The sequence below is a fragment of the Rhizobium sp. N324 genome (assembly GCF_001664485.1).
GTDB lineage: Bacteria > Pseudomonadota > Alphaproteobacteria > Rhizobiales > Rhizobiaceae > Rhizobium.
The window spans coordinates 4,253,188-4,308,102 of the sequence record NZ_CP013630.1; the positions used below are offsets into that span (position 1 = coordinate 4,253,188).

General features: G+C 62.6%; 56 protein-coding genes, 1 tRNA gene and 2 pseudogenes (2 of these 59 cut by a window edge). 26 read left to right on the plus strand and 33 right to left on the minus strand.

The genetic code is table 11. The features are described 5' to 3' along the window. Nucleotides 1-1,618, plus strand: partial view of a TIGR02302 family protein gene (locus tag AMK05_RS20450; protein WP_064841467.1) — the 3' portion only. 1,067 nt of this gene lie to the left of the window's left edge; 1,618 of the gene's 2,685 nt are visible here — the last part of the coding sequence; the start codon falls outside the window, past its left edge; the stop codon is at nt 1,616-1,618. A 103-nt stretch (nt 1,619-1,721) separates the two neighbouring features. Here AMK05_RS20450 and AMK05_RS20455 read toward each other — a convergent pair whose 3' ends face one another. The 3 genes from AMK05_RS20455 to AMK05_RS20465 all read right to left on the minus strand — a co-directional run bounded on the left by AMK05_RS20455 (nt 1,722) and on the right by AMK05_RS20465 (nt 3,546). Then, nucleotides 1,722-2,081, minus strand: a complete 360-nt coding sequence (locus tag AMK05_RS20455) for a response regulator (RefSeq protein WP_054182490.1) — start codon at nt 2,079-2,081, stop codon at nt 1,722-1,724. 140 nt (nt 2,082-2,221) lie between these two features. Beyond that, on the minus strand, nt 2,222-2,764 hold the full coding sequence (hpt, locus tag AMK05_RS20460; RefSeq protein ID WP_064840895.1) for a hypoxanthine phosphoribosyltransferase: 543 nt from the start codon (nt 2,762-2,764) through the stop codon (nt 2,222-2,224). A gap of 134 nt (nt 2,765-2,898) precedes the next feature. Continuing rightward, nucleotides 2,899-3,546, minus strand: a complete 648-nt coding sequence (locus AMK05_RS20465; RefSeq protein WP_064841468.1) for a hypothetical protein — start codon at nt 3,544-3,546, stop codon at nt 2,899-2,901. Nucleotides 3,547-3,751: 205 nt separating this feature from the next. On the opposite strand from AMK05_RS20465, the gene ftsE reads away from it, so the two are divergent. The 4 genes from ftsE to AMK05_RS20485 all read left to right on the plus strand — a co-directional run bounded on the left by ftsE (nt 3,752) and on the right by AMK05_RS20485 (nt 7,110). Beyond that, the gene (gene ftsE / locus AMK05_RS20470; protein WP_003567051.1) at nt 3,752-4,411 is read left to right on the plus strand and encodes a cell division ATP-binding protein FtsE; all 660 of its coding nucleotides are present in this window, start codon (nt 3,752-3,754) and stop codon (nt 4,409-4,411) included. Further along, entirely contained in the window at nt 4,404-5,417 is a 1,014-nt protein-coding gene (locus tag AMK05_RS20475) for a cell division protein FtsX (protein ID WP_064840896.1), read from the plus strand. The genes ftsE and AMK05_RS20475 overlap by 8 nt, the downstream gene beginning before the upstream one ends. 67 nt (nt 5,418-5,484) lie before the next feature. Then, nucleotides 5,485-6,201 (plus strand): YdcF family protein, encoded by a 717-nt coding sequence (locus tag AMK05_RS20480; RefSeq protein WP_064840897.1) that lies wholly within the window; start codon nt 5,485-5,487, stop codon nt 6,199-6,201. 111 nt (nt 6,202-6,312) lie between these two features. Then, a complete protein-coding gene (locus AMK05_RS20485) occupies nt 6,313-7,110 on the plus strand; it encodes a lysophospholipid acyltransferase family protein (RefSeq protein ID WP_064840898.1) in 798 nt (265 codons plus the stop codon). A 2-nt stretch (nt 7,111-7,112) separates the two neighbouring features. Here AMK05_RS20485 and AMK05_RS20490 read toward each other — a convergent pair whose 3' ends face one another. Next, on the minus strand, nt 7,113-7,643 hold the full coding sequence (locus AMK05_RS20490; protein WP_064840899.1) for a gamma-glutamylcyclotransferase: 531 nt from the start codon (nt 7,641-7,643) through the stop codon (nt 7,113-7,115). 50 nt (nt 7,644-7,693) lie between these two features. Between AMK05_RS20490 and AMK05_RS20495 the strand changes: the two genes are divergently transcribed. After that, nucleotides 7,694-8,710, plus strand: a complete 1,017-nt coding sequence (locus tag AMK05_RS20495) for a DUF2125 domain-containing protein (RefSeq protein ID WP_064840900.1) — start codon at nt 7,694-7,696, stop codon at nt 8,708-8,710. A 12-nt stretch (nt 8,711-8,722) separates the two neighbouring features. Here AMK05_RS20495 and AMK05_RS20500 read toward each other — a convergent pair whose 3' ends face one another. The 4 genes from AMK05_RS20500 to AMK05_RS20515 form a co-directional block, all read right to left on the minus strand. Next, nucleotides 8,723-9,142 (minus strand): GNAT family N-acetyltransferase, encoded by a 420-nt coding sequence (locus AMK05_RS20500; RefSeq protein ID WP_064840901.1) that lies wholly within the window; start codon nt 9,140-9,142, stop codon nt 8,723-8,725. Nucleotides 9,143-9,151: 9 nt separating this feature from the next. Continuing rightward, entirely contained in the window at nt 9,152-10,078 is a 927-nt protein-coding gene (locus tag AMK05_RS20505; RefSeq protein WP_064840902.1) for a prephenate/arogenate dehydrogenase family protein, read from the minus strand. Next, a complete protein-coding gene (hisC, locus tag AMK05_RS20510) occupies nt 10,075-11,172 on the minus strand; it encodes a histidinol-phosphate transaminase (RefSeq protein ID WP_171899806.1) in 1,098 nt (365 codons plus the stop codon). The genes AMK05_RS20505 and hisC overlap by 4 nt, the downstream gene beginning before the upstream one ends. A 90-nt stretch (nt 11,173-11,262) precedes the next feature. After that, nucleotides 11,263-12,039: a class I SAM-dependent methyltransferase gene (locus AMK05_RS20515; protein ID WP_003582647.1), complete on the minus strand. Its 777-nt coding sequence runs from the start codon at nt 12,037-12,039 to the stop codon at nt 11,263-11,265. A gap of 53 nt (nt 12,040-12,092) precedes the next feature. On the opposite strand from AMK05_RS20515, the gene gloB reads away from it, so the two are divergent. Beyond that, a complete protein-coding gene (gene gloB / locus AMK05_RS20520; RefSeq protein WP_064840904.1) occupies nt 12,093-12,863 on the plus strand; it encodes a hydroxyacylglutathione hydrolase in 771 nt (256 codons plus the stop codon). Beyond that, nucleotides 12,863-13,285: a cupin domain-containing protein gene (locus AMK05_RS20525; protein ID WP_064840905.1), complete on the plus strand. Its 423-nt coding sequence runs from the start codon at nt 12,863-12,865 to the stop codon at nt 13,283-13,285. Before gloB ends, AMK05_RS20525 begins: the two co-directional genes overlap by 1 nt. 2 nt (nt 13,286-13,287) lie before the next feature. Here the strand turns inward: AMK05_RS20525 and yddG are convergent, their stop codons facing one another. Further along, the gene (gene yddG, locus AMK05_RS20530; protein WP_064840906.1) at nt 13,288-14,175 is read right to left on the minus strand and encodes an aromatic amino acid exporter YddG; all 888 of its coding nucleotides are present in this window, start codon (nt 14,173-14,175) and stop codon (nt 13,288-13,290) included. A gap of 30 nt (nt 14,176-14,205) precedes the next feature. Then, entirely contained in the window at nt 14,206-14,985 is a 780-nt protein-coding gene (locus tag AMK05_RS20535; protein ID WP_064840907.1) for a DUF3108 domain-containing protein, read from the minus strand. A 242-nt stretch (nt 14,986-15,227) separates the two neighbouring features. Here AMK05_RS20535 and rpmB point away from each other — a divergent pair, with 242 nt between their 5' ends. Continuing rightward, the gene (rpmB, locus tag AMK05_RS20540) at nt 15,228-15,527 is read left to right on the plus strand and encodes a 50S ribosomal protein L28 (protein WP_003589938.1); all 300 of its coding nucleotides are present in this window, start codon (nt 15,228-15,230) and stop codon (nt 15,525-15,527) included. 110 nt (nt 15,528-15,637) lie between these two features. Next, complete coding sequence (locus tag AMK05_RS20545; protein WP_064840908.1) at nt 15,638-16,273, plus strand: VUT family protein; 636 nt, start codon at nt 15,638-15,640, stop codon at nt 16,271-16,273. 6 nt (nt 16,274-16,279) lie between these two features. Here the strand turns inward: AMK05_RS20545 and AMK05_RS20550 are convergent, their stop codons facing one another. The 5 genes from AMK05_RS20550 to AMK05_RS20570 all read right to left on the minus strand — a co-directional run bounded on the left by AMK05_RS20550 (nt 16,280) and on the right by AMK05_RS20570 (nt 21,764). Beyond that, complete coding sequence (locus tag AMK05_RS20550) at nt 16,280-16,846, minus strand: ATP-binding protein (protein ID WP_064840909.1); 567 nt, start codon at nt 16,844-16,846, stop codon at nt 16,280-16,282. 57 nt (nt 16,847-16,903) lie between these two features. Further along, a complete protein-coding gene (locus tag AMK05_RS20555; protein ID WP_064840910.1) occupies nt 16,904-17,914 on the minus strand; it encodes an esterase-like activity of phytase family protein in 1,011 nt (336 codons plus the stop codon). 16 nt (nt 17,915-17,930) lie between these two features. Next, on the minus strand, nt 17,931-19,832 hold the full coding sequence (gene cobT, locus AMK05_RS20560; RefSeq protein WP_064840911.1) for a cobaltochelatase subunit CobT: 1,902 nt from the start codon (nt 19,830-19,832) through the stop codon (nt 17,931-17,933). A 12-nt stretch (nt 19,833-19,844) separates the two neighbouring features. Next, nucleotides 19,845-20,837, minus strand: coding sequence for a cobaltochelatase subunit CobS (gene cobS / locus AMK05_RS20565; protein ID WP_064840912.1), 993 nt, complete (start codon nt 20,835-20,837; stop codon nt 19,845-19,847). Between the two features lie 309 nt (nt 20,838-21,146). Next, on the minus strand, nt 21,147-21,764 hold the full coding sequence (locus tag AMK05_RS20570; protein WP_064840913.1) for a J domain-containing protein: 618 nt from the start codon (nt 21,762-21,764) through the stop codon (nt 21,147-21,149). A 102-nt stretch (nt 21,765-21,866) separates the two neighbouring features. On the opposite strand from AMK05_RS20570, the gene AMK05_RS20575 reads away from it, so the two are divergent. Further along, nucleotides 21,867-22,151, plus strand: a complete 285-nt coding sequence (locus tag AMK05_RS20575; protein ID WP_171899807.1) for a BolA family protein — start codon at nt 21,867-21,869, stop codon at nt 22,149-22,151. 41 nt (nt 22,152-22,192) lie between these two features. Here AMK05_RS20575 and AMK05_RS20580 read toward each other — a convergent pair whose 3' ends face one another. Genes AMK05_RS20580 through AMK05_RS20590 form a run of 3 tightly spaced genes read right to left on the minus strand, consistent with a single transcriptional unit; the run spans nt 22,193 to nt 25,220 of the window. Next, a complete protein-coding gene (locus AMK05_RS20580; protein ID WP_064840914.1) occupies nt 22,193-23,503 on the minus strand; it encodes an HlyC/CorC family transporter in 1,311 nt (436 codons plus the stop codon). Beyond that, nucleotides 23,503-24,633 (minus strand): 3-dehydroquinate synthase, encoded by a 1,131-nt coding sequence (gene aroB / locus AMK05_RS20585; protein ID WP_064840915.1) that lies wholly within the window; start codon nt 24,631-24,633, stop codon nt 23,503-23,505. The genes AMK05_RS20580 and aroB overlap by 1 nt, the downstream gene beginning before the upstream one ends. Continuing rightward, the gene (locus tag AMK05_RS20590) at nt 24,630-25,220 is read right to left on the minus strand and encodes a shikimate kinase (protein WP_064840916.1); all 591 of its coding nucleotides are present in this window, start codon (nt 25,218-25,220) and stop codon (nt 24,630-24,632) included. The genes aroB and AMK05_RS20590 overlap by 4 nt, the downstream gene beginning before the upstream one ends. A 148-nt stretch (nt 25,221-25,368) precedes the next feature. Here AMK05_RS20590 and AMK05_RS35300 point away from each other — a divergent pair, with 148 nt between their 5' ends. From AMK05_RS35300 to AMK05_RS20610, 5 genes are all read left to right on the plus strand, one after another. Further along, complete coding sequence (locus tag AMK05_RS35300) at nt 25,369-25,545, plus strand: hypothetical protein (protein WP_094447861.1); 177 nt, start codon at nt 25,369-25,371, stop codon at nt 25,543-25,545. Nucleotides 25,546-25,550: 5 nt separating this feature from the next. Beyond that, nucleotides 25,551-26,504, plus strand: a complete 954-nt coding sequence (gene xerD / locus AMK05_RS20595; RefSeq protein WP_064840917.1) for a site-specific tyrosine recombinase XerD — start codon at nt 25,551-25,553, stop codon at nt 26,502-26,504. 62 nt (nt 26,505-26,566) lie between these two features. Then, nucleotides 26,567-27,520, plus strand: a complete 954-nt coding sequence (locus AMK05_RS20600) for an acetyl-CoA carboxylase carboxyltransferase subunit alpha (RefSeq protein WP_064840918.1) — start codon at nt 26,567-26,569, stop codon at nt 27,518-27,520. Nucleotides 27,521-27,868: 348 nt separating this feature from the next. Continuing rightward, nucleotides 27,869-29,107, plus strand: coding sequence for a L,D-transpeptidase family protein (locus AMK05_RS20605; protein ID WP_064840919.1), 1,239 nt, complete (start codon nt 27,869-27,871; stop codon nt 29,105-29,107). Nucleotides 29,108-29,112: 5 nt separating this feature from the next. Next, the gene (locus AMK05_RS20610) at nt 29,113-29,337 is read left to right on the plus strand and encodes a sulfurtransferase TusA family protein (protein WP_064840920.1); all 225 of its coding nucleotides are present in this window, start codon (nt 29,113-29,115) and stop codon (nt 29,335-29,337) included. A 34-nt stretch (nt 29,338-29,371) separates the two neighbouring features. Here the strand turns inward: AMK05_RS20610 and AMK05_RS20615 are convergent, their stop codons facing one another. Together AMK05_RS20615 and AMK05_RS20620 are read right to left on the minus strand one after the other, a co-directional pair. After that, nucleotides 29,372-30,586 (minus strand): CobW family GTP-binding protein, encoded by a 1,215-nt coding sequence (locus tag AMK05_RS20615; RefSeq protein ID WP_064840921.1) that lies wholly within the window; start codon nt 30,584-30,586, stop codon nt 29,372-29,374. Between the two features lie 24 nt (nt 30,587-30,610). Continuing rightward, the gene (locus AMK05_RS20620; protein WP_064840922.1) at nt 30,611-31,744 is read right to left on the minus strand and encodes a D-alanyl-D-alanine carboxypeptidase family protein; all 1,134 of its coding nucleotides are present in this window, start codon (nt 31,742-31,744) and stop codon (nt 30,611-30,613) included. Nucleotides 31,745-31,929: 185 nt separating this feature from the next. Between AMK05_RS20620 and AMK05_RS20625 the strand changes: the two genes are divergently transcribed. The 3 genes from AMK05_RS20625 (at nt 31,930) to AMK05_RS35305 (ending at nt 33,574) form a co-directional block, all read left to right on the plus strand. Next, a complete protein-coding gene (locus AMK05_RS20625) occupies nt 31,930-33,093 on the plus strand; it encodes a M20 aminoacylase family protein (protein WP_064840923.1) in 1,164 nt (387 codons plus the stop codon). A gap of 52 nt (nt 33,094-33,145) precedes the next feature. Further along, a tRNA-Arg gene (locus tag AMK05_RS20630) sits at nt 33,146-33,222 on the plus strand. A 202-nt stretch (nt 33,223-33,424) separates the two neighbouring features. Continuing rightward, the gene (locus tag AMK05_RS35305) at nt 33,425-33,574 is read left to right on the plus strand and encodes a hypothetical protein (protein ID WP_171899808.1); all 150 of its coding nucleotides are present in this window, start codon (nt 33,425-33,427) and stop codon (nt 33,572-33,574) included. A 26-nt stretch (nt 33,575-33,600) separates the two neighbouring features. On the opposite strand, the gene AMK05_RS20635 is transcribed toward AMK05_RS35305, so the two are convergent. Together AMK05_RS20635 and AMK05_RS33510 are read right to left on the minus strand one after the other, a co-directional pair. Further along, nucleotides 33,601-34,071, minus strand: a complete 471-nt coding sequence (locus tag AMK05_RS20635) for a hypothetical protein (protein ID WP_171899809.1) — start codon at nt 34,069-34,071, stop codon at nt 33,601-33,603. Next, nucleotides 34,028-34,593, minus strand: a pseudogene (locus AMK05_RS33510) (hypothetical protein); the annotation flags it as partial. The pseudogene AMK05_RS33510 and the gene AMK05_RS20635, both read right to left, overlap by 44 nt. A gap of 63 nt (nt 34,594-34,656) precedes the next feature. Here AMK05_RS33510 and AMK05_RS20645 point away from each other — a divergent pair. Further along, nucleotides 34,657-34,905, plus strand: a complete 249-nt coding sequence (locus tag AMK05_RS20645) for a BrnT family toxin (RefSeq protein WP_064840925.1) — start codon at nt 34,657-34,659, stop codon at nt 34,903-34,905. Then, entirely contained in the window at nt 34,902-35,219 is a 318-nt protein-coding gene (locus AMK05_RS20650; RefSeq protein WP_064840926.1) for a BrnA antitoxin family protein, read from the plus strand. Before AMK05_RS20645 ends, AMK05_RS20650 begins: the two co-directional genes overlap by 4 nt. Before the next feature lie 120 nt (nt 35,220-35,339). Here AMK05_RS20650 and AMK05_RS20655 read toward each other — a convergent pair whose 3' ends face one another. After that, the gene (locus AMK05_RS20655; protein WP_064840927.1) at nt 35,340-35,816 is read right to left on the minus strand and encodes a DUF2937 family protein; all 477 of its coding nucleotides are present in this window, start codon (nt 35,814-35,816) and stop codon (nt 35,340-35,342) included. A gap of 165 nt (nt 35,817-35,981) precedes the next feature. On the opposite strand from AMK05_RS20655, the gene AMK05_RS20660 reads away from it, so the two are divergent. Then, complete coding sequence (locus AMK05_RS20660; protein ID WP_064840928.1) at nt 35,982-36,245, plus strand: hypothetical protein; 264 nt, start codon at nt 35,982-35,984, stop codon at nt 36,243-36,245. Between the two features lie 293 nt (nt 36,246-36,538). On the opposite strand, the gene AMK05_RS20665 is transcribed toward AMK05_RS20660, so the two are convergent. From AMK05_RS20665 to AMK05_RS34695, 3 genes are all read right to left on the minus strand, one after another. Then, entirely contained in the window at nt 36,539-36,829 is a 291-nt protein-coding gene (locus AMK05_RS20665) for a BON domain-containing protein (protein WP_064840929.1), read from the minus strand. Nucleotides 36,830-37,034: 205 nt separating this feature from the next. Beyond that, a complete protein-coding gene (locus AMK05_RS20670) occupies nt 37,035-37,685 on the minus strand; it encodes a hypothetical protein (protein ID WP_064841471.1) in 651 nt (216 codons plus the stop codon). A 108-nt stretch (nt 37,686-37,793) separates the two neighbouring features. Continuing rightward, nucleotides 37,794-37,973 carry a hypothetical protein gene (locus AMK05_RS34695; RefSeq protein WP_065092533.1) on the minus strand — a complete coding sequence of 60 codons (180 nt, stop codon included), beginning with the start codon at nt 37,971-37,973 and terminating at the stop codon, nt 37,794-37,796. 71 nt (nt 37,974-38,044) lie between these two features. On the opposite strand from AMK05_RS34695, the gene dxr reads away from it, so the two are divergent. After that, entirely contained in the window at nt 38,045-39,235 is a 1,191-nt protein-coding gene (gene dxr, locus AMK05_RS20675; protein WP_064841472.1) for a 1-deoxy-D-xylulose-5-phosphate reductoisomerase, read from the plus strand. 3 nt (nt 39,236-39,238) lie between these two features. On the opposite strand, the gene AMK05_RS20680 is transcribed toward dxr, so the two are convergent. From AMK05_RS20680 to hemA, 7 genes and pseudogenes are all read right to left on the minus strand, one after another. Then, a complete protein-coding gene (locus tag AMK05_RS20680) occupies nt 39,239-40,324 on the minus strand; it encodes an ABC transporter ATP-binding protein (protein ID WP_064840930.1) in 1,086 nt (361 codons plus the stop codon). 11 nt (nt 40,325-40,335) lie between these two features. Next, nucleotides 40,336-42,258 carry a glycoside hydrolase family 127 protein gene (locus AMK05_RS20685; protein WP_064840931.1) on the minus strand — a complete coding sequence of 641 codons (1,923 nt, stop codon included), beginning with the start codon at nt 42,256-42,258 and terminating at the stop codon, nt 40,336-40,338. Between the two features lie 20 nt (nt 42,259-42,278). After that, nucleotides 42,279-43,142: a carbohydrate ABC transporter permease gene (locus tag AMK05_RS20690; RefSeq protein ID WP_064840932.1), complete on the minus strand. Its 864-nt coding sequence runs from the start codon at nt 43,140-43,142 to the stop codon at nt 42,279-42,281. Next, nucleotides 43,139-44,056: a carbohydrate ABC transporter permease gene (locus tag AMK05_RS20695; RefSeq protein ID WP_064840933.1), complete on the minus strand. Its 918-nt coding sequence runs from the start codon at nt 44,054-44,056 to the stop codon at nt 43,139-43,141. Before AMK05_RS20695 ends, AMK05_RS20690 begins: the two co-directional genes overlap by 4 nt. Before the next feature lie 74 nt (nt 44,057-44,130). Further along, nucleotides 44,131-45,369 (minus strand): ABC transporter substrate-binding protein, encoded by a 1,239-nt coding sequence (locus AMK05_RS20700; protein ID WP_064840934.1) that lies wholly within the window; start codon nt 45,367-45,369, stop codon nt 44,131-44,133. A 101-nt stretch (nt 45,370-45,470) separates the two neighbouring features. Further along, a pseudogene (locus AMK05_RS20705) lies at nt 45,471-46,548 on the minus strand (LacI family DNA-binding transcriptional regulator). A gap of 192 nt (nt 46,549-46,740) precedes the next feature. Continuing rightward, nucleotides 46,741-47,955, minus strand: a complete 1,215-nt coding sequence (hemA, locus tag AMK05_RS20710) for a 5-aminolevulinate synthase (RefSeq protein ID WP_064841473.1) — start codon at nt 47,953-47,955, stop codon at nt 46,741-46,743. Between the two features lie 326 nt (nt 47,956-48,281). Between hemA and AMK05_RS20715 the strand changes: the two genes are divergently transcribed. From AMK05_RS20715 to AMK05_RS20725, 3 genes are all read left to right on the plus strand, one after another. Further along, a complete protein-coding gene (locus AMK05_RS20715) occupies nt 48,282-48,539 on the plus strand; it encodes a YMGG-like glycine zipper-containing protein (RefSeq protein WP_064840936.1) in 258 nt (85 codons plus the stop codon). Between the two features lie 169 nt (nt 48,540-48,708). After that, nucleotides 48,709-50,637 (plus strand): autotransporter assembly complex protein TamA, encoded by a 1,929-nt coding sequence (locus tag AMK05_RS20720; protein WP_171899810.1) that lies wholly within the window; start codon nt 48,709-48,711, stop codon nt 50,635-50,637. A 54-nt stretch (nt 50,638-50,691) separates the two neighbouring features. Next, nucleotides 50,692-54,915, plus strand: partial view of a translocation/assembly module TamB domain-containing protein gene (locus AMK05_RS20725; RefSeq protein WP_064840938.1) — the 5' portion only. It continues 1,878 nt past the right edge of the window; 4,224 of the gene's 6,102 nt are visible here — the first part of the coding sequence; its start codon is at nt 50,692-50,694; its stop codon lies off the right edge, out of view.

Genomic DNA, 54,915 nt, shown 5'->3' on the forward strand with positions numbered 1-54,915 from the left:
CAAGGACGATTACGGCGTCCAGGAGGCGCATGCGGAGATCGTTCCCCTGGAAAACGATCCGGCGGCGACGCCGCTCTATCCCTTGCCGGAATACCGGCTGGATATTCCCCGCCGCAACGCCCGCGACGCCAAGGGCGTCACCAGCCGCAACCTGACCGAACATCCGCTTGCCGGCAAGCGCGTGCGCGTGACGCTCGTCGCCAAGGATGCCGCCGGCCAGACCGGCCGCAGCCCGCCGCACGACATGATCCTGCCATCGCGGCCCTTCAACGAACCGCTCGCCGCGGCCGTCGCCGAGGAACGGCAGGTTTTCGCGCTCGACACCCGCAAGATGCCGCAGGCGATCGCGCTGAACGAGGCGCTGACCATCCGTCCCGAGGAGACCATCCCCAAGCTCACCAACTATCTGCTGCTGGAATCCGCCTTGACGCGTATGAAGCTCGCAAAAGGCGACGAAGCGCTGAAGGATACGGCTCAATATCTGTGGGAGATCGCTCTCGGCATGGAGGACGGCGATCTTTCGCTTGCCGAGCGCAAGCTGCGTGAGGCCCAGCAGAAACTTGCCGACGCCTTGGACCGCAACGCGCCGGACGAGGAAATCAAGAAGCTGATGGATGAGCTGCGCAAGGCGATGCAGGACTATATGACCGAGCTTGCCCAACGCATGCAGAACGCGCCGATGCAGCCGAACCAGAACGCCCAGAACATTCTGCGCCAGCAGGATCTGGAACGGATGATGGACCAGATCGAGAATCTCGCCCGCTCCGGCAATCGCGACGCAGCCCAGCAGATGCTGTCGGAATTGCAGCGCATGATGAACAACCTGCAGGCCGGCAGGCCACAGCGCGGCCAGCAGAACCAGGAAAACAGCGAGGCCCGCAAGCAGATCGACAAACTCGGCGAGATCCTGCGCGACCAGCAGAAGCTGATGGAACAGACCTTCCGTCTCGACCAGCAGCTCAGGGACCGCATGCAGCGCGGCGAACCCGACATGGGCGAGAACGATCCGCTGCTCGACGAGATGAATCCCGGAGAAAACGGCGAGCCGCAGGATCAGCAGCAGGGCCAGCAAGGCAAGGACGGCCAGCAGCCCTCCGACCAGATGACCGCCGAGCAGCTGCGCGAGGCATTGAAACAGCTGCGCGCCCAGCAGGATGCGCTCGGCAAACAGCTCGGCGAATTGCAGAAGAGCCTCGGCGAGTTGGGCATGAAGCCTGGTCCCGGCTTCGGCCAGGCGCAACGCGAGATGGAAGGTGCCGGCCGCGAACTCGGCCAGGGCCGCGGCCAGCAGGCCGTCGAGGGGCAGGGCCGGGCGCTCGAAGCGCTTCGTCAGGGCGCCCGCGACATGATGAACCAGATGATGCAGGCCCAACAAGGCCAGCAGGGTCAAGGTCCGAACGGCCAGGTGGGCCAGGGCGATCAGACCGGCCGCGACCCGCTCGGCCGGCTACGCCGGACCCAGGGGCCGGATTTCGGCGACAACAGCGTGAAGGTTCCCGACGAGATCGACGTTCAGCGCGCCCGGGAAATCCTCGACGCGATCCGCGAAAAGCTCGGCAACAATCCGCCGCAGGAAATGGAGCGGCGGTATCTCGAACGGTTGCTGGATATTCAGTAGGCCTTACGCCGCCGTAGAGTGGAGCGGCGGCGCGCTAAGCCAGTGTCACGCAAAACTGTGCATGACGTCGCCCGAGACCGGCTCAGGCGTTCCTCGTCATGCTTCAAGCGACGAGCGCTCTGGCGACCGCCTTGCGGATATCGGGAAGTGCAAAAGGTTTGGCGACGACGTCGATGATCTTTTCGGCAAGATCGTCGGCCCGTTCGCGCTGTTCGGCATAGCCGGTCATCAGCAGGATCTTCAGGCCGGGAAAGGCGTCTTTTGCCTGATGGGCGAGTTCGATCCCATCCATCACGGGCATACGGATATCCGAAAGCAGCAGGTCGTAGGCCCCGTCCTTGAGCTTCTCCAGTCCCTCGGCGCCATCGGCCGCTTCATCGGTCTCGTGACCGTCGAGCCTGAGCGCCCGGGCTACGAAAGACCGCAGGGAGTCCTCGTCTTCCGTAATCAGAATTCTTGCCATATGTGCATTGCTCCGTCTTCAGCCCCGCGACGGAAATCACCAGACTTTCCTTTTCGATCGGTAAAGATGGAGAAGCGATGGATGGGATGGTTAACAAGCCGTCTCGAATGGCGAGGCGGCCTCTGCAATGATGCAGCAGCTCAGGCGTCGCCGGTCACCACGCCGACGAAGGGCAGTTCGCGGAAGGCATAGGCGACGTCCATGCCATAGCCGACGACGAAATAGTCGGGGCATTCGAAGCCGACATAATCGGCCTCCAGCTTTTCCTTGCGCTTGACGCGCTTGTCGAGCAGCACCGCGATGGTGACGTTGCGCGCGCCGCGCTCGAACAGCAATTCCTTGGCAAAGAGCAGCGTCCGGCCGGATTCGAGGATATCGTCGATCAACAGGACGTCGCGGCCGTGCACGTCGCTATCGATATCCTTGACGATGCGCACGCCCTGCGAAACCGTGCCGATGCCATAGCTCGACAGCGTGATGAACTCGACCTCCGGCGCAAGGCCGCTATCGTGCAGGGCGCGGATCAGGTCGGCGGCGAAGATGAACGACCCCTTGAGCACGGCAATGACGAGCAGGTCCTTGGTCGGGCCGTTGGCGATCTCCCGCGCCATCGCATGATTGCGCTCGGCGATCTGCTCGGCAGTGAAGAGCGGCTCGATATTTTTTCCGCGCACGACAGGCATAAGGGCTTGCTCCATGAAAAGAAGGGTAAGCCGTTAGCACATATGCGCGCTTGAAACAGCCTCGCGGCCATGAAATTAACCGGATTGGCGCGACCTGCGGCAGGAAAGTCAGCCATTCCGTTTCAAATCACTCTCTACGGCAGGAACGAGAGCCGCACCTCCGGCAGTTTTCCGCCAGCATGTTGCACACGCGCCGAGAAGCCCCGGCTCTGGCCGCCATAGATGACGTCGGAGGGCGGATTGATGACGATGCTGGCGGTCAGGCGCTCGTCGGTGACGAGATCGGCGCGGATCGGTTGCACCGTCTGCGTCGTGCCGCTGTCGTTTTCGATGATGCCGTTGATATCAAGCACGCGCATGCCGTTCGCGTCGCGCGGCGCCACCGTCACATGGGTAAAATGCAGCGGCGCTCCGGAATAGGCCGGCGCGGCGGAAAGGCCGGAAAAGCCGCCCGCAAGCCCGAAGACGAGCACGGCGAGCGCCAGCACCAAGCCTGCGAAGCTCCGCATCGAAGCGCGCTGCAGGAAGGATTCCAGCTCGCGCAGAACGGTTGTCATCATGGGTGTCGGCAGCGCCTGTGCCGCGTGAGCGCCAGCCGCGCGCCTGCGGTTGTCGTTATAGGTCCTTGCCGTAAATTCCTTCGGTCGGACTTTGCCGAGCGTCACGAATTCGGCGTCGGAAATATCGGCGGGACGCGCCGCACGGTATTGGCGGGCGGCAGGTTCCGGCGGCAGGAAATCATAGGCCTGGCCCGGCGTCCGGCTGAAGGAGGATGCTTCCATGGTGGCTGCCTCGCAGATGTCCACATGGTTTCGCCGCCAGAGGAAATCTGGCATTGAAACGAATCCTGCTCAGTCGTAAATTTTAATGGTTAATGCTTCGCAAAGATCGCCATCAATCGGGCGTCTTTCCGGCAAAATTTACCGGCTGTTAACAGTGTTGGTTAACAAGTCACGCGGTGAAACCCACAACAGACTGAGCTGCCCGTTGATCCACTTCGAGAATGTCGGTTTGCGTTATGGCATGGGCCCGGAAATCCTCCGGGACCTGACCTTCGACATTCCGAAGAAATCCTTTCAGTTCCTGACGGGCCCATCGGGCGCCGGCAAGACCTCGCTTCTGCGGCTGCTGTTTATGTCGCTGCAGCCGACACGCGGCCTGATCCGCATGTTCGGGCGCGATATTTCCGAAATCCCGCGCCCCGAACTGCCGCTGCTGCGCCGCCGCGTCGGCATCGTCTTCCAGGATTTCCGCCTTCTCGATCATCTGACGACCTATGAGAATGTCGCTTTGCCCTTACGCGTGCGCGGCAAGGACGAGAGCTCCTACAAGACCGACGTCCTGGAACTGTTGAAATGGGTCGGCCTCGGCGAACGTATCAACGTGCTGCCGCCGGTGCTCTCCGGCGGCGAGAAACAGCGCGCCGCCATCGCCCGGGCGCTGATGGACCGGCCGGAGGTGCTGCTTGCCGACGAACCGACAGGCAATGTCGACCCGCCGATGGCCAAGCGCCTGCTCAATCTTTTCCTCGAGCTGAACCGCCTCGGCACCGCCGTTGTGATCGCCACGCATGACCTGGCGCTGATGGAACAGGTCGAAGCCCGCCGCATGATCCTCTCGGGGGGGCATCTCGATATCTATGACTGAGCCCTCATCCAGAAACCCGGACAAGGCGCCTGGCAAGGCGGAGCAGAAGCGGCCGGAAATGCGCGTGCGCCCGACCGCGCCGATCCTGCCGCCGTCCAACATCCAGGGCAACGCCTTGATGGTGGTGATATCGATCATGGCCTTTCTCGCCTGCCTGACGCTCGGCGGCGTCAGCATGGTGCGCTCGACGGCGGCAAGCTGGGAGAGCCAGATCTCCCGCGAGATCACCATCCAGATCAAGCCGGACGACAATCTCGACATGGAAAAGGCGCTGACCCAGGCGCGCGACCTGGCGCTGACCTTCGTCGGCACCAAGAGCGGCCAGATCGTCGATGAGGCCGCCACCGCCCGTCTGCTCGAACCCTGGCTCGGCCCCGGTCTCGATCTCAAGGATCTGCCCGTTCCCCGCCTCGTCATCATCACCATCGACGAGAGCAATCCACCGGATTTCGATTCCATGCGGGCGCTGCTGAAAGACAGCATCCCGCAGGCCACCCTCGACGATCACCGCACCTGGGTCGACCGGCTGGTGTCCATGGCGCACACCACCGTCATGATCGGCACCGGCATCCTGCTGCTGGTCTTCTCGGCGATGGTGCTGACCGTCGTCTTCGCCACGCGCGGCGCGCTGTCGGGCAACCGCCACATCGTCGAGGTGCTGCATTTCGTCGGCGCCGAAAGCTCCTTCGTCGCCACCGAATTCCAGAAGCATTTCCTGAAGATCAGCCTCAAGGGCTCGGCGATCGGCAGCGCCCTTGCGGCTCTATTCTTCGCCACCGCCGGATTCTGGCAGAGCCGCACGCTGGCCACTCCGGAAACGGACCAGGCGACCGCGCTCTTCGGCACCTTCTCCGTCGGCGTGCTCGGTTATGCCGGCATCTTCGCGACGATGATCGTCATTGCCCTTCTGACGACGTTTACGGCGCGCCTGACCGTCATGCGGACGATCTATGAAATCGATACATTGCGCTCGGACCCGACACGCACCGACGGCATTGCGAGTTGATCGTGACCATGCCGTTTTGTCATGAAAGCGTCTGTTCCGCGCCGCAATCAGCGTATAGTCACGATTCATGACGATGGGAGACACGACACCCAACCCGATTCATCAGGATCCGGGGCTTGACCGCCCGGCGGCTCTGCCGCCGCGGCGTGGGCCGCTGCGCCGCCTGTTGCGCTGGGGCGGTTTTGCCTGCGTACTGGCGATCGCACTGGTGTTCGGCGGTTTCCTGCGGTTCGCCGATTCGGTTACGACGCTGAAGCCGCCGGCCGAGCCGAAGGCCGATGCGATCGTGGTGTTGACGGGGGGGTATCAGCGCATCGACCAGGCCGTGGAACTGCTGCAGAAAGGCGCCGGCAAGCGCTTGCTCATCTCAGGCGTCCATCCGACGACGACGCCGGCGCAGATCCGCAGGATGACGCAGGGCTCGGCCGATCTCTTCTCCTGCTGTGTCGACATCGGCTACGATGCGATCGACACGATCGGCAATGCCGAGGAAGCGTCAAACTGGATCCACGCCAAGGGCTATCGCAGCGTTCTGATCGTCACCAACAACTACCACATGCCGCGAAGCCTCGCCGAACTCTCCTATGTCGATCCCGACATCGAGTTCATCGCTTACCCCGTGGTCAATTCGGATTTGAAGAGCCGCAACTGGTTCACCGACCCGAATGCGATGCGCGTCATGCTGGCCGAATATGCCAAAGTGCTGCTGACCGGCGCCCGCAACATCACCGGCTTCGGCCGCCACACCGGGCTGCGCTCGGCCAGCGCCACCGCCCAGCAATAGAGCGCCGCGTCCGATGCGCTTCGGGCTTTTGCATCGAGGCGGAATCAATCGCTTTGTATGACGGGAAATATCGTGTAGGCCGGTCGCGTGAGCATGCCTCGGGAAAGTTTCATGATCGCCCTGCGTTCCGTCCTCTTCAACACGATCTTCTACGCCAACCTCATCATCCGGATGATCGTGCTCTCGCCCTATTATTTCCTGGCGCCGCGCCTGACCGCCTATGCGATCCCGAAAAACTGGGCGCGCTCCAACCATTGGCTGATGCGGGTGATCGTCGGCACTACCTTCGAGATCGAAGGCTTGGAGAACCTGCCGGATGGCAGCTACATTCTGGCGCCGAAGCATCAGTCCTTCTGGGATACCTATGCGCTGCTGCCCTGGCTGAAGGACCCGGTCTACATTCTGAAGCGCGAACTAATGTGGATTCCGCTGTTCGGCTGGTATGCCAAGAAGCAGCGGGTGATCCCGGTCGATCGCGGCGCCCGCGGCAAGGTGATGGTGGAGGTGCTGAAGCGCACGAAGGAAGAGCTTTCGACCGGCCGTCAGCTGATCATCTATCCCGAGGGCACCCGCCGTCCGCCGGGCGCCGAGCCGGTCTATAAATACGGCATCGCCCGCATGTACCGCGATCTCGCCATCCCAGTGGTGCCGATCGTCATGCATCCCGGTCTGTTCTGGCCGCGGCGGAGCATTCGCCGTTATCCCGGCCATTTCAAGGTGAAGATCCTGCCACCGATCATGCCGGGAATGGATCCGGACGCGTTCTTCGCCCATCTGATCGAGGTATCGGAGCGGGCAAGCGACGAGCTTCTGCTCGAAACCGTCGAGGCAAACCCGCATGTGCCGCTGCCGCCGACGGCGGTCGAAAGGCTGGCGGAGCTTCGTAAGCTGAAGGCGGCGACCGCCTGAAGTCACGCGGCGCGCAGCCGCTCCACTTCACCGACCACCTGCTCCAGCCAATGGTCGCGAATGCCCATCTGCTGCAGATGCGCCAGCGTATTGAAGACATAGGCATCGTTGGGGCCCGACTGGCCCCTGGCCTCGTTCACCACCCGCGCTGCCGCCAGCGCGTCGAGAGTGCCGGCATATTGCTCGTGGTCGCGATCGGCGATGTAGGTCACCGCCTCCGTCCGGCGCCGGCCGGCAAGCTGCAGCTGCACCCGGCGCTCCAGATAGACATTGGTCACCAGCTCGCGGGCGCGGAGATAATCGATCACCTCGTCCCACTTTTCCGGGGAAATGCGAAACGCCATGCCGCGGCAGGCGCCGCCCCTGTCGAGGCCGAGAACCAGACCGGGATTGTCGCGCGTACCGCGATGGACGAAGGAGCGGACGCAGAGCGAGCGCCTGTAGCCGTAGATCAGAGCCTCTGCCCGCTCCATGAATTCGAAGCCCGGATTCCACATCAGCGAACCGTAGCCAAATACCCAAAATTCGTCCATATCGCACGCCAGACCGGAATCACATTTGCGATTCACCATTGGAGAACATCATGGCAGCGTCAAGCCAATCCGGCAGCAGCCAATCCGGCAGCGGTAAGAAATTCTGGCTGCTGGGCGGCGGCATCCTGCTGGTGATCGCGCTTTATACCGGCGGCTGGTTCTATGCGGCATCGACGCTGAAGACCACGGTGCTGAAGGCGATCGCGCCGCGCGACCAGGCGGGCGTCAGCGGCGAATGCTCGGATATCGAATTCCGCGGCTATCCTTTCCGGATCGGCCTGTTCTGCTCCAAGATCGATGTCGACGACACCGTCAACGGCGTCTCGGCCACCTTCGGCGCGTTGCGTTCGGCAGCCCAAGTCTATGCGCCCGGCAATATCGTCTGGGAGCTTGATTCGCCGGCCGAGATCCGCACCAGCAACGGCCTTTCGATCTCGGCCCAATGGGCGGACCTGCAATCGAGCCTGGCGACGAGGCTCAGGGGCATCGACCGCAGCTCGACCGTCATCAAGGGCCTGAAGGCGACGGCGGTCTCCTCCTACACCGGCCAGACCATCAGCTTCGATGCCGCCCACACCGAAATCCATCTGCGCCAGAACGGAGCCGATCTGGACGGCGCGATCTCCGTCCAGGATGCGAATACGGCGATCAAGGATTGGCCGCAGATCTTCCCGAAATTGTCTGCCAGCATCGATCTGACCGTTGCCGGCAAAGCCGGCCTGATCGACGGCAGTGACCCGAACGGCCTCAACGGTTCTACCGGCGAACTGCGCCGCATCGTCGCCGACATCGGCGACGGCAAGGTGATGACGCTGACCGGCCCCTTCTCCTTCGACGAGCACGGTCTGCTCTCGGGAAAATTCAAGCTGGAGATCGAACAGCTCGGCCCTTGGGGCGACAGCCTGAAACAGGCGTTCCCGGATATCGCCTCGACCGTCAACACGGCGACGAAGCTCTTGAAATCGCTGGCCGGCGGCAAGGACAAGGTCTCGGTCGATCTCGTCGTCGATCGTGGCAACGCCACCGTCAGCGGTTTCATCCCGCTCGGCCGGATTCCGCCGATCTGACCGGCGCGTTTCTCAGCCTATGTGCTTGATGAAGAAAACCTCAGGCACCGATTGCAGACCGGGCAGCTCGATTGCGCCGGTTTCGACAAATCCGTTGCGGCGATGCCAGTCCTGCGGCCGGCTCTCGTCGCATTCGCTCGAGGTCATCAGCAGGCGGGCGCCGTCGGCGCGCATCGCCTCTTCCCAGGCGAGAAACAGCGCTGTGCCGACGCCCGACCGGCGGTGGCCGGGCAGGACGCGAATCATTTCCATATAGGGAACCCTTCCCCAGAAGCGGGAGAAGCGCAGGAAGCCAACGATCTCGCCGGCCTCCCGGGCGACGAGATATTCGCCGAGCCCCACGCATCGCGATACCCATGCCTTTCCGGCACTGGCGTCTTCGCGAACCAGCCAGTCGATATCGGCTCGGCTCGCGCTCGCCACCTCCGCCATCGGGCGCGGCTACTTCTTTTCCAGCGCGTGGGGGCGGCCGAAATCCGGCGCGTCGACATCCTGGCCGGCCTGGACGATCGAGCGGCGAATGGCGCGCGTGCGGGTGAAGAGTTCGAAGATCTTGTCGCCCTCGCCCCAGCGGATCGCCCGCTGCAGATAGGCGAGATCTTCCGAGAACCGCGCCAGCATTTCGAGGATCGCATCGCGATTGTGCAGGCAGACGTCGCGCCACATGGTCGGGTCGGAGGCGGCGAGGCGGGTGAAATCGCGAAAGCCGGAGGCTGAATATTTGATAACCTCAGACTCGGTCACCGTCTCCAGATCGTCGGCGGTGCCGACGATATTATAGGCGATGATATGCGGCAGATGCGAGACGATCGCCAGCACCTTGTCGTGATGCTCGGCATCCATCTCGTCGACCTTCGAGCCGAGCGCTTCCCAGAAGCTGCGCAGCCGCTTCAGCGCCGTCTCGTCGGTGTCGGCGACCGGCGTGAAGATGCACCAGCGGCTTTCGAAGAGACCGGGAAAGCCGGCATCCGGGCCGGATTTTTCCGTGCCAGCCAGCGGATGGCCGGGAATGAAATGCACGCCGGCCGGGATATGCGGCTGCATCTGCGCGATGACAGAAGCCTTGGTGGAGCCGACATCCGTCACGATTGCCCCGGGCTTCAGCCTTGCCGCGATCTCTTTCGCCACGCTTTCCGAAGCGCCGACCGGCACCGAGACGATCACCAGATCGGCATCCTTGACGGCATCGGCCGAAGAGGTCGTGTAGCGGTCGCCGAGACCGAGCTCTTCGGCCCGCTTCAGCGTATCGGGGCTGCGTGTGGCGACGACGGTCTCCCTGGCGAGGCCGAGCCGGCGGATGTCGTGGGCCAGCGAAGAGCCGATCAGACCGATGCCGATCAGCGCGATACGATCGAACTGCACGTTCATGCCTTGTGTCCCATAAATTCGCTGAGGGCGGCGATAACGCCGCGATTGGCCTCTTCGGGGCCGATGCTCATGCGCAGCGCATTGGAAAAACCGTAGCTGCGCACCGCGCGCAGGATGTAGCCGCGGCTCGTCAGCAGATCGTCGGCATCGGCGGCGCGCTTGCCGTCGATATCGGGGAAATGGATGAGAACGAAATTGGCGACGGATGGCGTCACTTTCAAGCCGATCGCTTCCAACGCCTGGGTCAGCGTCTCCACCCACATCTGGTTGAAGGAGATGGCCTGCTGAACAAAGACCTGGTCGCGGATGGCCGCCGCACCGGCGGCGATTGCCGGCGCATTCAAATTGAACGGCCCGCGCACGCGGTTCACCGCGTCGACGATCTCGGCCGGCGCATACATCCAGCCCACGCGCAGCGCCGCCAGTCCGTAGGCCTTCGAGAAAGTGCGGGTCATCACCACATTGGCGTTTGAAGACACGACCTCGATGCCAGCTTCATAATCGTTGCGGCGCACATATTCGGCGTAGGCGGCATCGAGCACCAGGACGACATGTTTCGGCAGCCCTGCCTGCAGGCGGCGGATCTCGCTGACCGGGACATAGGTGCCCGTCGGATTGCCGGGATTGGCGATGAAGACGATCTTGGTTTTCTCCGTCACCGCGGCAAGGATCGCATCGACATCGACGGTGTGATCCTTTTCCCTGACGACGACGGGCGTGGCGCCGGCGCCCTGGATCTGGATCTTGTAGACCAGGAACCCGTGCTCGGTGATGATGCCCTCGTCACCGGCGCCGAGATAGACATGGCAGAGCAGGCCGAGCAGCTCGTCGGAACCGTTGCCGCAGAGGATGTTGGCCGGGTTGAGGCCGTGCACGGCGGCGATCGCCTCGCGCAGGTCGATCGCCTGCCCGTCCGGGTAACGGGCGAGATTGTCGGCAGCCGTCTTGAAGGCTTCGACCGCCTTTGGGCTGGCGCCGAGCGGCGTTTCGTTGGACGAAAGCTTGTAGACGCGGGCAACCCCCGGCGCATGTTCCTTGCCCGGCACATAGGATGCGATATCGAGAATACCGGGACGCGGAACGGGCTTGCTCATCTCAACGCTCATGGGTCGACCTTGGAATTGCCGGAAATGACCACGTGGCATTAAAGCGGAATGGGGTTCTTGTCGAGAGCCGGGACGGCGTCACCGGTTGCGCGTGGTCGGCACGCCATGGGGCGCCAGAACCGGCACGAAAACGCGGCGCGAGGCGCGTGCGGCGACCGGCAGCCCCTGATAGAGCCGCTTCTGCGCCTCGACGATGATGACGCCTGAAAAAGCCGGCCACAGCGTCCGGCCGATCCGCTCGAAGGCGCGGCGAAGCCGCAGGATGGTCCTGAGCTTCGAGGGTGGGAAGAACAGCGCTTCGGCCGTCGCGCCGGGTGTGAAATTCGTCTCGCGCAGCAGATGCGTCAGCTGACCGCGGGAATAGGGCCGGCCCGAGCCGAACGGCGTATGCTCCATCCGCGCCCAGACGCCGCGCCGGTTCGGCACGACGATGACAAGCCGTCCGCCCGGGGCCAACACCCGCCAGAGCTCTTTCAGCGTCTCGCGCGGGCTTTCGGCGAATTCCAGCGAGTGCACCATCAGCACCCGGTCGATCGAGGAATCCGGCAGCGGCAATTCCTCGTCGAAGACCAGTGTCGTCGACGACAGCGAGCCCATCGGCCAGTTCACCGCGCCCTGTCCGGCCGGCATGAAGGCGAAGGTGCGTTCGGTGTCGGCCTGGAAGCGGTCGAGGAAGGGGACGGCATAACCGAGGCCGACCAGCCGCTCCTGCGGCAGCCGGACCCAGAGCGACGACAGCGCCATGGCGATCGACTGCTCGGCAAGACGCCCGAGCTCGGAGTGGTAGAACTGGCGTAGGTCGACGATATCGGCGTGCATTGCGATAAATGTTATCAGCGGGCGGTTGGACTTCAAGGCCGGACTCTCTACATTTCCGCGAGACTCGCATGACAAGGGATAATTGCACGATGAAACCTTTGGAATTGGACGTTTTTCTCTGCCGCACCGACAATTTCGGCGTGCTCGTCCACGACCCGGAAACAGGATTTACCGCGGCGATCGACGCGCCGGAGGAGGCGCCGATTCTGCAGGCGGCGGCACGCCGCGGCTGGAAGATCACCCATATCTTCACCACCCATCACCACACCGATCATGTCGCCGCCAACCTGGCGCTGAAGGAGCAGTTCGGCTGCGAGATCATCGGCCCGATCAACGAGGCGGTTGCCATTCCCGGCCTCGACCGGACGATGGCCGATGGCGACAGCTTCCTTTTCGGCGATCACACGATCAACGTCATCGAGACACCCGGCCACACCGCCGGCCATATCTGCTATCACTTCGTCGACGACAAGCTGCTCTTTGCCGCCGACACGCTGTTTGCGCTCGGCTGCGGCCGGCTGTTCGAACGCCCGGCCGCCGACATGTGGCATTCGCTGCAGAAGCTTGCCGTGCTGCCCGATGAGACCGCCGTCTATTTTGGCCACGAATACACTTTGTCCAACGTCCGCTTCGCACTGACGGTCGATCCCGGCAACGAACGGCTGAAGGGCCGCGCCGCCGAGATCGAGGCTTTGCGCGCCGACGGCAAATTCACCATTCCGACGACGCTGGGGCTGGAAAAGGAAACCAACCCGTTCCTGCGCGCCGCCGACCCGGCGATCCGCCGCAATCTGCTGATGGAAGGCAAGACCAATGAGGAGGTGTTTGCCGAGATCCGCAAGCGCAAGGACAATTTCTGATGTCGCCTGAGGACATCATCCGCGCACTCGCCATGCAGCCGCATCCGGAAGGAGGCTGGTACGCCGAGACGTTCCGCGATACGGCGGGCGGAGAACGCGGCCATTCGACGGCGATCTATTACCTCCTCACCAGAGGGCAGCGCTCGCACTGGCATCGCGTCCATGACGCGGTGGAGGTCTGGCATTATTACGCCGGCGCGCCGCTTTCGCTGCATCGCTCTGAAGACGGAACGGCAAGCGAGACCTTGACGCTCGGAACCGATCTCGCCGCCGGCGAGCGGCCGCAGGCGATCGTTCCCGCCAATTGGTGGCAGGCGGCCGAAAGCCGCGGCGATTTCACCCTTGTGGGCTGCACCGTCTCGCCCGGCTTCGAATTTTCGAGTTTCGAGATGGCCTCGCCGGGCTGGACGCCCGGCGGCTGAAATCATTCCGCCGCAACGGCCGGCTGGATCTTGCGGCGGAACATGTCCCGGGCGGCCAGCACCGCGCCGCCGGTGACGAGCAGGCAGGCAAGCGCGATGCGCCAGCTCGGCTCGGCAAAACCGAACAGCGTCAGAATCAGCGTCGACAGCAGCGGTGCGGCATAACTGGCCGCGCCGAGGATCTGGATATCGCCGTTCTTGACACCGTGATCCCAGGCATAGAAGGCCGCACCGACCGGCAGGAGCCCGAGCCCGGTGACGGCGAGCCATTCGAAAGCCGTTGCCGGCCAGACGGTGGTCTCCAGGCCGAGATGGCAGAAGAGCGACAGGATCGAGGTCGCCAGGCAGAAGCCGGTGACGACATCGGTGGAGACGGCGTCGAAGCGCCGGGTCAGCAGCGAGTAACCGGACCAGGTGAAGGCGCAGAGGAAAGCGGCGCCGTAGCCGACGGCATAGGCGCCGTTGAAATCGATGCCGTTGCGGCCGACGATCAGGAAGGTGCCGCAAAGCCCGGCAAGGGCGCCGGCCACGTGATACCAGCGCAGCCGTTCGCCCGGCAGCAGCGCCGAGCCGACGACGATCAGCAGCGGCCAGAGATAGGCGATCAGCCCCGCCTCCACCGCCGGCGCGTTCCGGAGCGCGGTGAAATAGAGGAAATGATAGCCGAACAACCCTGAGATGCCGGTGATCCAGACCCTGGCCGGCTGCTTCAGCAGCGCCAAGCGTGAGGGCTTGAGGATCAGCGCGGCGAGACCGGGAAGGCTGCCGATCGCAAAGCAGATGGCCGACAGCTGGAACGGCGGCATCTTGCCGGAGGCGGCGGTGAACAGCGCCAGGAACGACCACATCAGGATGGCGGTAAAACCGATCAATGTCGCGCGAAGCTTCACCCGTCCCCCTTCGACGGAGGACGAACTCCGTCAGCTGTTGCTGCCGTATTTGACCGCAGTGATCGTCACCATTCCATATTCTGTGGGAATGCGCACATAAACCGGAGCGTATACATTTGCCGCGTCCGACTTGGCAAACCAGATTTCCATCCGGTCGCTCTTGCTCAGATAGTCGATATCCTTGCGGCCCTTCTTGTAGCCCGAGCGCGGCACGAAGCGCACGCCGCAGACCGTCGCCTTGCCCTTGAAGCCGTTGGTCGAAAAATCCTCGTCGCCCTTCGGCGACAGCACCAGATCCATACGCGTCTCGCCGTCGAAGATCGGCAGCGTCTGCGAGCAGACCTTGGTGTCACCGGTAAAAACCAGGCCGGAGATCGGATCGAGCACCGAGCGCATGTCGCGCGGCGTCACGTCGATCCAGTTCTTCGGACGCTTCGGCGGCGGCGTCGTCGTCGCCGAGATGATATTGCCGTTGCGGTAGCTGACCTCGTAGACGCGGGCCTTCTTGCCGGTTTTGTAGTAGAGCGAATAATTCTGCGCCTGCAGCCTGTCGTTGCGAACGACGCCGGTGACGCTGGTTTTGGCCGAAATCGTCGTGACCAGATCGGCAAGCCCGGCCGAGTTGATGCTGCCGGCGATGTTATAGCTGTGATCGTCCTCGATCTTGGTCAGGAACGCGGCGCGCGCGATCGGCAAGCCGGCGAGCGTCACCCGGTATTCCGTCCGATGCTGGATTTCGGCCGCCGATGCCGGTAAGGCTAGCAGCGCTGCGATGGCCGAAATGAAAATCCGTCTGCCCGAATGAGCCATGAGTGAAGCCTTGTCTTGCCGCGCGCCGGCAGCCTTTGCTAGGGCGCTCTATACTCCTGCCGTGAAGCGAAGAAAACAGCAGCTTTTTGACGGAATTGCGGGAAAGTCCAAGGTTTGGCTTGACGCGCGCGGCCTGCCTGACTATAGAACCGCAACTTTCCAATCATGCCCGTTGGATTGCGCGCCTGGTTTTGACCGGGGATGGCAATTCGATGGCCGACAAAAACAAGAATAGGTGTTCCATGTCCCGCGTGTGCGAATTGACCGGCAAGGCCGTCCTGACTGGTAACAATGTCAGCCATGCCAACAACAAGACCAAGCGCCGGTTCCTGCCGAACCTGTGCCAGGTCACGCTGATTTCCGACGCTCTCAACCAGCGTTACCGTCTTCGCGTTTCGGCTGCCGCCCTTCGCTCGGTCGAGCATCGCGGTGGCCTCGATGCCTTCCTGCTCAAGGCCAGCGAAACCGAGCTGTCGATGCGCGCGCGCCTGCTGCGCCGCCAGATCGTCAAGAAGACCGCCGAAGCGGCTGTTGCTGCCTAAGCTTCTGCTCTTCTTTCACACGGCTTCGAAAGGCTTGCACGGATGACCTCCGGTCAAGCCTTTTGTTTTGCCTGAGCACTCCAACTGGTGGCATCACCCAGGATAAAAAAATGCTGAAGACCCGCTATACCATTGCCTATGTCGCACTGATGACGCTCGTCGTCGTCGCCTCCAACTTCCTCGTCCAGTTTCCGCTGAACGCCGAAGTCGCCGGCATCAACCTCGCCGACATCCTGACCTGGGGCGCCTTTTCCTATCCGGTCGCCTTCCTGATCACCGATCTGACCAACCGCCAGTTCGGCCCGCAGGCCGCCCGCAAGGTCGTCCTTGCTGGCTTCGTCGTCGGCGTGACGCTGTCCTTCTTCACCTCGGTGCCGCGCATCGCCATTGCCTCCGGCTCGGCCTATCTCGCCGGCCAGCTGCTCGATATCGCCGTCTTCAACCGCCTTCGCCGCCAGGCCTGGTGGCGCGCCCCGCTCGTCGGCTCGCTGATCGGCTCGGCGCTCGATACGGTGATGTTCTTCTCGCTGTCCTTCGCCGCATTTTTCGTCTTCCTCGGCCCGAACGAACCCTTCGCGCTTGAGGCGGCTCCCATCCTCGGCGTCTTCGCGGCTGAGGCGCCGCGCTGGATCTCCTGGGCGCTCGGCGATTTCGCCGTCAAGATGATCGTCGGCCTCGTCATGCTCTTGCCCTATGGCGCGTTGATGAACGTGCTGCGGCCGATGCAGGCCGCCCGCGCCAGCTAAGTTAACTTAAGGACGCCGCCGAGCCGCTCCGGCGGCGATGGCGGGATGCAGAAGGACCTGCGCGGCCAGTTCGTCGATCTCAAGCGATGAATCGAGGCGCAGCACCGGCGCCGTCTGCGTTTCCAGCCACTGCTCATGCGCGGAAAGACTGCGGCGTTCGGGCCCGGCCGTGTCGTAACTTGCCGCCCATTCCAGGAATTGCCCGCTTTTGACTTCCATGTCGCCGCCCGGCCCGATCCTGTCGCCGTATCGGGCGGTCTCCCGCGCCCGGATGCGCGCCATCCGGAGCTCCGGCTCGATCCTGAGGAAGACGATCAGATCGTAAAGCGGCTCGAGCGGCCCGCCCCATTTCAGCGCCGATCCTGATAGAACCCAGCCGCCGGGCCGGCCCGTCTCCTCGAGCAGCAGCTGGATGCGCTGATCGGCATCCCGCGGCATCGTGAACGGCGGATCGGTCGGCAGCCAGAAGAAGTCGTCGGTGTCGAGATGGGCGATATCGAGCCTGTCGGCGAGCGCAAGACCGAGCGATGTCGTGCCGGAACCGGACGCGCCCATGACATGAATGCGCACCATGATCGTCTCCGAAGCAGCTTCCCCGTGCAGCAGGCGGGATAGCCGAGGCATATGACGTCAATTTGACGCCGGTCGCTCAGAGAGCCGGAATTCCAGCATCAGGTTGCGCTGCAGGAGCGAATGATTGTCGTCCGACACCAGGATGATATGGGTGGTGCCGTCGGCGGCCTGGAAGGCGTCGAGCCCTTCCATATTGTCGATCTGAGAGTTGAAGTTGCCTTCGAGCAGCAAGTCGCCGTCGACGACAGCCCCGGGCTTGATATCGGCGCCCCTGACGCGCCGAAGGCGCATGCCGATGCCTTCGGCCATGTTGAAGCGGCGCTCCAGGAGCAGCAAGTCGCCGTTCGGCAGGAAGGCGCCGTCGGTGACGTCGAAGCTGCCGTCGCGGGCGACCGCGAAGCGCCCTTTCAGCGGCCCGCTCAAAATGGCCGCCAGCCGGTTGCCGTCGCTGTCGAGACCACGTTCGGAGACGATGACCACGCCGCCCTTGAGCGGGCTCGATGCGGGCGCCACGGCGATGGTCTCGATGCCGCGGTTCTCGCTCAGCATCTTGCGAGGAATGAGGATCGGCAAAGTAGCGATCGCGCTCGATTCGGCAAAACCCGGATCGGGGTAGACATCGACGCGGTGATCCTGCTCGAAGGAGACCAGGATCCGGTCGCCGTCGAACGCCAGGCCCTCGGCATCCATATGGCCCTTGCCCTCGAAGCTGCGCCCGGCACTGTTCTTCATCGGGGTGATCTCGACATCGGCAAGGCCGGAAAGCCTGCCCTTGACGTCGCGCTCGATACTGCCGGTCAGCCATTGGCCGGTGTCGAGCACCACAACGAAATGTTTTTGATCCTGCCGGAAGCGGATGGAGGAGAGCGAGCCGAACAGCGCTTTGCTGGAAACCATCTCCAGGCCGCCGAGAAATTCCAGCGAGCCGAATGTCGTCTGCGAAGAGCCGATCTTGAAATCGGAGATTTGCCGGCTAATGATCGGCACGTCGCTCGCCCATGCGGGGCAAGCGCCGGCGGCGATACAGAAAGCGATCAACGCCGCACTGCAAAGGCGCTTACCAGCCAAGTTTCCTTCAGCGGCGTCAGCCGGCACGACGGAGCCGGCCGCCGCGCGGCTGGGTCGATTGATCTTCGAACAGAGAGGCGAGCTGTTCGGTCATCGCGCCGGCGAGCTCGTCGGCGTCGACAATCGTCACGGCGCGGCGATAATAGCGCGTCACGTCGTGCCCGATGCCGATCGCCAGCAATTCCACAGGCGAACGGGTCTCGATCTGCTCGATGACGGCGCGCAGGTGCCGTTCGAGATAATTGCCCGGATTGACCGACAGCGTCGAATCGTCGACCGGCGCACCGTCCGAGATCATCATCAGGATGCGGCGCTGCTCGCGACGGGCGAGCAGGCGATTATGCGCCCAGATCAGCGCCTCGCCGTCTATATTTTCCTTGAGCAGCCCCTCGCGCATCATCAGCCCGAGATTGGCGCGTGCCCGCCGCCACGGCGCATCGGCCGATTTGTAGATGATGTGGCGGAGATCATTGAGGCGTCCCGGCGTCTGCGGCTTGCCGCCGGCAAGCCAGCTTTCCCGCGCCTGCCCGCCCTTCCAGGCCTTCGTGGTGAAGCCGAGAATCTCGACCTTGACGCCGCAGCGCTCCAGCGTGCGGGCGAGAATATCGGCGCAGGTGGCCGCAACCGTGATCGGCCGGCCGCGCATCGAGCCGGAATTGTCGATGAGCAGGGTGACGACGGTGTCGCGGAACTGCGTATCGCGCTCCATCTTGAAGGAAAGCGCCTGCATCGGATCGATGATGATGCGCTGCAGCCGGGCCGGATCGAGATAGCCCTCTTCCAGGTCGAAATCCCAGGAGCGGTTCTGCTGTGCCATCAGGCGGCGCTGCAGCCGGTTGGCGAGGCGGCCGACCGCGCCCTGCAGATGCGCCAGCTGCTTGTCGAGGAAGGCGCGCAGGCGCTCCAGTTCGGCGGCGTCGCAGAGTTCCTCGGCGGTGATGATCTCGTCGAATTCTTCGGTAAAGACGTGATAATCGACCTTCTCATTGAAATCCGAGAAAGGCGTGTTCGGACGGCGGGTCTCGCCCGGCGTTTCCGAATCGTCCTCGCCCTCTTCCATCATGTCGTCGTCGGAGATTTCGGCGCCTTCGGTCTCGCCGTCCTCCATCTGCTCGTCGGCGACTTCGCTATCCTCGACGGGGGCGGCATCGGTGCCGGCATCCTCGTCGACCTCGTCCTGATCCTGCTCGTCGCCGCTCGGCTGGTCTTCCTGATCCGACTGGTCATCATTGTCGGCGTCGCTGTCATCGTCGCCGTATTCCTCGGCCATTTCCATGGCCGACAGCATGTTGCGGACGACCTTGGCGAAGGCCTGCTGATCGTTGATCGCGCCCGACAGATTGTCGAGTTCGGCTCCCGCCTTGTCCTCAATAAAGTTGCGCCAGAGGTCGAGCACCTTGCCGGCGGAGGCCGGCGGGCGCTGGCCGGTCAACTTCTCGCGCACCATCATCGCGACGGCTTCGCCGACCGGTGCGTCTTCCTGGCGCTCGATGCCGGTGAAATTCGCCTTGGAATATTTCTCGTCGGTCATGGAGCGCAGGTTCGACGCCATGCCCTCCATGCGCAGCGCGCCGATCGATTCGACGCGCGCCTGCTCGACGACATCGAAGATCGCCCGGGCGTCCGAGCCCTGCGGCGCCATCGTCGCGTGCATCTTCTCGTCATGGCAGGCAAGGCGCAGCGCCATGGAATCGCCGAGCCCGCGGGTGACCGCCAGCTCATGCGCCGTCGGCCGCTTGGAAAGCTCCGGCAGCCGGATGCGCTCGCCGGTCATCCCGGGCCGTTCGTTGGCGAAGGTCACCTCGACATCGCCGTCGCCGGCGACCGAGCGCACGCAGCCGGTTATCGCCCGGCGCAATGGCTCGACGTCGACGGGCGCGCCGGGCTTAGCTTTCGAATTGTCACCGCGAGCTGCCATGATCGGTCGGTCTTAAGCTCCGAGAACGATATTGGCGGCACTTTCCTTCAGCTCGACCCCGAAGGCGCGCTGATAGTGCTCGGCGACCAGCGGGCGCTCCAGTTCGTCGCACTTGTTGAGGAAGGTGACGCGGAAGGCGAAGGCGAGATCGCCGAAGATCTCGGCATTCTCGGCCCAGGTGATGACGGTACGCGGGCTCATGACGGTGGAGAGATCGCCGTTCATGAAGGCGGCGCGCGTCAGGTCGGCGACACGGACCATCTTCGACACGGTCTCGCGGCCTTCCCTGTCCTTGCCGAAGCTCTTCACCTTGGCGGCGACGATGCCCACTTCGTGATCATGCGGCAGATAATTCAGCGTCGTCACGATCGACCAGCGGTCCATCTGCGCCTGGTTGATCTGCTGCGTGCCGTGATAAAGGCCGGTCGTGTCACCGAGGCCGATCGTATTGGCGGTCGCAAACAGGCGGAAGGCCGGGTGCGGCCGGATGACGCGGCTCTGGTCGAGCAGCGTCAGGCGGCCGGAGGATTCCAGCACGCGCTGGATGACGAACATCACATCGGGACGGCCGGCGTCATACTCGTCGAAGACGAGCGCGACATTGTGCTGATAGGCCCAGGGCAGGATGCCGTCCTTGAATTCGGTGATCTGCAGCCCGTCCTTGATGACGATCGCGTCCTTGCCGACCAGATCGATACGGCTGACATGGCTGTCGAGGTTGATGCGCACGCAGGGCCAGTTGAGGCGCGCCGCCACCTGCTCGATATGCGAGGACTTGCCCGTGCCGTGATAGCCGGAGATCATCACGCGGCGGTTATGGGCGAAGCCGGCCAGAATGGCGAGCGTCGTCTCGCGGTCGAACAGGTAATCGGGGTCGAGATCCGGCACATAGGCGTCGCCCTTGCTGTAGGCGGGAACGCGGATGTCGGAATCGATACCGAAGGTCTCGCGGACCGAAACGGTGGTATCGGGCAGTTCTGCTATATCAAGGTCGATCTTGCTCATCATGTCTCCAAGGCGGGTGATGCCACCCAGCCATACTGTCTCAGGCCATGTCGCAACCGTGACGCCGCGATCTAATTCCGCGCCCGTCCAGGTCGGAACGTCGGCGATACTTCTCCGGGACTGAAACGAAACCTCGGCGGGATGATGTCCGCGTGCGAGCATTCTTGAAAGAGTCCCGGACAAGAAACGCCGCGTCCGGAAGGTCGGCGGAGGCGATGTCGGGAAAACGCACAAATATGAGCCGCGTTTGCCTGCGGCCTCAGCCGATTTGGACCATACCCGATTGAAGCCCAAGAGCAAGGACGGGAATTAACAAAAACCGTTCTGCTTCAACAATTGATAGGCCTGGATGACGGCGCGGAAACGCTCTTCCGAGCCGCGGTCGCCGCCATTGGCATCCGGGTGGTGCTTCTTGACCAGTTCCTTGTACCGGCTCTTGATCTCGGCCGACGTCGCATTGGCGTCGAGACCCATCGTATCGAAGGCCTTGCTTTCCAGCGACTTCAGCTTGCGCGCCTGCGGAAAACGCGGCCCGCTGCCCTTGCCGCCTTCCTTGACGAAGCCGAAGGGATCGCGAACGCGGCTATAGGCGCCCGAGCGCACCTCCGAATGCAGCGGGCTATCCTTCGCCGACTTGTTGACGCCGACCGTCCAGGTCGGCCGGTGGCCGGTGATCGCCTCTTTCTGGTAGCGGGCGATCTCGCCGTCCGACAGACCGGAGAAATAATTATAGCCCTTGTTGTAGTCCTTGACGTGCTCGAAGCAGAACAAAAAGAACTGGCCTTCCGCATTGCGTCCGACAGGAGCGCGATGCAAGCCTTTCTTGTCGCAGCCGTCCCACTGACAGGTAGGCGGCGCCTGTTCTGCCTCCGGCTGGCGTTTGCGGCGTGTTCGGATGCTATCGAAGTATTTTGAATCAAGTGTCATGACGGCGCTAATTATGAGGCTGTCGCGACGCGACAACAAGAATTGACAAATGGGTTTGTTGCTGGCTTGGTGGGAACCCTTTTCGCGAAGCAGCAAGACCGGATGATGACCCTGCGAACCCGCATCGAAGAAAAACTCGTCGAAGCCTTCGCGCCGGAGCGCCTGAGCGTCATCGACGAAAGCCATCTGCATGCCGGCCATCAGCCCGATATCACGGGAACCGGCGAAACCCATATGCGGGTGAGAATCGTCTCGGCCAAGTTCGCCGGCCTGTCGCGGCTGGCGCGCCACCGGGCGATCACCGAGCTGTTGAAACCGGAACTCGATGCCGGCCTGCATGCGCTGGCCGTCGAACCGGCAGCACCTGGCGAGCCGACGCGCTGGTAGCAGCGCCTATATGGAGATCGATCACCCGCAATCCAAGTCGGTCAGGCCGGTTTTGCGCCGTCTTCTCCGGCGGGGCGGATGCGCAGCTTGGTGATGCGGTTCTTCTCCCGCTTCATGACGATGAAGCGCTTGCCGTAAAAGGTGAAGGCCTGGCGCTCTTCCGGGATGGTCATCGATTCATGGATGACCAGGCCGGCAATCGTCGTCGCCTCCTCGTCGGGCAGGTGCCAGTCGAGCGCGCGGTTCAAGTCGCGGATCGGCACGCCGCCGTCGACGACGACCGAACCGTCGGCCTCCTGGCGCACGCCCTGGATCTCGATATCGTGCTCGTCGGAAATATCGCCGACGATTTCCTCAAGAATATCCTCCAGCGTGACGATGCCCTGCACCTCGCCATATTCGTCGACGACGACGGCGAAATGCTGCTTGCGGCGCAGGAAGGCGTTGAGCTGATCTTCCAGATTGGTGCTGTCGGGCACGAACCACGGCTTCTGCGCGATTTTGACGATGTCGAGGTTCTGCGGCTCCATGTTCGGCTCGGCAAGCGCGCGCAACAGGTCCTTGGCATGGACGACGCCGATGATGTTGTCGATCGTGCCGCGCCACAAGGGCATGCGCGTATAGGGACTTTCGAGAATGGCGCGCACCACCGCCTCGGGCGGATCGTCGGCGTTGATCGCCCGCATCGCAGTGCGGTGGACCATGATGTCGGAGAGTTCGAGCTCGCCGAGATCGAGCACGCCGCCGAGCCGGTCGCGGTCGGCCTTCACCACCGATCCCTCGCGGTGCAGGAGGTCGACGGCGCCGCGCAGCTCCTCATGCGCCGTCAGCATCGATACCTCCCGCGAGAGATTGATGCCAAACAGGGCCAGGATCCGCCGGACGATCGCATTGACGAAGGAGGAGATCGGGCCGACGACGAGAACGAAGAGCCTGGCCGGCATGGCGATGGCAAGCGCGAAGCGGTCGGGTGTCGAAATCGCCCAGCTCTTCGGCAGCACTTCGGCGAAGATGACCAGGATGACGGTCATGGCGAGCGTCGCCAGCGCCACGCCGGAACTGCCGAACAGCCCGAGGAACAGGCTGGTGGCGATCGACGACGACAGGATATTGGCGAGATTGTTGCCGATCAGCAGCGCGCCGATCAGCCGGTCGCGCCGCTCGATCAGCTGCCGGACGAGGCCGGCGCGTTCGTCACCGTTGACTTCAAGCGTATGGATACGGCTGCGCGAAACCGCGGTCAGCGCGGTTTCCGAGCCGGAAAAGAAGGCGGACATCAGCACGAGCGCCGTGATCGAAAGGATCTCCGGCCAATATGTCGCAAGAAATGCCAGAGCGCCTTCGACGGTCATCAGGGGTGTTTTTCCCGGAGAAAGCTGGTGACCTCGGCGGCGGGAACGTCGTCGGCGACGAAGGACTGGCCGATGCCGCGCGTCAGGATGAAGGTAAGCTTGCCGCTCTTGACCTTCTTGTCCTGGGCGATCGCATCCATCAGCATTTCGGCCGGCGGCAGCTCGCCCGGAATATCGGACATGCGGGTCGGCAGGCCGACCTCCTTGAGGTGCCGCTCGACGCGCCGCGCGTCATCGGGGCTTGCAAGGTTCATCCGTGCGGAAAATTCGTGCGCCAGCACCATGCCGATCGAGACGCCCTCGCCATGCACGAGGCGAGCGCTGTCATAGACCGTGGCCGCCTCCAGCGCATGGCCGAACGTATGGCCGAGATTGAGTAGCGCCCGCTGACCGTTCTCGCGCTCGTCGGCAACGACGACATCGGCCTTCGCCTGGCAGCTGGCGGCAATCGCCTCGATGCGGGCGGAGCCGCCTGCAAAAACCGCCTGCCAGTTGGCTTCCAGCCAGGCGAAGAAATCCGGTTTGTCGATCAGCCCGTATTTGGCCACCTCGGCGTAGCCGGCGCGGAATTCGCGATCGCTCAGCGTATTCAGCACGTCGGTATCGGCCAGAACCAGATCCGGCTGGTGGAAGACGCCGATCAGATTCTTGCCGTGGCGGGAATTGATGCCGGTCTTGCCGCCGACGGAGGAATCGACCTGCGCCAGCAATGAGGTCGGGACCTGCACGAAGCGCACGCCGCGCCGAACGATGCCGGCCGCAAATCCCGAGAGGTCGCCGATGACGCCGCCGCCGAGGGCGATGACGCAATCATTGCGCTCGACGCGGGCTTCGAGCACCTTGTCGCAGGCGGTCATCAGATGCTCGAAGCTCTTGGTCTTCTCGCCGGCCGGCAGCACGACCGCGGCCGAGGCGATGCCCGCTTCTTCAAGGCTCGCGACGAACGCCTTGAGATAGAGCGGCGCGACATTTTCATCGGTGACGACGGCCGCCTTGCGGCCCTTGAGGCGGGAGGCAATCTCGGCGCCGGCCCGCGCGATCAGCCCCGGGCCGATCAGGATATCGTAGGCGCGCTCGCCGAGCGGCACATGCACGGTCTGGACGGCGGCGGCGGAGGCTATCGCATTCATGAGGCTGCATTTTCCTTCTGGGCTTCGATCAGCGCCTGCAGCACTTCGTCGGCCATGATTTCCTTGCGCACGTCGCGCGACAGCACGGTGAGGTCGGCCTGCGCATAGATCGGGTAGCGCGCCTTCATCAGGCCCTCGAGCGTCTGCTTCGGATTTTCGGTCTTGAGCAAGGGGCGGTTGTCGCGCTTGTTGACCCGCTCCCAGAGCACGTCGAGATCCGCCTTCAGCCAGACGGAAAGACCACCCTTCTTGATATGCCTGCGCGTCCGCTCGTTGATGAAGGCACCGCCGCCTGTGGACACGACCCGCGGCCCGCTCCTCACGAGCCGCTTCATCACCCGCGTTTCCAGCGCCCGGAACTCTTCCTCGCCATAGGCGGCGAAAAGTTCGGGGATCGTCATGCGCGACACCCGCTCTATTTCGTGGTCGCTGTCGATGAAGGGAATGCCGAGCTGGCTGGCGACGATGCGTCCGACGGCGGATTTTCCCGCACCCATCAGGCCGACGAGGATCAGATTGCGTGAACCGAGCGCGGCGCGAGCTCTGTCTCTCAGGCTGTCAGCAACGGTCAGCAGTGGTTCACTCATCGGTCCATTCACACTTTGTTTGCAAACCGTATCGACAAATGCAGGTGGAGCGTCAAGTCGCGGACAAGGGAATCATGGCTTGAATAGCGCTTCTTGCACTTGCAGATACGCTTCTTATAACAGAAGCAGAGCATGAAGGAGTTGCCGGATGCCGACCCTGTTCCGTTTTCTGTTCGTCTGCGCGATCCTCGCCGGGACGGTCTACGGAGCGATGTGGGCGCTTGTGACCTTCGTCGAGCCCGAGCCGCGCGACGTGACGATCCGCATTCCGTCCGAGCGGGTCAATCCGCCGGCGACGGGCGCGATCAGCACGACCAGGAAGTGACCGGCATGGTGGATCTGAGCCGCGTCCATGTGGAATCCTTCCTGGAGATGATGAGCGCCGAGCGCGGTGCGGCCGCCAACACGCTGCAATCCTACGAACGCGATCTCGACGATGTCCATTCGTTCCTGACCGGGCGCAGCGTGCGGCTGACCGAAGCCGCCTCCGCCGATCTTTCCGCCTATCTCGCCTCGCTCGCCCAAAAAGGTTTCAAACCCTCTTCCCAGGCGCGCCGGCTTGCCGCCATGCGGCAATTCTACAAGTTCCTCTATGCCGAGGGCCTGAGGACCGACGATCCCACCGGCATTCTCGACGCCCCGAAAAAAGGCCGTCCGCTGCCGAAGACGATGGGCGTCGAGGAAGTCGGCAAGCTGCTTTCACAAGCCGAAGCCGAGGCGGGAGATGCAGCGCCCGGCCAGTTGCAGCGGCTGCGCATGCTGGCGCTGCTGGAACTGCTCTATGCCACCGGCATGCGCGTCAGCGAACTGGTTTCGCTTCCCGCCCGCGTGCTCGATCAGGAAGGCCGCTTCCTGATGATCCGCGGCAAGGGCAACAAGGAGCGGCTGGTGCCGCTGTCGCAATCGGCGATAGCGGCGCTGAAAGCCTATGGGCGCCTGCTGGCAGCGGAAAATGCTGCGGCCAAGGCCCCGCAGGAAAGCCCATGGCTGTTTCCGGCCGCCTCGAAGGAGGGCTATCTGCCGCGCCAGGTTTTCGCCCGCGACCTCAAGAACCTGGCGATCCGCGCCGGCCTGACGCCGTCGATGATCTCGCCGCATGTGATGCGCCACGCCTTTGCCAGCCACCTGCTGGCCAATGGCGCCGATCTGCGCGTCGTGCAGGAACTCCTCGGCCATTCGGACATTTCGACCACACAGATCTACACGCATGTGCTCGAAGAGAGGCTGCAGCAGCTTGTCCAGACGCATCACCCCCTTGCCAAACAGGCGAAAAAGCACGAATAGGACCGGCGACAAAGGGCGGAGCCAGGAAAACGCCCCGGGCACAAGGAACGGAAACGCACCTCATGCACAATTATCTCGACTTCGAAAAGCCGATCTCCGACCTCGAAGGCAAGATCATCGAGCTGAAGAAGCTCGCATCGGAAGACGAGAGCATCGACACCACCGATGAAATCGGCAGGCTGGAGGTTCGCGTCCGTGAGGCGATCCTCGAAATCTATTCCAAGCTCAATCCCTGGCAGAAGACCCAGGTCGCCCGCCATCCGCAGCGCCCGCATTTCGTCGACTACGCCAAGACGCTGTTCCAGGAATTCACGCCGCTCGCCGGCGACCGCAAATTTTCCGAGGATGCGGCGATCCAGGCCGGCCTTGCCCGCTTCCGCGGCCAGCCCGTGGCCGTCGTCGGCCAGGAAAAGGGCAACGACACCAAGACCCGCCTGAAGCACAATTTCGGCAGCCCCCGGCCGGAAGGCTACCGCAAGGCGATCCGCATTCTCGAAATGGCCGATCGTTTCGGCCTGCCGGTGATTTCGCTGGTGGATACGGCGGGCGCCTATCCCGGCGTCGGCGCCGAAGAGCGCGGCCAGGCCGAGGCGATCGCCCGCTCGACGGAAATGTGCCTCGGCGTCAAGGTTCCGCTGGTTTCCGTCGTCATCGGCGAGGGCGGCTCCGGTGGCGCGATCGCGATTGCCACCGGCAACAAGGTCTATATGCTCGAGCATTCGATCTACAGCGTGATCTCGCCGGAAGGCGCCGCCTCCATCCTCTGGCGCGATTCCACCCGCGCCCGGGAGGCGGCGACCAATATGAAGATCACCGCCGAAGACCTGAAAGCGCTCGGCGTCATCGACGGCATCATTTCCGAGCCGCTCGGCGGCGCGCATCGCGATCCCGACAGCGTCATCGCCGCGACCGGCGACATGATCGCCAATGCGCTCGGCGAAATGGCCTCGCGTTCGGGCGAACAGCTGCGCAACGAGCGGCGCCAGAAGTTCCTCAATATGGGCCGCAATCTTTAGAACAGGATGATTTTAGGCCCGGTTGGCCTAAAATCTGAATCCTGTTCTACATTAAAGAGTTGGAGCATGATGTCGTCCGAAAACCGCGCACACTTTTCGGCATCATGCTCTAAAGCCGCGGAAAAGCGCTGATACTTTTCGGCATCATGTCCGAGACAAATTCGGCTTTCACCGATTGGGGCCAAATCTTGGCCACATTGATATTATCTGTAGCATTCGCGCTTGCGGGGATGTTCAGGGCACGTCATAGGCTGGTAAGGATTTATAAAGTATAAGCCGCCTATGATTCCGTCTGATGCCCGAACTCCATAGGCGGACCGGGTCGCATTATCTTTATGGGCTATTTGGATGCGCATACGTTATTTTGCCTATGTTTCCCTCATGGCGCTGGCTCTGACCGGCTGCAATGACGCGTTGGAAACCGCGCAGGTCGATCTCTCCAAGGTCAAGAACAAGGTCGAGCAGCCGCTTCCTGCCCATATCCTTACCGCCATGTCCGCCAAGGGCATGGACCGCAACTCGCCGATCATGATCCGCATCTTCAAGGAGGAAGGTGCCATGGAGATCTGGAAGGCGAAGACCGACAACCGTTTCGACAAGATCGCCGACTACAAGATCTGCGCCTGGTCCGGCCGTCTCGGCCCGAAGGTCAAGACCGGCGACCGGCAGGCGCCGGAAGGTTTCTACGACCTGACGCGCGCCAACCTGAACCCCAATTCCAAATATTATCTGGCGATCAACACCGGCTTCCCGAACCGCTACGACGCGGCGAACGGCCGCACCGGCTCCGATCTGATGATCCATGGCGCCTGCTCGTCCTCCGGCTGCTATTCGATGACCGACCAGCAGGTGCTTGAAATTTACGCCTTTGCCCGCGACGCCTTCAAGGGCGGCCAGGCGACCGTGCAACTGCAGGCCTTCCCCTTCCGCATGACGGCGGAAAACATGGTCAAGCATCGCCTCGACAGCAATTACGACTTCTGGAAGATGCTGAAGGTCGGCTACGACAATTTCGAAGTGACGAAGCGCCCGCCCGAGGTGGCCGTCTGCGAGAAGAAATACGTCTTCAACCAGCAGGTAACCGATGGCGGCGCCTTCAATGCCGCCGGCAAATGCCCTGCCATGTCGACGCCGCCGGCGCTGACGGCCGCCCTTGCCTCCTACGGCAAGACCTATGATGCCGACTACGCCAAGGCGATGAGCAAATTCGACGGCATGGCCTGGTACGATCCGTCCGAAGCCGAGCGCAAGGCCGTGGTCGCCAAAACGCGCAAGGGCCGCGAACTCGCTTATGCCCCGACTGGCACCTCGCTCGAAGCCGGCCGCATGGTCAAGGTCGCCGAACTCGAAGACCTGATGGCCAAGCGCACCGCCCAGGGCCTTACCGCCAAATCAGCGCCGGGCGCCACGCCTGCAGCCGCTGCCCAGCCGCAGGCGCAGGCCCAGCCAATGGCAGTCGCCGCCGCGACGCCCGTGGCCGTGCCGGTGCCGATGCCGAATCCGCTGGCCTATATGGCGCCCGAACCGCAGGAAACCGCTGAGGCCGCGGCAAAGAAGCCGTTCTGGAAATTCTGGGCGCGGAACTGAACGGCTTGGACCCCGTTCTCTACGATCTTCGCGGCCTGAAATGCCCCTTCCCCGTGATCAAGACACGCAAAAAGCTTGCCGCCATGGCAAGCGGCACGTTCATCCGCGTCGACACCACCGATCCGCTGGCGGTGATCGACATGCCGCATTTCTGCAATGAGGACGGCCACGAACTGGTCGAGACCGAAAAGACCGAAACCGGCCACCGCTTCCTGATCCGCAAGCGCTGAGCAATTCCGCAAAAGGTGCGAAGCAGTTCTTGCTCTAAATCCGCATACCTGGAATGGCGAGCGGATTGTCGGATAGCGCCGCCCGATCCGGCATGTCGATGCGCGGCTTGCCGAGGAAGGCGTCGAACAAATCCTTGACGAAGGCTTCCGGCAGATCCTTGGTGATCAGCACCATGCGCGTGCGCCGGTCTTTCGGGTCCGGCCAGGCGGCAAGCCGCACCGGCGGATGGAAGATGCTTTGCACCCCATGCAGCACCAGCGGCCGGTCCGGCCGATCGGAGACGGACACGATCGCCTTCATCCGGAGCAGCTTCTCGCCATGGGCCGAGCGCAGGAGATCGATGAACATGTCGAGCGCCATCGGATCGATCGGCTTCTCCTCGATAATCGAGAAGGAGCGGATCGAGGCATCGTGACGGTTGACGTCGTGCGGGTCCTGATGCGCATGATCGCCATCATGATCATGGTGGTGATGATCATGATGGTGGTGGCCGTGGTGATCCCCACCCTGGTTATGGGCGTGGCCGTGGTCGTGATCTCCATCACGACCGTGGTTGTGATCGTGATGTGCCTCGTGCGCATCCTCGTCCTGCAGCCAGCGGCCGACATCGGCAATCTTCGTCGCCGGATCGTAGAGCCCGTTGACCAGCACCGCGGCGCTGCCGGCCTCAGTGCTGTCGGCATCCATCATCGCGGCCCGCGGATTGAGCGCCCGCAGGCGCTTTTCCAGCTCGTCGGTTGCCTCGGCCATCGCCTTCTTCGAGACGATCAGCCGGTCGGCGACCGCCGCCTGCTTGCGTGCTTCCTCGTGATTGTCGAGGGTTTGCAGCCCGTTCACCGCATCGACAACGGTCACGACACCATCGAGTTCGAAATTTTGGGCGATGACCGGATTGCCCATGATCGCCTGCATGACCGGGGCGGGATCGGCAAGGCCGGTCGTTTCGATAACGACGCGCTTCACTGGCTTGACGCGGCCCGTCTGCACGGCATCCATCAGATTTGCCAGCGTATCCACCAGCTCGCCGCGCACGGTGCAGCAGAGGCAGCCGTCTGACAGCTCGATAATCGAATCGCCGGAGCTTTCGACCAGGAGATGATCGATGCCGACATCGCCGAATTCATTGATGATGACGGCCGCATCCTTCATTGCGGGATCTTTGAGGATGCGGTTGAGCAGCGTCGATTTGCCGGCACCGAGAAAGCCGGTCAGGATAGTGACCGGAATCCTGTCGTTGAGCGCGCTCATGTCGTTCGACCTTGAAATATGATCTTAGAAAGATGTCGGGCGCGGCATCGGCACCGGCACGTTGGCGATGCCTCCGGCCGTATCGCCGGTCGCCACTTTTTCCGGCTGCTGCGCCGGCTGCGGATCCTGACCGGGAATGAGGCCGGCAAAGACGAACCGCGGATCGTGGTCCATTTCCAGGATATAGGGCGACTGCACCTTCATGCGGCCGACTTCGTCGCGCGTTTCGCTGCGTATCTTGGCGCCCTTGGCGCTGCAGATGTCGGCGGAGATGTCGGTCACCTGGTCCTGTCCCTGCCCGTAGGGCCGCAGCGAACCGAGCGTCTCATTGCCGGGAAACTGCGCGGTGAAACCTTTCTGCAGAAGGTTCGCCGTCGCATCGGCGCGCGCCGCCAGGCTGTCGGTGCCGAGCACGACCGAGACGATGGTGCGGCCGTTGCGGGTCGCCGAACCGATCTGGTTGAAGCCCGAGGCACAGATGAAGCCGGTCTTCATGCCGTCGGCGCCGGCGAAGCGGCCGATCAGCATGTTGAGGCTCGGCACGTTCTGCTGGCCGTTGGTGAAACCCTCAAGCGCGAAATAAGAGGCATATTGCGGAAAATCGCGGCGCAGCGCCACGGTCAGCACGGCAAGATCGCGCGCCGTCGTATACTGCCCCTTGCCCGGCAGGCCGTTCGGATTGACGAAATGCGAATCCGTCATGCCGAGCTTCAGCGCCTCGCCGTTCATCCGCGTCACGAAGCCTTCCTGCGTGCCGCCGATGGCTTCGGCGACCGCGACGGCAATGTCGTTGGCCGATTTCACCATCAGGATCTTCAGCGCGCTATCGAGCGTCAGCTTCTGGCCCGGCTTGAAATACATCTTGGCGGCCGGCTGCGCGGCGGCGCGCTTGCTCATGACGACAGGCGTATCGAGGCTGATCTGGCCGGCGCGGATGGCGTCGAACACGGTGTAGACGGTCATCAGCTTGGTAAGCGAGGCCGGATACCACTTGCGGAAGGCTTCTTCATGCTCGAGCACGCGGCCGGTCTGCACATCGACGAGAATATGCGGATTGGCCTGGGCAAGGGGAATCGCGGCAAGAAAACCGGCAGTCGCAGCGACCACGAAACGCAACGGCCGCAAAACGGCAAACAAACGGAAGTGGCTCGTCGACACAGTTCGTCCTTCGGATATCAGGAAAATCTCGAAACCTTCCCCTATTTAGCCTATATGGCTATGACATGGCAAAGGTCATTGACTAAGTAATTTCCACAGGCTCACGCCCCAGCCTCCTCACCCCCCGCCTCACGCCCTTGTGATGCGATGAAAGACTGCCGGGATTTCATAACAGGAACGCCAACATGCCGATTTTGAACAGAGCCGCCGAATTGCAGGACGAAGTCGCCGAGTGGCGCCGCCATATTCACGCCCGGCCCGAGCTCCTCTTCGCGGTTGAGAACACGGCCGCCTTCGTCGCTGAAAAACTCAAGGAATTCGGCGTCGACGAGATCGTCACCGGCATTGGCCGCACCGGCGTCGTCGGCCTGATCAGAGGCAAGGGCGAGGGCCGCCGCACTGTCGGCCTGCGCGCCGACATGGACGCCCTGCCGCTGACCGAAATATCAGGCAAGCCCTGGGCCTCGAAGACGCCGGGCAAGATGCATGCCTGCGGCCATGACGGCCACACCGCCATGCTGCTCGGCGCCGCGAAATACCTGGCCGAGACGCGCAACTTCAACGGCAACATCGCCGTCATCTTCCAGCCCGCCGAAGAAGGCGGCGGCGGCGGCAACCTGATGGTCAAGGACGGCATGATGGAGCGCTTCGGCATCGAAGAGGTCTACGGCATGCACAATCTGCCGGGCCTGCCGGTGGGACAGTTCGCCACCCGCAAGGGCGCGATCATGGCGGCGACCGACGAATTCACCGTCACCATCAAGGGCCGCGGCGGCCACGCCGCCCAGCCGCACCGGACGATCGACCCGATCGCCATCGGCGCCCAGATCGTCGCCAACCTGCAGATGATCGCCTCGCGCACCGCCGATCCGATCAGCTCGGTCGTCGTCTCGGTGACCAAGTTCAATGCCGGTTTCGCCCATAATGTCATCCCGAACGATGCGACCTTCGCCGGCACGGTGCGCACCCTCGACCCGGAGGTGCGCACGCTTGCCGAGACGCGGTTCCGCCAGATCGTCGAGGGCATCTCCGCCGCCCACGGCGCCGAGGCCGAGATCGGCTTCAACCGCAATTACCCCGTCACCATCAACCATCCCGATGAAACCGAGCATGCGGTCGCCACCGCCAGCGCCATTGCCGGCGAGGGCAACGTCAACGCCGAGATCGACCCGATGATGGGCGGCGAGGATTTCTCCTACATGCTGAACGCCCGCCCCGGCGCCTTCATCTTCATCGGCAACGGCGACAGCGCCGGCCTGCACAATCCGGCCTACGACTTCAACGACGACGCCATCGCCCACGGCATCTCCTACTGGGTCCGCCTGGCCGAACAACGCCTGGGCGCCTGACAACAATTAAGGCTTGGCTTCGCGCCAAGCCTTTTGTATGCATGGCTTCAGTGGTCCCGTAGCTCAGCAGGATAGAGCACCAGATTCCTAATCTGGGGGTCACGCGTTCGAATCGCGTCGGGATCACCATTTTTTCAATTGCTTAAGGCCAGCGCAAAGCTTGCAGAGTGCCATGGAGATGCGCGGCCAAGACAATAGGCCGAATACAGTCGCAAGACATTCAATCCCGAATGGAACGGAGTAAGCATCGACCCAAACAAGCCAAGTATCCAAGCTGATCTTCTGGGTATCGTGGCAAATGCCGGGAGAATGGTCATAACGAGCGAGCAAGATGATGGATGAGCCGACTCCGGAGGAACTGAAGCGCATTTTGACGCGACAAGAGCTGCACGAGCTGGTTTGGTCGACACCTATACAGAAGAACACCTATTTCCCGGTGCACAGTCTTGATGAAGACGGCAACGTGGGCGGGTCGGCATGAATTTTGATATGGTGTGAAGCCGACGATTAGCGGGGAAATAAATCATCCCGGAACTTGTAATAGCTGCAGTTGTTCATCGAATAGAACTCCAATCCAGAACCTAGTTCGTTCCGTGAAAGTTCCCATTCGAACGTGTCGTCACCACCGAGGCCGGTAATCAACGCCATTTTGGCCAGTTCCATGAAAGGGCCTGGGGGAAAGGCTGCCCCGTACACGGTCGCTTCCTTGCGTGGGTATTTGCCTTTGATAACCCGCGTGATTTCCAAATCGATCCGTATCATCCGGGTCGGAACGTTGGGATCCGCCGCTAGCAAACCTGATTCTCCCATCGACAGCGACTTCACACGAGCCTGAACCACGACCTCCGCCTGGGCCAGCAGTTCACTTTGGGGAGGACATTTAGGGGTAGCGGCTGCTGGCTTGAGGCCAATAACTGCCAGGAGCAAAATGGCCTCAAAGCAGAGGTGCATAACTGTGTTCGGAATCGCTCGTTGCATGGTTGTTTCCTTTCTCACAGCGATGCCTATGCCGCCTCGATTGTGTGTGGCTGAACGCGGCTTCGCATTCCAGCTGACAAACCGCAGCGTTATCCTGCACCTCCCGCAGCCCCTTGTATGAGGCATGCCGCAGCTTGCCGTCATGCGTCCACGCCCGATATTCAATCTCCGCAACAAGCTTCGGATCGATAAAGACTGCGTTTCGATTCCATCCGGTACCGACAGCGAGTTTGCCAATGATCAGCTTGTCCAACTGCTGCCGGAGCTTACCTGTGGAACGCTCATTGATGCCGGTCCCCACTCCTCCGACATAGATGAGCTCGTTTCCCTTGCCCGCGGCGAGTAGCAGCCGCCCAATGCCGCCGAATGATGCTGTCCGCCTTCTAATACCCAACGATCAAAAAGCTATCGCTCTGGACGCATTTGATCGTCACCCAGTCGCCGAGGCGGCCCGCTGAGATACGGGCTGTTGCGGTCTTTCGCGATGATGCCTTCAAGGTCATGTTCGCATACGATCTGCAGACGCGTCTCGCTGTATCCACATTAATTGTTGTCCGTGGCATTGAATTATTGTAGATACACTTAATGGAGATCGTATGGGACGAACCGAAGCGGATTGCCAATATCGAGAAACATGGCCTCGATTTCGCCGATCTGACTTTCGAGTTCTTCCTGTCTTCCGTTGTCGTTCCCGCCAAAGATGGGCGATCCAAGGCCATAGGCCGCCTCGCTGACGGAACGATCGTCGCAATCTTCGTAAATCTGGGCTCTGAGGCGCTTTCGATCATTTCAATGCGCCCCGCCCGCAAGGACGAAAGGAGCATGATCCGATGATTATCAAAGCCCGGAAAACGACGCAGTTCCAGCCTGGCCGCGGCTACTCCAAGGAGGATTGGGATGCCGTCTCCGACAATCCCCCTCTGTCCAAGACAGAGATGGCAAACGCCAAGCCCTTCAAGGAGGCATTTCCTGAGGTTGCCGAAAAGATGGAAAGGGCCATTGCAGCCCGCGGTCGACCCAAGCTGGACAACCCGAAGCAACCCCTGAACATTCGTCTCGATGCCGATATCATCCAGTTTTACAAGGCCACTGGCAAAGGTTGGCAGTCAAGGATGAACGATGCATTGCGAAAGGCGGCTGGCTTATAGCGCCCTTCGCAGATCCTCTCCAAAAACTGGCGGCCGTCGGCAGCTAAATCGTCTTCCAAAGCTTGGCTAGTCTCATCATCACATTGCGGAGCCGTCGGCTCGCCGTGTCCTCACCGCGCGTCACGCCCCCAATCCCAACAGCGCCGCCGCAACCCACCCACCGACAAAACCAATCGCACCCCAGACAAGACCTGCGAAGCTGACCGGCACACCCGGCACAAAGTCCCGCCAGGTGTTGGCGAATACGACATCGTCCGGCTCGCGGAGCAGCACGAAGGGTTTGGCGACCGGGGCGGCGGTGCCAAGTTTCAGCTGCTGCGACAGCAGCGTTTCGTAGCGCGAGATCGTGCTTTGCATAGAGACGCCGCGGTCGCGCAGGAAATCGTCGGAGGATTGCGCATAGGTGTTCAGCGCCTGCTGGCGATCGAGGTGGTGCTCGGCGGCCTGTCTGTTAAAATCTTCGACGATGACGCTGAGTTCGTCGATCGCGCCGCCGATCCGCTGGCGGTATTGCTGGGCAAATTCCGGCGCCTGTGAAAACACCGTGCCGCCGGCAAGTCCGGCGACGATGGCGATGATCCTTGCAATCGGTCCCATTCTCGATGCCTCCGGCTGGTCATCAGCGGTAACGATCCGCGGCCGCAAAGGTTTCTGTTCGACACAATCGGTAACGCTATGTGATTGAACCGACAGCGCTTCCGGCGAGTTCCTCCCCTGACCAACAAGTTGCTCCCGTGAGCAACTGAGAAAGAGAGGCTTGTCATGAAACAGATTATCCTTGCCTGCACACTCGCTGCCGCATCCATCTTTTCCGCAATGCCATCGCAGGCGGCCAGTGTGACGATCACCACGGGTGATGAGCGCCCCTACTACCGTGATTCGGAACGTCCCTATTACCGCCATCACAGCCCCTACTACCGCCACGACATGCGTCGGCGTTACGTGTCCCGCGACTGCTTTACCAAGACGGAAAAGATCCGCCGCCATGGCCATACGGTCATCAAGGAAACCAGGGTCTGCCGATAGGCGATCCACGCACGAAGCCCGGCTGATCGGCCGGGCTTTTCATCTGATTTCGTCACGCGGAACTTCGCCATAACGGCCGCGTTATTCGCGAAAGGAGTAAGCGTCATGCGTATCAAGATGACTCTTTTGGCAATCGCCTATGTCGCCATCAGGCGCCGTGCTGCTTGCCATCGCCTATCAGCCGCAGGTGACGGGTGCCCTGCAGAAGACCGATCGGCTGGCCGGTTCGTCCTTCCTGGTCGAGCGCTTCGCCGGTTGACCGGATGAGCGGTTGAGTGAGAGATGACGATGCATCAATGTCGCTCATTGATCGGAGGCCCGCCGAGCAGGATCCGGTTCTGCACCGCATGCACGCCTTCGACAGCCCTGGCAACCGCGGTCGCCCGTTCGATCTCGCCGACGGTGCCGACCGTACCGGTCAGCACGATCTGATCGTTCTCCATCGTCACTTCGACATCCGATGCATCGATGCCGCCGGCAATTGCCAGCGCATTGGCGACGGCCGCTTCGACGGATGCGCGATTGGAGATTTCCGCTTCCATCTCGGGCTCGAGCCCGTGGAATGTCTGTTCCTTGAAAACCATGATCCGTTTCTCCTCAATATCCGGGCGTCAAACCTGCGAAGGAAACGCCCGTCGGCGGGATTTGGTTTCAGGGCCGCTAAAGCGCGTCGCGATCTTTCAGATTCGCGCCTTGTGCTTTAGCTTTTTATTTTCTCGCATATCGTTGCCGCAAAAGCGCTTCGCGCTTTGCCTGGGAAAACCGCGGCACACTTTTGCGCGACATGCTTTACCAGTTGAGGCGAAAACGCAGATTGACGCTGCCGGCCTCATCCGCCGAAAACGGATTGCTGACCGAGGCATCGAGATTAAGGTTCGGCAGGATCGCCTGGTTGACGGCAACCGAACTGGAAAAATCGCCGCTGGCGTTGCTGATACCGGCACCGGCCGAAAGCGAGGTGCCCGTCCAGGGATGGATCAGCTTCAGCGCCTGCGACGCCGTCACCGAGGCCTGTTTGATATCAACCGCATCATATTGCACGCTGATCGACCGGCTCGACTGCATGTCGAGCGAATCCGACAGGATCCAGCTGCGGGAGCGGCTGAGCGTCAGCGCGCCGCTGCCGCGCAGCGTATCGACGCTGATCCTTGCGCCCCGCTGCGATTGGCCTGATGGCGTGACACTCGTTCTGACGATCCTGCCCCAGAGCATCGCCTGTTCGGAATCGGGCAGCGGCGCCCCGCCCTTGGTCGAGGCGAGCGCGATATCGGCACCGGCGCTGGTTTCCCATTCGGCCGCCAGGCGAAAACCCATCGTCGCCTTGTAGGATCGGTCGGAGAGTTTGGCCGGCGACCAGATCAGCAGATCATCCGCCCTTGCCGCCGAGGCGAGCGAGAGCAGGACGGCGAAGAGAAGGCTGGCTGTTTTGAATATCGTCATGAAATCCAACATTTCCACGGACACAGGACTGCAGCGCACATGAATGCGCTCGCAGCGAACGCGATGAGGGATTGCGGCCAAGCCGCCCGTCCCGGTTCTTCCTCGGTTTTAATGTTTTGGCCGGAAGGCCGGCGGCACCTTAATGCCTGTTTCCGAAGGACGCCGTAGCGCCCCGAATTGCCATGCAACCGTGAACGGCGCGACGAATTTCGAATCCGCCAGCAAGGTCACAAGGATCACATCCAGCCGCCGCTCTGTAAACCCCACGACGCCCGAAATCTGCTGCACCGCACACTTGCCGCCCCCGTCAAAGCCTAGTAGAGCCTGAGCCTACGAGAAAAACCTTCGCGAAATTGCAGATAATGACCGGCAAAACCGCGCCGCGGCGCCTCAGCATCTTCGGCTCGACAGGCTCGATCGGCCAGAACACCCTCAATGTCGTCGATCACCTGGGCGGGCGGGAGAACTTCGAAATCTCCGTGCTGACCGGCAACGGCAACGTCGAATTGCTGGCCCGGCAGGCGAAGTTGTCAGGCGCTGGGATGGCGGTGACGGCAAGCGACCGGCATTACGAAGCGCTGAAAAGCGCGCTTTCCGGCAGCGGCATCGCGGTCGCATCCGGAAAATCCGGCCTGATGGAAGCGGCCGATCGCGAGGCCGACTGGGTGATGGCGGCAATCGTTGGCACCGCGGGCCTGGCGCCGACGCTGGCAGCAGCAAGGCGCGGCGCCGATATCGCCCTTGCCAACAAGGAATGCCTGGTTTCGGCCGGCGATCTGTTCATCAGCGCCATCCGCAAAGGCGGCGGCAAGCTGCTTCCCGTCGACAGCGAGCACAATGCGATTTTCCAGGTGCTGGAGGAAAACCAGCGCCATGCCATCGAGCGTGTGGTGCTGACGGCCTCGGGCGGGCCCTTCCGCACCGCCTCGCTGAAGGAAATGGCCGGTGTGACGGCGGAGACCGCGCGCGCCCACCCGAACTGGTCGATGGGCCTGAAGATCTCGATCGACAGCGCTTCGATGTTCAACAAGGCGCTGGAGATAATCGAAGCCCGGCATCTTTTCAGCCTCACGCCCGAGCAGATCGAAGTCATCATCCATCCGCAATCGATCATCCATTCGATGGTCGGCTATAGCGATGGATCGGTGCTGGCCCAGCTCGGCGCCCCCGATATGCGCACCGCGATCGGTTACGCCCTGTCCTTTCCGCGCCGGCCGAACCTGCCGATCGAGCGGCTGGATTTCGCCAGGCTCGCCCGGCTGGATTTCGAGGCGCCGGATGAGCTGCGGTTTCCGGCCTTGCGGCTGGCGCGCCTGGCGATGACGCGCGGCGGCGTTCAGGGCGCCGTGTTGAACGGGGCCAAGGAAGTGGCGCTCGAAGCCTTCATCGAAGGACGGCTGCCGTTCCTCGCCATCGCCGAGATCACCGAGAGGGTCATGGACGATCTGGCCGGCCTGCCGCCGGCCGCCGAGATGGACGAAGTCTTCGACGCCGACAGGCAGGCCCGGCAGAGGGCTGCGGAGCTGATGAAACTGGAGATCGCCGGCTGAAGCTTACCGCAGCCGGTTGCCAGCCTCATCGAACAACCGGCAATCCGACGGTTCGAACAGCAGGCCGACCTGCTTGCCTGCCGCGATGCTGATCGGTGAGCGGTGCTCGACGGTCAGCGACTGACCGTCGGCAAGCTGGCAATAGAGATATTGCGTTCCCCCGAGATATTCCGAAAAATCGACCGTGGCCGTCAGCTTGCCCGACCGATCCGGCGCCACCTTCAGATGCTCCGGCCGCAGACCGAGCGTCACCGCGCCTCCGGCCGGCCGGCCCGTGCTGATTAAGGCGGTTTCGATGCGGGAGCCGGCGACCTCGACCACTCCGCCCTCGCCCCAGCGGGCATTCAAGAGGTTCATCCTCGGCGAGCCGATGAAGCCCGCCACGAAGGTATTGGCGGGATCTTCGTAGATCTGCCTTGGCGTTCCGGCCTGCTCGACACGGCCGTCGCGCAGCACGACGATCTTGTCGGCGAGCGTCATCGCCTCGGTCTGGTCATGGGTGACGTAGATCATCGTGTTGCCGAGCTCGCGGTGCAGGCGGGCGATCTCGATGCGCATCGACACCCTGAGTTCCGCATCGAGATTGGACAGCGGCTCGTCGAACAGGAAGACATCGGGCTTGCGCACGATCGCCCGGCCGATCGCCACACGCTGGCGCTGGCCACCGGAAAGCTGTCCTGGCCGCCGGTCGAGAAGATGATCGATCTTCAGGATGGCGGAGGCCGCCTTCACCCGGGTCTCGATCTCGGCCGGCTGGGTGCGCGCCATCTTCAGCCCGAAGGCCAGATTGTCGCGCACGCTCATATGCGGATAGAGCGCATAGGACTGGAAGACCATGGCGATGCCGCGCTCGGACGGATCGAGATCGGTGACCATGCGTCCCTTGATCTCGACCTCGCCGTCGGTCACGTCCTCGAGACCGGCGATCATCCGAAGCAGCGTCGATTTTCCGCAGCCGGACGGGCCGACGAAGACGACGAATTCGCCCTCTTCGATCGTCAGGTCGATCCCGTGGACCACCTGCAGATTGCCATAGCTTTTTCGCACGTCCTGGAGCACGACGCTCTTGTTAGCCATACCGTTCGTCATCCCCAAACGACCTACTTGTCCGACTGGACCCAGACGAGCATCTCTCCGGGCGCGCGGTTGTCCCAGAGATGATAGGGCACGAAACGCGCGGTGGCGACCTGCCTTTCGGCCGGCGCATTGCGGTAGAGCGGTGTTCCCCAGTTCGACGTCTCCTCGCGCTCGACCTTGAGATCGAGGGCGACGGCATCGTTGAGATCCTTCAGCACGATGGTTTCGGCGGCCGGAAGCTCACGCGGCAGGATGATGGCGTTGAGATCCTCGCCATTGTCGGTGGTTTCGACGCAATAGACCAGGGGCCCACGCATCAGTGCGACGCGGCCGGCATCCTGGCGCACCTTCGGATTGGCATATTGCGGGCGCAATGCCAGCGGCAGGTGGAGGGCGACACGATCGCCATCGTTCCATTGACGATCGATCCTGGCATATCCATCCCGGACAGTGGCGGCGAGATCGAGCATTTCCCCATTGACGCTGAGGGTCGCCCCTTCAGCCCAATCGGGAATGCGCAGCGACAGCGCGAATCTCGCGGGCGTCTTCAGCCTGGTGGTAAAGACGACGGCCCCATCCCAGGGATAGTTGGTGGCCTGCTCCAGCTCGCCTTCGGCGCCGTTGGCAAGCTTCAGCCGGGCGGTGCTTTCGCCATAGAGATGCACGGCGATCTCATCATCGGCAACGGCATACATATAGGAGCCGATCGAGGTCACCAGCCGGGCGATATTCGGCGGGCAGCAGGGGCAATGGTGCCATTTCCAGCGGTGGTGCTTGCCCGCACTTTCGAGCGGATTGTCGTAGAAGAAGGTCTTGCCGTCGGTGGAAAGGCCGGGAAGCGCGCCGTTATAAAGCGCCTGTTCCATGATGTCGGCGTAGCGCCGGTCAGGCCCGCGCCCGAGCATGCGGCTTGCCCAGAAGACCAGGCCGACGGAGGCGCAGGTCTCCGCATAGGCCGTATCATTGGGCAGGTCGTAATAGTCGGTGAAGCCTTCGTTGGAGGCGGCCGGGCCGATGCCGCCGGTGATATACATCTGCTTGGTGGTCAGATCGTCCCAGAGCGTTTCCAGCGCCGCCGTCAGGCTGTCGTCCCTATATTCGGTGGCGATATCGGCCATCCCCGAATAGAGGTACATGGCGCGCACCGCATGGCCGACGACCTTGGTCTGCTCGCGCACCGGCTGATGCGCCTGGCCATACTCATAGGTCTTCTGATGGAAGTCAGCAGCGCTCCGGCCGTCGCGAGCGGCTTCGGCCGTGAAGAAATGCGGCTCGGTGCCACGCTCGTCGATGAAGAATTTCGACAGCTCCAGATATTTCTTCTCGCCGGTGACGCGGGAAAGCTTGACCAGCGCCAGCTCGACTTCCTCGTGACCGCAATAGCCGGGGAACTGACCTTCGCCATGGCCGAAGATCGTGATCATGTAATCGGCAAAGCGGCACATGATATCGAGCAGCTTGCGTTTGCCGGTCGCCTGGTAATAGGCGACCGCGGCTTCCATCAGATGGCCGGCGCAATAAAGCTCGTGATGGTCGCGCAGATTGGTCCAGCGGCGGGCGGGCTCGACGCGCTGGAACCAGGCGTTGAGATAGCCGTCCTTGTCCTGCAGCCTCTCATACATGTCGATGATCTCATCGGCACGCGCCTCCAGCTTCGGGTTCGGCCGGCGATAGAGCGAATAGGCGATGGTCTCGATCGATTTGCCGAGATCGGAATCCCAGAACATCTGCGTCGTCCCGCCCCAGGGCTGAATGGGAATGACGACGCCGGGGCTCGGCTGGGAGACATCGATCGCCTTCAGCATGCCGGCCTCGACGCAGCGGTCGAGCAGGGTCTCGGCGGTGGAATTGCAGACGGCGTCCTGCCATTTGCCCCAGAAGCCGCCGAGCTCGACATCGGGCACGGCGACGGGACGAAACTGGCGGTCGTTGCTTGATTTGGTCATGGGTTCCACTTTCCCTAGGGTTATTTCACCGCGCCGGCCATCAGCCCGCGCATGTAGTAGCGTTGCAGGAGCAGGAAGACGATCAGGCAAGGGATCGTCATGACGACGACGCCGGCCTGCACCGCTCCCCAGTTGATGGCGCCGAGCCGCCCGGCGCGAACCGCCGTCATCAGCACCGGCAGGGTGTATTTCTCATTGCTGGAGAGCAGCACCAGTGCGGCGAGAAACTCGTTCCAGGCATTGAGGAAGGCAAAGATCGCCACCGTCGCCACACCGGGAAGCACCAGCGGCAGCAGAACGCGGGCGAGAAGCCTGAGATCGCGGGCGCCGTCGATGCGGGCCGCCTCTTCGATTTCCTTCGGCACCGCATCGAAGGCGTTGCGCATCATGAAGACCGAGAAGGGCAGCTGCAGCGTCACATAGACGAGCGTCAGCCCGATCAGCGAATTGTTGAGGCCGAGCTTGGCCAGGATGATGAAGAGCGGCGTCAGGATCGACTGGAACGGGATCATCAGCGTGGCGATGATCAGCACGAAGAGCGCATTCTTCATCGGGAACCGATAGCGCGAGAAGCCGTAGCCGGCGAGCAGGCTGACGGCGACGGTCAGCACCACGGTGGCGACCGAGACCAACAGCGAATTGATCATGTGCCGCCAGATGCCGGCGCCGAACGTATCGAGCAACGCATAGGCATCGAAGCTGACGCCCGATGTCGGCCACGGCGGCAGCGGCGGCAGGCTGGCTTCGGTCCCTTGCCGGAAGGAGGCGAGCAGCGTGATCGCAAACGGCGCCAGGAAGAAGATCGAGATGGCGATGCCGCTGAGATGATAGGCCGATTTCACGCGGAAGGCCTTGCGGGCACGGCGTTTTCTTGAGGTGATCATGGACGCTCCTCCCCGACCCGCAGCAGCCAGAGCTGCACGATGCTGATCGCCACCAGGATGGCGAGCAGCACGATCGACAGTGCCGCGCCATAACCGAGATTGAACGACACGAAGGACTGGTTGAAGATGTAGTAGACCACCGAGATCATCTTGTTCTGCGGCCCGCCCGAGGTCATGATGTAGAACTGGTCGAAGGCAAGGATCGAGCCGGTGACGGAGACGATCAGTGCCAGCGCGATCGTCTTGCGCATCAGCGGCAGCGTCAGATGCCGGAAACGCTGCCAGCGACCGGCGCCGTCGATGCGGGCGGCCTCCGTCAGCTCGGACGGAATGGCCTGCAGCCCCGTCAGAAGAATGATCATGGTGAAGCCGGCGATCTTCCAGACGACCATCACCACAACAGTCAGAAAGGCGGTGTCGAAAGTCGCCAGCAGATTGGGGCTCTTTTCGACAAGACCGAGGGCTTTCAGGGCCGGGCCGATGAAGCCGCTATCGACATTGGCAAGCCAGACCCAGAGCAGCGAGGCGGTGGCCAGCCCGACGACGACGGGCAGAAAGATGACGGTGCGATAGGCGCTGACGAACTGCCGCTCCTTCTCGACGAAGATGGCGAGCGGAAAGGCGACGGCGAAGATCGCGATGGTGACGATCACCGTATAATAGGCGGTGAAATTCAGCGCCGTCACGAAGCGCGTGTCGTTGACCATGCGGTAATAATTGTTGAAGCCGATCCAGCGCGATGCCCCCATCAGCGGCCAGTTGTGCAGGCTCATCCACCCGGTGAACAGCACCGGCATGATGAAGAAGACGATGACCAGCGCCATGGCCGGCGCGATATAGGCAAGGCCGCGCCAATTCGATTGGCGCCGTCGCCTGCGCCGAGGCAATAGGATCTCTGAACCGGAATCGGTCATCGAAACGCTCCGCATCTGTCGGTTGGGATTGGCCGGGAAGCTGCCACCGCTCCCCGGCCGCGGCCGGGGGAGAGTTACTGGCCGCTATCGATGATCGATTGCATTTCCGACTGGGCGCTCGAAAACGCGCCGTCGACATCGTCGCCGAAGATCGCGGCGTTGGTAAAGCTTGCCCAAGGGCCGTTGGCGCTGTTGATCAGGTCGTTGAACTGCAGCGTATAGGGCGTCTTGGCCACACTGATCGCCTTGAGGCCGACCTGCATGCGCGGGTCGAGACCTTCCAGCACCTTGTCGGCAATATCGCCGCGCGTCGGCAGGCTGCCGTACTTCGCCATGATCTTCTGGCCGTCCTCCGAATAGACATATTCGAGGAAGCCCTTCACCGCGTCGATCTTCTTGGTGCCCTTGGTGATGACGAAATTATCGCCGCCGGCAAAGGACGAAGGCTTGCCGTCGACGCCCGGGATGAGGGTCACGCCGAAATTGATATCCGGATGCTCGGTGACCAGCGTGCCGATGGCAAAGGCGCCGAGGCTTTGCTGACCGATCTTGCCGTTGGTGAAGGTCAGGAAGTTGGCGCCGGTATCGCTGGCCGCACCCGCCGGCACCAGGTCCTTCTTGACCATGTTGCGGTAGATATCGACGGCCTTGCGCATCTGCGGCGTATCGAGCGTCGCCGTCTTGCTGTCGGCCGACAGGATATCGGCGCCGGCACCCCAGGTGAGCGGCGTGAAGGTGAAGATCATGCAGCCGCCGCAGCCGCCGCCGGAGAAATAGAAGCCGTAGGTATCGTCACCCAGCGCCCGGATCTTCTCGGCATTGGCGGTGATTTCATCCCAGTTGGCCGGCGCCTTTTCCGGGTCGAGGCCGGCCTTCTTGTAGAGGTCCTTGTTCCAGGCAAAGACCGACGTCTCCACCGACAGCGGCAGGCCGTAAATCTTGTCCTGATAGGTGCCGAGGCGGACATGCGACGGCGACAGCGAGTTGAAATAGGGCAGCGATTTCGCCCAGTCCGTCAGATCCTCAAGCTGGCCGGCCGCGGCAAAGGCGGGGTTATAGATCAGATCCATCGACAGGGCGTCGGGCGCCTGTCCGCCGGCGATCGCCGTTGCATATTTCTGCACCAGCTCGGAGAACGGCACCTCGGTCATCACGACCTTGGTCTCATGGCCGGAATTATAGGCTTCGACGACCTTCTTGAAGGCGTCGCCGATGCCCGAACGAACCCACATTTCGACATTTTCAGCCGCCGACGCCGCCGAAAACAGGCACAAGGTAGCGATGCTGGTCGCCGCCAATAGACGCTTGATCATGACACTCCTCCCGATATGGCGCATCTCCCTGCGCCTCTGCTCATTCCCTTGGTCTCATTCCCTGCGCCTCTGCTCATTCCCTTGGTCTCATTCCCTTAGTCTCACTCATTGGGGGTCTTACCCCCGCATGACTGCCGGACGACAAGCCGGCACGGCAATTTCCTCACTCCCGGCTCGACAGGCCGGCCTTCCGCAAGCGCCAGCACCGTCAATCCGGCCTGCCGCCCGAGCTCCTTCAGTTCCATGTCCACCGTCGTCAGCGGCGGCCGGGTCTGGGCCGCGACAATCTCCCAATTGTCGAAGCCGATCACCGAGACATCCTGCGGCACCTTGACGCCGCGCTCGCGCAACGCATCGGCGGCACCACGGGCAATCTGGTCATTGCCGCAGAACAGCGCGTCTGGCTTTTCTCCCGGCCTCTTCCAGAGCTGCTCCACCGCCTCATGACCCCAGCTTTCCGACCAGACGCCGTAGAGCACCGGCTCGCGGTGGCCGGCCACCTCGTGATAGGCGCCGGCGCGTTCCCGCACCGAAAAGAAATCCTCCGGCCCGGTGATATGGGCGATCCGCCGCCGCCCGACCTTGGTCAGCCATTCCACCGCCAGCCGCGCGCCCTGTTCGTCGTCCGAGCGGAAGGTAACGCTGTTCTGCGTCCCCTCGGTGAAGGCGTAGACGACAGGCACATGCAAGTTCGACAGATCGACCGGCAGGCGGCGGTCCAGCCGCTTTCCCGTGGCGATGATGCCGTCGACCTGCTTGTCGAGCATCGCATCGACATGGATCTGGGCGAGCGCCGGATCGTCTTCGATGGCGCACAGGAATACCGAAACCCCATGGTCGACCAGCGCGTCCGAAATACCCGCCATCACAGGCAAGGTGAAACGGCCGTAAGTGTCGTTGGTCAGCAGCCCGATGGTGAAGCTGCGCTTGCTGAGAAGCCCTCTTGCCAGCGCATTCGGCCGATAACCGATTTCGCCGGCGATCCGCTTCACCCGCTCGCGCGTTTCCGCGCCCATCCGGCCGGTGTCGTTGAGCGCCTTCGACGCGGTCGAGATGCTCACCGCGGCAGCCGCCGCCACCTCATGGATGGTGATCCTGCCTCTTTTTCCTCCCGTGAAGTTCAGAGCATCACTCCTTCTGAAGTGGCTTGAGAAAAGCTTTTACCAACTGCGATGTCAAGTGAGAAAAGGTTTTCTCACGTTTGTCGGCCGCACAGGCCCGGGCGGTCGCGATGCATCATCTGCATCGAGGCCGGCGCCGAGCGGAGAACTGATTCATGTGGGGGAGGTTGGCACGGCCCCATAAGGGCACGGCTCATCACCGTCAGGACCTCGATGGAGGTCCTGAACTAAGGCGTGGTCAATCGAAAAATCAGGCGACGTGCCTTGCCAGCGCGCAGCGCGACCAGAGCGAATGCAGCGCCTCGACCAGATGGGCGATATCGGCATCCGAATGCAGCGGCGTCGGGGTGATGCGCAGCCGCTCGGTCTTCTTCGGCACGGTGGGATAGTTGATCGGCTGGACGTAGACGCCGCAATTGTCGAGCAGCAGGTCGGAGATCCACTTGCACTTGGCCGCATCACCGACCAGCACCGGCACGATATGGCTCGGATTGGGCACATGCGGAATGCCGTTCTGGTCGAGCAGCGCCCTGAGCTTGCGCACCCGGTCCTGATGACGGGCCCGCTCGAACTGGCTGACCTTCAGGTGCTGGATCGAAGCGACGGCGCCGGCGGCCAGCGCCGGCGGCAGCGCCGTGGTGAAGATGAAGCCGGAGGCAAAGGAACGGATGAAATCGCAAAGCGCGGCCGAAGCGGCGATATAGCCGCCCATCACCCCGAAGGCCTTGCCGAGCGTGCCTTCGATGACGGTCAGCCGGTCCATCAGCCCCTCGCGCTCGGCAATGCCGCCGCCGCGCGGGCCGTACATGCCGACCGCATGCACCTCGTCGAGATAGGTCATGGCGCCGTATTTGTCGGCGAGGTCGCAGATTTCCTTGATCGGGGCGATGTCGCCGTCCATCGAATAGACGCTCTCGAAGGCGATCAGCTTCGGCGCCTTCGGATCGGCGGCCTTAAGCTTGGCTTCGAGATCGGCGACGTCATTGTGCTTCCAGATCACCTTGCCGCATTTGGCATGACGGATGCCCTCGATCATCGAGGCATGGTTCAGCGCGTCGGAGAAGATGATCAGGCCGGGGATCTTGGCGCCGAGCGTGCCGAGGGCTGCCCAGTTGGAGACATAGCCGGAGGTGAAGATCAGCGCCGCCTCCTTGGCGTGCAGATCGGCCAGTTCACGCTCGAGCATGACGTGATGGTGGTTGGTGCCAGAAATATTCCGGGTGCCTCCCGCACCCGCGCCACAGTGGTCGATGGCGTTTTTCATCGCCTCGATCACCTTCGGGTTCTGGCCCATGCCGAGATAGTCGTTGGAGCACCAGACCGTGACTTCCTTTTCGCCATCGGCCGTATAGCGCGTCGCGCGTGGAAAATTGCCGCGGTGGCGCTCGAGATCGGCAAAAACGCGGTAACGGCCCTCGGCATGAAGCCCGTCCAGCTCGTTTTTGAAAAACGCTTCGAAATCCATCATCTGCTCCAGTATCGCGCGGCCGTTCTTGCCGACCGGACGTCCGCGCGTCAATGCTTACCCTTTGCTTTAACATCAACTGCGGCAAAAGGCCCAGTTTTTTGAATGATTCCAGATAAAAAAATACGCAAGCGCGGATCAACGAATCGATGCGGTAGAGACGCGTGAAATTCGTGAAAACCGTCCGGCGGCGACCATGTCCATATCGCAAAAAAATCGGCACAAGAGTGGACAACCCTTTCTTCCGACATAGTTTTCGCACTAGCGTGGCAAAAAAAGACTAGGGACGGCCTATGCCCATTGGGCGACAACCCAGGAGAAAAGAAATGAAAAAAGCTGTCATACTCGCATTGATCGGCCTGTCGGTCGCAAGCTGTACGCCGACCCAACAGGGCGCCGGCATCGGCGCGGCCTCAGGTGCCGTCATTGGCGGCGCGGTCACCGGTGACGTTCGTGGCGCAGCGGTTGGCGCCGCTATCGGCGGTGTCTCCGGCGCCCTCATCGGCAGCGTCGCCGAACAGCCCGGCCAGTGCTACTATCGCGACCGCTATGGCCGCCGCTATATCGACACCTGCCCGCGCTGAGAGCGGTTGCACACCGGCCAAATCAGGAAATCCCGGACACACATCCGGGATTTTTTGTGCTGAAATAGTGCGCTGGCAATTTAAAATGGTACACCCCGCGCGATTTTGCCGCTAAGCTGTTCACGGCTGGGCAACGAAGCTTCATTGTAGACCGAACCAAAAGCGGCGTATGCGGATTAGAGGGACAGGCCCGAAAACAGGTATTGCGTATCGGCGAACAGGCACCATGATGGTGGTCGCGGCGGCAGCTGCGTTCTCACCGGTCCTGATCGGCGACGCTTACGCCTTCAAGCTTTTCGGCATCACCATTTTCGGCAAGGACGAGGACGAAACGCAGCAGGTGCCCGATCCGGTGCGCTATAGCGTCGACCTCAAAGCCGACACCGCCGATCCCGACCTGAAAGAAGCGCTGCAAAATAGCTCGCGGCTGGTGGGCGACCAGAAGCAGCCGGTCTCCGGCGATCTCGGCGTCGTCGTCAAGGCGCGCGACGATCGCGAGCGGCTGATCGCCACCCTTTATGAAAAGGCCCGTTACGGCGGCGTGGTGACGATCACCATCGACGGCAAAAATATCGACGACCTGCCGCCCAATCCGACCTTCGACCGGTCCGGGCCGGTCCCCGTCACCGTCGACATTGCGCCCGGCCCGGTCTTCAAGGTCCGGGAGGTCCAGTTCGGCGGCGATGCCGCAAACCACAATCCGGCCGATTACGATCTCGCCCCGGGCGCCGAGGCCGGCTCGCTTGTCATCATCAAGGCCGGTGATAAGATCGTCGAGCAACTGAAGAGCGAGGGCCGGCCGTTTGCCAAGCTGACCGAACGCAAGGTCGTCGCCGACCACAGAAGCGACACCGTCGATATCGTCCTTGCGGCCGAGGGCGGCCCGGTCGCCCCGATCGGCGATGTCGGCGTCACCGGCGAAAAGACCGTCAAGCCGGGGTTCATCCAGCGTTATTCCCGGCTCGACAAGGGCGAAGCCTATTCGCCGGAAGCGCTGAAGAAAGCCGGCGAGCGGCTTCGTGCCCTCGGCGTCTTTTCGAGCGTCACCATTCACGAAGCCGATGCGCTGGCGCCGGACGGCACTTTGCCGATGACGATCGAGGTGTCCGAAGGCAAGCAGCGCTATTTCGGCGTCGGCGCCCAATATTCCACAACCGACGGCTTCGGGGTTCAAGGCTATTGGGGCCACCGTAATCTGTTCGGCGAAGCCGAGACGCTGCGGATCGAAGGATCGGTGTCGCGGCTTGGCGAAACCACCGATGTCGGCAGCCTCGACTATTCCGCCGGGATCCTCTTCACCAAGCCCGGCGCCTTCTTCCCCGCCGCCACGCTGAAGGCCGGCATCGTCGCCAAGACCGAAAATCCGGATGCCTATAATGCGACGCTCGTCACCGCCTCGCTCGGCCTCTCCTACGAACTGACCGACCGGGACACCGTCTCGGCGAGCGGCGAGGTCAGCTGGGAGCGTGACGACGATGCCTTCGGCACCAACGACTATCTGACCTTCACCCTGCCGCTGCAATATGACCGCGACGCCCGCGACGACAAGTTCAACCCGACGGAAGGCTATCGCGCGACATTTTCGGCCAAGCCCGGCTACGAGATCTTCAATGCCACGCCCTATGCGGCCTTCCAGGGCTCGATTTCCGGCTATCTGCCCTTCGGGGCAGAGGACCGCCTGGTGCTGGCCGGCAAGGTCGCCGCCGGCGTGCTGATCGGCGGCGGCGGCATCGAGAATATTCCCGCCACACAGCGCTTCTTTGCCGGCGGCGGCGGCTCGGTGCGCGGATACAGCTATCAGGAAATCTCGCCCTATAACGACAATGGCGACCCCACCGGCGGCCGCTCCTACGTCACGACGTCGCTGGAAGCCCGCATCAAGATCACCGACACGATCGGCATCGTGCCCTTCATCGATGTCGGCACCGTATCGGACAGCACCCTTCCCGGTTTTTCCGATATCCGCGCCGGTGCGGGTGCCGGAATACGATATGCCACACCTTTCGGCCCGCTGCGGCTTGATTTTGCCATGCCGCTGAACAAGTACGAAGGTGGCACAGATTATGGAATCTACGCCGGCATCGGCCAATCCTTCTAGAATGGCCGATGTCGATTTTTGAACCATCGTGAAAACGGGGTAGTGTCCGCGCCGATGCAAATGCTGGCAAAAATCGTCAACTGGTTCCTGCGGCTCACTGCCTATGGCGTGGGCGTCACGTTGATTCTTGCCGTCCTGGCACTGGCGATCTTCGGCTTCACCGCCTTTGGCGCCCGCATCGTCACCGAAAAAATCGCCTCGACGCTGTCCAACCGCGACATGACGATTACGGTGCGAGAACCGCAGGGTCTTTTGACCGGCGGGCTTCGCGCCGCCGAAATCTCGATCTCCGACACCAGGGGCGTCTTCGCCGAAATCCACGGCATCGCCATCGACTGGAACCCGCTGGCGCTGCTGACCGGAACGTTCCACGCCCAACGCTTCGAAATCGAAGCGATCGACGTGCTGCGCAAGCCGGTGCGCACCCTGCCATCACGGCCCGGAGCGGAAAATTCCGGCGGCTTCAGCCTTCCGATCAAGGTCGATATCGACCACGTCGCGCTGCCCGACATCAAACTGGCCGAAGCCTTTGCCGGGCGCGCCTTCGCGCTCGCCGCCGAAGGCAGCCTGTCGGCCAACAGCGATGGCGGCGAGGCGATCGTCAATGTCAGCCGCCACGCCGTCCCGGATGCGCGGCTGACCGCCGACATCGCCTATGCGCCGGCCGAAAACCGGCTGCAGCTGAAGGCGCAGCTTGCCGAACCGAAAGGTGGGCTGCTGGCGGGCTTTCTCGGTCTGCCGGACAGCCCCGCCGTCAACATCGATCTCGACGGCCAGGGACCGATATCCGACTGGCGAGGCAAAGTGCAGGCCGCTCTCGACGGACAGCAGCGTGCCGCAATCGAGGCCCGGCATCAGATCAGTGCGGACGGACTGCACCACCTCGACCTCAAGGGCGGCGGCGACCTGAGCTCGCTGCTTCCCGCAGCGTTCCGGCCACTTTTTTCAGGCCAGACCAATATCGACCTTGCCACCACCTTCGACAACCGCGGCAAGATCGACATCCAGACCGGCAATATCGCCACCGGCAGCGTCGTCATCGCCGCCTCGGGCACCCTCGATCCGGCCGGCAACAACAGTCTGAATGCCAATCTGCTCGGCACATCCGGGCCTGTCGATTTCCGCTGGCCGCTCGCCGAGGGCGAAGCGCGCTTCCTGATTTCAGGTCTCAACCTGGCGCTGACGGGCGATGCGCAGGCGGCCCGACTGAATGTCAGCGGCTCGCTCGATACCGCAGCCCTGCCGCAGGCCGATATCGGCAATGTCAAGCTGACGGCAAAGAGCGACGCCTTCAATCTCGCCGCTCGATCCGGCAGCGTCCAGCTGCGCCTGGTTGCCGGCGACATGAGTTTTGCGGAGCCGAACCTCAATCGCGCCGTCCAGGGTCCGGTCACGATCGCCTCGCCGCTGCAGATCACGCCTGGCAGCATCGGCTTCAACGGCACCACCATCGAAAGCGCCAATATCAACGGCGGCCTCAACGGCTCCTACCGGCTGGCAGACCAGGCGCTGACCGGCAACGTCAAGCTCACCATCGCTCCGGCAGCCCTGCCTGTTGCGGTCTCAGGCAGGTTCGACGGACCGATCTCACTCGAAAGCCAGCTGGCCGGCACCATCCCGTCGAAATTCGCACTGTCCAACCTCGTCTTGAGCTCCGGCACGCTTGAGGCCGCCGGCAACGTCGCACTCGATGGCTCGAAGGTGAGTGCCGATCTCTCCGGCCGGCTGCCCGACATCGGCAAACTCATGACCGGCGCCAGCGGCGGGGCGGGTTATGCATTGAGAGTGGGCGGCGAACTGCCGGCGATCTCGGTGACGGCCAATCTCAAGGCCCCCAGTCTTGAAATGGCCGGCCGCACGCTTGGCAATCTCAATATTGATCTCTCGGGTGTCGCCGATCCCAAGGCGCCGCAAGGCAGGATCGCCGCTACCGGCACGATCGACGGCCAGCCGATCGCCGTCAACGGCGACATCAATTCGCAGGACGGCAGGATTATCCTTCCGGCGCTGACCGCCGATATCGGGGGCAACCGGCTGACCGGCAATCTGGCATTCTCGCCCTCGCTGGAACCAACCGGCGCGCTGACCTTCGATTTCCCCAATATCGGCGGACTCGCAGCCCTCGGCGGACAAAAAGCAGAGGGCGATCTCAAGGGTTCGCTCGGCGTCAGCAGCGACAAGGGCAAAATCGCGCTCAAGCTGCTTGCGACCGGCGGCTCGATCCGCCGCGATACGCTTGCCATCGTCAAGCCGGAAATCGACGTCACGGTCAGCGATCTCAGCGCCCTTGCCGCAAACGGCACGGTCAAGGCCGATGAGGTGAATGCGGGAACGAACAGGCTTGCCGGACTTTCGCTCGGTTTTGCCAGGCAGCAGAACCAGACCGATTTCGATCTCAATGCCACCTATGACGGCAATCCGGTGCTGGCGACCGGCAATATCCAGACGACAGACGGCACGATCGGCGTGAACCTCGAACGTTTCTCGGCAAGCCCCCGCAATATCCCGGTCGAACTTGCCGCCCCGACGCAGGTCAAAATCGTCGGCGGCGCCGCCAGCTTGAGCGGGCTGACGTTGAAAACCGGCACCGGCTCGGTGAGCGTCACCGGTTCAGCCGGCGAAACGCTGAAACTTGATGCCGATATCCGCGAGCTGCCGGCAGCACTCGCCAATGGTTTCGTACCGAACCTTTCAGCCGGCGGCACCATCTCCGGAAGGATCGCGGTGACCGGAACGCCGGCCGCACCGATCGCCGATTTCAAGCTCGACTGGAAGGATGCGACGACAGGCCAGACCAAGGGCGCGGGGATTGCGCCGCTCGGCATCGCCGCCGGCGGCAAATTCGCCGACAACAGGCTCGATTTCGACACGACGATATCCGGTGCTGACGGCCTGTCGCTCAAGGCCGCCGGCAATGTCGCGCTTACCAATCCCACCGCGCCGGTGCTCGATATCGACGCCGATATTCTCAATCTGCCCGCCCGCATCGCCAATGGTTTCGTTCGCGATCTTGCCGCCAAGGGCGTGATCACCGGGAAGCTCTCGGCCGCCGGACCGCTTTCCGCACCGGTCGCCGATTTCGATCTCGATTGGAAGGGTGCTGCGACGAGCTATACCAAGCGCGCCGGCCTTACCGACCTCGCGGTGAAGGCATCCGGTAAATTCGCCGACAGCAAACTTAATTTCGACACGGTGATATCAGGCGCCGACCGCCTCTCGCTGAAGGCAAACGGCAATGTCGCCGTCACCGGCACGGCCATCGGCAACGTCAAGGTCGACGCAACGCTCACCAATGTCCCGGCAAGCATCGCAAACAGCTTCGTCGCCGATCTCGCCGCCGAAGGCGCAATCTCCGGCACGGTCTCGGCCGCAGGCTCGCTTGCCGCCCCGACCGCCAATTTCGACCTCGCTTGGAGAGACGCCGCGACCAGCCACACCAAGCGTGCCGGCCTTGCCGCCCTCGGCCTGACCGCATCCGGAAAATTTGCCGACAACAAGCTTGATTTCAACGCGGCGGCCAGCGGCAAAGACGGCCTGTCGCTGAAGAGCACCGGCAGTGTCGCCCTCGCCGGCACGACGGTCGAAACCATCAAGGTCGATGCCGAGATCGCCAGGATTCCGGCGAGCCTTGCAAATGCCTTCGTTCCGGATCTGGCGGCCGGCGGCACGATATCGGGCATGCTGTCGGCCGCCGGCACACCCGCAGCACCGAATGCCGACTTCAAGCTTGCCTGGACCGATGCTGCGACCAGCCATACCAGAAGCGCTCGCCTCTCGGGACTGGCGCTTGCCGCGTCCGGCCATTTCGCCGACAACCGGCTCGATTTCGATGCCGATCTCGGCGGCAAGGACGGCCTCTCGCTGAAGGCCAAGGGCAATGTCGCCACATCGGGCACCTCGGTCCGCAAGCTTGACGTCAAGGCCGATCTTGCCAACCTGCCGGCAGCCCTTGCCAACGGCTTCGTCCCCGGCCTTGCCGCCGAGGGCACAGTGTCGGGAACGGCATCCGCCTCCGGCGCGCTGCCCAAACCCGCCGTCGATTTCAAGCTCGACTGGAAGAACGCCGCCACCGCTCAGACCAGGAGCAGCGGCCTTTCCGGCCTGAGTGCCGCCGCCTCCGGAAAATACGCCGATGACAGGGTCGACTTCGATGCCAGCCTTGCCGGCAAGGACGGCGTTCTGGCCAAGGCCACAGGTGGCGTCACCATTGCCGGAACGGCGATCCGCGACCTGTCGGTCAATGCCGATATTCCCGCCCTGCCGGCCAATATCGCCAAT

What these genes read in the sequence shown, in the direction of transcription:
- AMK05_RS20455 (WP_054182490.1), bottom strand. Translation starts at nt 2,081, where the DNA reads ATGGCAAGAATTCTGATTACGGAAGACGAGGACTCCCTGCGGTCTTTC.
- hpt (WP_064840895.1), bottom strand. Translation starts at nt 2,764, where the DNA reads ATGCCTGTCGTGCGCGGAAAAAATATCGAGCCGCTCTTCACTGCCGAG.
- AMK05_RS20465 (WP_064841468.1), bottom strand. Translation starts at nt 3,546, where the DNA reads ATGGAAGCATCCTCCTTCAGCCGGACGCCGGGCCAGGCCTATGATTTC.
- AMK05_RS20475 (WP_064840896.1), top strand. Translation starts at nt 4,404, where the DNA reads ATGACTGAGCCCTCATCCAGAAACCCGGACAAGGCGCCTGGCAAGGCG.
- AMK05_RS20480 (WP_064840897.1), top strand. Translation starts at nt 5,485, where the DNA reads ATGACGATGGGAGACACGACACCCAACCCGATTCATCAGGATCCGGGG.
- AMK05_RS20485 (WP_064840898.1), top strand. Translation starts at nt 6,313, where the DNA reads ATGATCGCCCTGCGTTCCGTCCTCTTCAACACGATCTTCTACGCCAAC.
- AMK05_RS20490 (WP_064840899.1), bottom strand. Translation starts at nt 7,643, where the DNA reads ATGGACGAATTTTGGGTATTTGGCTACGGTTCGCTGATGTGGAATCCG.
- AMK05_RS20495 (WP_064840900.1), top strand. Translation starts at nt 7,694, where the DNA reads ATGGCAGCGTCAAGCCAATCCGGCAGCAGCCAATCCGGCAGCGGTAAG.
- AMK05_RS20500 (WP_064840901.1), bottom strand. Translation starts at nt 9,142, where the DNA reads ATGGCGGAGGTGGCGAGCGCGAGCCGAGCCGATATCGACTGGCTGGTT.
- AMK05_RS20505 (WP_064840902.1), bottom strand. Translation starts at nt 10,078, where the DNA reads ATGAACGTGCAGTTCGATCGTATCGCGCTGATCGGCATCGGTCTGATC.
- hisC (WP_171899806.1), bottom strand. Translation starts at nt 11,172, where the DNA reads ATGAGCAAGCCCGTTCCGCGTCCCGGTATTCTCGATATCGCATCCTAT.
- gloB (WP_064840904.1), top strand. Translation starts at nt 12,093, where the DNA reads ATGAAACCTTTGGAATTGGACGTTTTTCTCTGCCGCACCGACAATTTC.
- AMK05_RS20525 (WP_064840905.1), top strand. Translation starts at nt 12,863, where the DNA reads ATGTCGCCTGAGGACATCATCCGCGCACTCGCCATGCAGCCGCATCCG.
- AMK05_RS20535 (WP_064840907.1), bottom strand. Translation starts at nt 14,985, where the DNA reads ATGGCTCATTCGGGCAGACGGATTTTCATTTCGGCCATCGCAGCGCTG.
- rpmB (WP_003589938.1), top strand. Translation starts at nt 15,228, where the DNA reads ATGTCCCGCGTGTGCGAATTGACCGGCAAGGCCGTCCTGACTGGTAAC.
- AMK05_RS20545 (WP_064840908.1), top strand. Translation starts at nt 15,638, where the DNA reads ATGCTGAAGACCCGCTATACCATTGCCTATGTCGCACTGATGACGCTC.
- AMK05_RS20550 (WP_064840909.1), bottom strand. Translation starts at nt 16,846, where the DNA reads ATGGTGCGCATTCATGTCATGGGCGCGTCCGGTTCCGGCACGACATCG.
- cobT (WP_064840911.1), bottom strand. Translation starts at nt 19,832, where the DNA reads ATGGCAGCTCGCGGTGACAATTCGAAAGCTAAGCCCGGCGCGCCCGTC.
- cobS (WP_064840912.1), bottom strand. Translation starts at nt 20,837, where the DNA reads ATGAGCAAGATCGACCTTGATATAGCAGAACTGCCCGATACCACCGTT.
- AMK05_RS20570 (WP_064840913.1), bottom strand. Translation starts at nt 21,764, where the DNA reads ATGACACTTGATTCAAAATACTTCGATAGCATCCGAACACGCCGCAAA.
- AMK05_RS20575 (WP_171899807.1), top strand. Translation starts at nt 21,867, where the DNA reads ATGATGACCCTGCGAACCCGCATCGAAGAAAAACTCGTCGAAGCCTTC.
- AMK05_RS20580 (WP_064840914.1), bottom strand. Translation starts at nt 23,503, where the DNA reads ATGACCGTCGAAGGCGCTCTGGCATTTCTTGCGACATATTGGCCGGAG.
- aroB (WP_064840915.1), bottom strand. Translation starts at nt 24,633, where the DNA reads ATGAATGCGATAGCCTCCGCCGCCGCCGTCCAGACCGTGCATGTGCCG.
- AMK05_RS20590 (WP_064840916.1), bottom strand. Translation starts at nt 25,220, where the DNA reads ATGAGTGAACCACTGCTGACCGTTGCTGACAGCCTGAGAGACAGAGCT.
- AMK05_RS35300 (WP_094447861.1), top strand. Translation starts at nt 25,369, where the DNA reads ATGCCGACCCTGTTCCGTTTTCTGTTCGTCTGCGCGATCCTCGCCGGG.
- xerD (WP_064840917.1), top strand. Translation starts at nt 25,551, where the DNA reads ATGGTGGATCTGAGCCGCGTCCATGTGGAATCCTTCCTGGAGATGATG.
- AMK05_RS20600 (WP_064840918.1), top strand. Translation starts at nt 26,567, where the DNA reads ATGCACAATTATCTCGACTTCGAAAAGCCGATCTCCGACCTCGAAGGC.
- AMK05_RS20605 (WP_064840919.1), top strand. Translation starts at nt 27,869, where the DNA reads ATGCGCATACGTTATTTTGCCTATGTTTCCCTCATGGCGCTGGCTCTG.
- AMK05_RS20615 (WP_064840921.1), bottom strand. Translation starts at nt 30,586, where the DNA reads ATGAGCGCGCTCAACGACAGGATTCCGGTCACTATCCTGACCGGCTTT.
- AMK05_RS20625 (WP_064840923.1), top strand. Translation starts at nt 31,930, where the DNA reads ATGCCGATTTTGAACAGAGCCGCCGAATTGCAGGACGAAGTCGCCGAG.
- AMK05_RS35305 (WP_171899808.1), top strand. Translation starts at nt 33,425, where the DNA reads ATGATGGATGAGCCGACTCCGGAGGAACTGAAGCGCATTTTGACGCGA.
- AMK05_RS20635 (WP_171899809.1), bottom strand. Translation starts at nt 34,071, where the DNA reads ATGCAACGAGCGATTCCGAACACAGTTATGCACCTCTGCTTTGAGGCC.
- AMK05_RS20645 (WP_064840925.1), top strand. Translation starts at nt 34,657, where the DNA reads ATGGAGATCGTATGGGACGAACCGAAGCGGATTGCCAATATCGAGAAA.
- AMK05_RS20650 (WP_064840926.1), top strand. Translation starts at nt 34,902, where the DNA reads ATGATTATCAAAGCCCGGAAAACGACGCAGTTCCAGCCTGGCCGCGGC.
- AMK05_RS20655 (WP_064840927.1), bottom strand. Translation starts at nt 35,816, where the DNA reads ATGGGACCGATTGCAAGGATCATCGCCATCGTCGCCGGACTTGCCGGC.
- AMK05_RS20660 (WP_064840928.1), top strand. Translation starts at nt 35,982, where the DNA reads ATGAAACAGATTATCCTTGCCTGCACACTCGCTGCCGCATCCATCTTT.
- AMK05_RS20665 (WP_064840929.1), bottom strand. Translation starts at nt 36,829, where the DNA reads ATGGTTTTCAAGGAACAGACATTCCACGGGCTCGAGCCCGAGATGGAA.
- AMK05_RS20670 (WP_064841471.1), bottom strand. Translation starts at nt 37,685, where the DNA reads ATGACGATATTCAAAACAGCCAGCCTTCTCTTCGCCGTCCTGCTCTCG.
- AMK05_RS20680 (WP_064840930.1), bottom strand. Translation starts at nt 40,324, where the DNA reads ATGACGAACGGTATGGCTAACAAGAGCGTCGTGCTCCAGGACGTGCGA.
- AMK05_RS20685 (WP_064840931.1), bottom strand. Translation starts at nt 42,258, where the DNA reads ATGACCAAATCAAGCAACGACCGCCAGTTTCGTCCCGTCGCCGTGCCC.
- AMK05_RS20690 (WP_064840932.1), bottom strand. Translation starts at nt 43,142, where the DNA reads ATGATCACCTCAAGAAAACGCCGTGCCCGCAAGGCCTTCCGCGTGAAA.
- AMK05_RS20695 (WP_064840933.1), bottom strand. Translation starts at nt 44,056, where the DNA reads ATGACCGATTCCGGTTCAGAGATCCTATTGCCTCGGCGCAGGCGACGG.
- AMK05_RS20700 (WP_064840934.1), bottom strand. Translation starts at nt 45,369, where the DNA reads ATGATCAAGCGTCTATTGGCGGCGACCAGCATCGCTACCTTGTGCCTG.
- hemA (WP_064841473.1), bottom strand. Translation starts at nt 47,955, where the DNA reads ATGGATTTCGAAGCGTTTTTCAAAAACGAGCTGGACGGGCTTCATGCC.
- AMK05_RS20715 (WP_064840936.1), top strand. Translation starts at nt 48,282, where the DNA reads ATGAAAAAAGCTGTCATACTCGCATTGATCGGCCTGTCGGTCGCAAGC.
- AMK05_RS20720 (WP_171899810.1), top strand. Translation starts at nt 48,709, where the DNA reads ATGCGGATTAGAGGGACAGGCCCGAAAACAGGTATTGCGTATCGGCGA.